General features: G+C 66.9%; 52 protein-coding genes (2 of these 52 only partly in view). 33 read left to right on the top strand and 19 right to left on the bottom strand.

All coding sequences use genetic code 11. From position 1 onward, the window contains the following. Positions 1-804, top strand: partial view of a crotonase/enoyl-CoA hydratase family protein gene (locus GRI75_RS12140; protein ID WP_160747259.1) — the 3' portion only. The gene continues 156 nt to the left of window position 1, outside the view; the window shows 804 of its 960 coding nt (coding positions 157-960); its start codon lies off the left edge, out of view; the stop codon is at positions 802-804. Between the two features lie 257 nt (positions 805-1061). On the opposite strand, the gene zapE is transcribed toward GRI75_RS12140, so the two are convergent. From zapE to GRI75_RS12125, 3 genes are all read right to left on the bottom strand, one after another. Further along, positions 1062-2174, bottom strand: coding sequence for a cell division protein ZapE (zapE, locus tag GRI75_RS12135; RefSeq protein ID WP_160747258.1), 1113 nt, complete (start codon positions 2172-2174; stop codon positions 1062-1064). 1 nt (position 2175) lies between these two features. Next, positions 2176-2958 (bottom strand): succinate dehydrogenase iron-sulfur subunit, encoded by a 783-nt coding sequence (locus tag GRI75_RS12130; protein ID WP_160747257.1) that lies wholly within the window; start codon positions 2956-2958, stop codon positions 2176-2178. A 149-nt stretch (positions 2959-3107) separates the two neighbouring features. After that, on the bottom strand, positions 3108-5945 hold the full coding sequence (locus GRI75_RS12125; protein WP_160747256.1) for an Rne/Rng family ribonuclease: 2838 nt from the start codon (positions 5943-5945) through the stop codon (positions 3108-3110). Between the two features lie 498 nt (positions 5946-6443). Here GRI75_RS12125 and GRI75_RS12120 point away from each other — a divergent pair, with 498 nt between their 5' ends. The 7 genes from GRI75_RS12120 (at position 6444) to GRI75_RS12090 (ending at position 14975) form a co-directional block, all read left to right on the top strand. Continuing rightward, complete coding sequence (locus GRI75_RS12120) at positions 6444-7271, top strand: N-acetylmuramoyl-L-alanine amidase family protein (RefSeq protein WP_328597982.1); 828 nt, start codon at positions 6444-6446, stop codon at positions 7269-7271. Positions 7272-7562: 291 nt separating this feature from the next. Continuing rightward, on the top strand, positions 7563-10085 hold the full coding sequence (locus tag GRI75_RS12115) for a penicillin-binding protein 1A (RefSeq protein ID WP_160747254.1): 2523 nt from the start codon (positions 7563-7565) through the stop codon (positions 10083-10085). Between the two features lie 56 nt (positions 10086-10141). Then, positions 10142-10687: a peroxiredoxin gene (locus GRI75_RS12110; RefSeq protein WP_160747253.1), complete on the top strand. Its 546-nt coding sequence runs from the start codon at positions 10142-10144 to the stop codon at positions 10685-10687. Between the two features lie 159 nt (positions 10688-10846). Then, entirely contained in the window at positions 10847-11974 is a 1128-nt protein-coding gene (gene prfB, locus GRI75_RS12105; protein ID WP_160747252.1) for a peptide chain release factor 2, read from the top strand. Continuing rightward, positions 11971-12711, top strand: a complete 741-nt coding sequence (locus GRI75_RS12100) for a class I SAM-dependent methyltransferase (RefSeq protein WP_160747251.1) — start codon at positions 11971-11973, stop codon at positions 12709-12711. The genes prfB and GRI75_RS12100 overlap by 4 nt, the downstream gene beginning before the upstream one ends. 23 nt (positions 12712-12734) lie before the next feature. After that, positions 12735-14141, top strand: a complete 1407-nt coding sequence (locus tag GRI75_RS12095) for an NAD(P)H-dependent flavin oxidoreductase (RefSeq protein ID WP_160747250.1) — start codon at positions 12735-12737, stop codon at positions 14139-14141. 372 nt (positions 14142-14513) lie between these two features. Then, the gene (locus tag GRI75_RS12090) at positions 14514-14975 is read left to right on the top strand and encodes an SH3 domain-containing protein (protein WP_160747249.1); all 462 of its coding nucleotides are present in this window, start codon (positions 14514-14516) and stop codon (positions 14973-14975) included. A 246-nt stretch (positions 14976-15221) separates the two neighbouring features. Here GRI75_RS12090 and GRI75_RS12085 read toward each other — a convergent pair whose 3' ends face one another. Beyond that, the gene (locus tag GRI75_RS12085; protein ID WP_160747248.1) at positions 15222-16418 is read right to left on the bottom strand and encodes a thiolase family protein; all 1197 of its coding nucleotides are present in this window, start codon (positions 16416-16418) and stop codon (positions 15222-15224) included. Positions 16419-16824: 406 nt separating this feature from the next. Between GRI75_RS12085 and ndhC the strand changes: the two genes are divergently transcribed. The 20 genes from ndhC to GRI75_RS11990 all read left to right on the top strand — a co-directional run bounded on the left by ndhC (position 16825) and on the right by GRI75_RS11990 (position 36189). Then, positions 16825-17199 carry an NADH-quinone oxidoreductase subunit A gene (gene ndhC / locus GRI75_RS12080; protein WP_160747247.1) on the top strand — a complete coding sequence of 125 codons (375 nt, stop codon included), beginning with the start codon at positions 16825-16827 and terminating at the stop codon, positions 17197-17199. Positions 17200-17294: 95 nt separating this feature from the next. After that, positions 17295-17795, top strand: coding sequence for a NuoB/complex I 20 kDa subunit family protein (locus GRI75_RS12075; protein ID WP_160747316.1), 501 nt, complete (start codon positions 17295-17297; stop codon positions 17793-17795). A gap of 1 nt (position 17796) precedes the next feature. Further along, a complete protein-coding gene (locus GRI75_RS12070) occupies positions 17797-18765 on the top strand; it encodes an NADH-quinone oxidoreductase subunit C (protein WP_160747246.1) in 969 nt (322 codons plus the stop codon). Then, positions 18765-19979 carry an NADH-quinone oxidoreductase subunit D gene (locus GRI75_RS12065; RefSeq protein ID WP_160747245.1) on the top strand — a complete coding sequence of 405 codons (1215 nt, stop codon included), beginning with the start codon at positions 18765-18767 and terminating at the stop codon, positions 19977-19979. Before GRI75_RS12070 ends, GRI75_RS12065 begins: the two co-directional genes overlap by 1 nt. After that, positions 19979-20647 carry a complex I 24 kDa subunit family protein gene (locus tag GRI75_RS12060; protein WP_160747244.1) on the top strand — a complete coding sequence of 223 codons (669 nt, stop codon included), beginning with the start codon at positions 19979-19981 and terminating at the stop codon, positions 20645-20647. The genes GRI75_RS12065 and GRI75_RS12060 overlap by 1 nt, the downstream gene beginning before the upstream one ends. A gap of 10 nt (positions 20648-20657) precedes the next feature. Then, positions 20658-20798 (top strand): hypothetical protein, encoded by a 141-nt coding sequence (locus GRI75_RS14475; protein WP_202389736.1) that lies wholly within the window; start codon positions 20658-20660, stop codon positions 20796-20798. A 124-nt stretch (positions 20799-20922) separates the two neighbouring features. Then, positions 20923-22218: an NADH-quinone oxidoreductase subunit NuoF gene (nuoF, locus tag GRI75_RS12055; RefSeq protein ID WP_160747243.1), complete on the top strand. Its 1296-nt coding sequence runs from the start codon at positions 20923-20925 to the stop codon at positions 22216-22218. Then, positions 22215-22955, top strand: coding sequence for a hypothetical protein (locus GRI75_RS12050; protein ID WP_160747242.1), 741 nt, complete (start codon positions 22215-22217; stop codon positions 22953-22955). Before nuoF ends, GRI75_RS12050 begins: the two co-directional genes overlap by 4 nt. Continuing rightward, the gene (gene nuoG / locus GRI75_RS12045; protein ID WP_160747241.1) at positions 22955-24961 is read left to right on the top strand and encodes an NADH-quinone oxidoreductase subunit NuoG; all 2007 of its coding nucleotides are present in this window, start codon (positions 22955-22957) and stop codon (positions 24959-24961) included. Before GRI75_RS12050 ends, nuoG begins: the two co-directional genes overlap by 1 nt. A 181-nt stretch (positions 24962-25142) precedes the next feature. Beyond that, positions 25143-26192: an NADH-quinone oxidoreductase subunit NuoH gene (gene nuoH / locus GRI75_RS12040; RefSeq protein ID WP_160747240.1), complete on the top strand. Its 1050-nt coding sequence runs from the start codon at positions 25143-25145 to the stop codon at positions 26190-26192. After that, the gene (gene nuoI / locus GRI75_RS12035) at positions 26189-26674 is read left to right on the top strand and encodes an NADH-quinone oxidoreductase subunit NuoI (protein ID WP_160747239.1); all 486 of its coding nucleotides are present in this window, start codon (positions 26189-26191) and stop codon (positions 26672-26674) included. The genes nuoH and nuoI overlap by 4 nt, the downstream gene beginning before the upstream one ends. 116 nt (positions 26675-26790) lie before the next feature. Next, entirely contained in the window at positions 26791-27411 is a 621-nt protein-coding gene (locus tag GRI75_RS12030) for an NADH-quinone oxidoreductase subunit J (RefSeq protein ID WP_160747238.1), read from the top strand. Next, positions 27408-27713: an NADH-quinone oxidoreductase subunit NuoK gene (gene nuoK / locus GRI75_RS12025; RefSeq protein WP_160747237.1), complete on the top strand. Its 306-nt coding sequence runs from the start codon at positions 27408-27410 to the stop codon at positions 27711-27713. The genes GRI75_RS12030 and nuoK overlap by 4 nt, the downstream gene beginning before the upstream one ends. A gap of 4 nt (positions 27714-27717) precedes the next feature. Further along, positions 27718-29748 (top strand): NADH-quinone oxidoreductase subunit L, encoded by a 2031-nt coding sequence (gene nuoL / locus GRI75_RS12020; protein ID WP_160747236.1) that lies wholly within the window; start codon positions 27718-27720, stop codon positions 29746-29748. Further along, positions 29748-31283: an NADH-quinone oxidoreductase subunit M gene (locus tag GRI75_RS12015; RefSeq protein ID WP_160747235.1), complete on the top strand. Its 1536-nt coding sequence runs from the start codon at positions 29748-29750 to the stop codon at positions 31281-31283. Before nuoL ends, GRI75_RS12015 begins: the two co-directional genes overlap by 1 nt. Beyond that, positions 31283-32746, top strand: a complete 1464-nt coding sequence (gene nuoN, locus GRI75_RS12010; protein WP_160747234.1) for an NADH-quinone oxidoreductase subunit NuoN — start codon at positions 31283-31285, stop codon at positions 32744-32746. The genes GRI75_RS12015 and nuoN overlap by 1 nt, the downstream gene beginning before the upstream one ends. Before the next feature lie 4 nt (positions 32747-32750). Further along, entirely contained in the window at positions 32751-33467 is a 717-nt protein-coding gene (locus GRI75_RS12005) for a biotin--[acetyl-CoA-carboxylase] ligase (RefSeq protein ID WP_160747233.1), read from the top strand. Positions 33468-33470: 3 nt separating this feature from the next. After that, on the top strand, positions 33471-34250 hold the full coding sequence (locus GRI75_RS12000) for a type III pantothenate kinase (RefSeq protein WP_160747232.1): 780 nt from the start codon (positions 33471-33473) through the stop codon (positions 34248-34250). Further along, on the top strand, positions 34247-35902 hold the full coding sequence (locus tag GRI75_RS11995; protein WP_160747231.1) for a ribonuclease J: 1656 nt from the start codon (positions 34247-34249) through the stop codon (positions 35900-35902). The genes GRI75_RS12000 and GRI75_RS11995 overlap by 4 nt, the downstream gene beginning before the upstream one ends. Next, positions 35902-36189 (top strand): DUF1467 family protein, encoded by a 288-nt coding sequence (locus GRI75_RS11990; protein WP_160747230.1) that lies wholly within the window; start codon positions 35902-35904, stop codon positions 36187-36189. Before GRI75_RS11995 ends, GRI75_RS11990 begins: the two co-directional genes overlap by 1 nt. Positions 36190-36610: 421 nt before the next feature. Here the strand turns inward: GRI75_RS11990 and GRI75_RS11985 are convergent, their stop codons facing one another. Next, the gene (locus GRI75_RS11985) at positions 36611-39160 is read right to left on the bottom strand and encodes a coiled-coil domain-containing protein (protein WP_160747229.1); all 2550 of its coding nucleotides are present in this window, start codon (positions 39158-39160) and stop codon (positions 36611-36613) included. Between the two features lie 203 nt (positions 39161-39363). Here GRI75_RS11985 and GRI75_RS11980 point away from each other — a divergent pair, with 203 nt between their 5' ends. Genes GRI75_RS11980 through GRI75_RS11970 form a run of 3 tightly spaced genes read left to right on the top strand, consistent with a single transcriptional unit; the run spans position 39364 to position 42929 of the window. Continuing rightward, positions 39364-40539, top strand: a complete 1176-nt coding sequence (locus GRI75_RS11980; RefSeq protein WP_160747228.1) for a hypothetical protein — start codon at positions 39364-39366, stop codon at positions 40537-40539. A 36-nt stretch (positions 40540-40575) separates the two neighbouring features. After that, complete coding sequence (locus tag GRI75_RS11975) at positions 40576-41538, top strand: hypothetical protein (protein ID WP_160747227.1); 963 nt, start codon at positions 40576-40578, stop codon at positions 41536-41538. Then, on the top strand, positions 41535-42929 hold the full coding sequence (locus tag GRI75_RS11970; RefSeq protein ID WP_160747226.1) for a sensor histidine kinase: 1395 nt from the start codon (positions 41535-41537) through the stop codon (positions 42927-42929). Before GRI75_RS11975 ends, GRI75_RS11970 begins: the two co-directional genes overlap by 4 nt. 113 nt (positions 42930-43042) lie before the next feature. On the opposite strand, the gene GRI75_RS11965 is transcribed toward GRI75_RS11970, so the two are convergent. Both GRI75_RS11965 and gltX read right to left on the bottom strand, forming a co-directional pair. Beyond that, a complete protein-coding gene (locus GRI75_RS11965; RefSeq protein WP_160747225.1) occupies positions 43043-44329 on the bottom strand; it encodes a citrate synthase in 1287 nt (428 codons plus the stop codon). A 23-nt stretch (positions 44330-44352) separates the two neighbouring features. After that, positions 44353-45789, bottom strand: a complete 1437-nt coding sequence (gltX, locus tag GRI75_RS11960) for a glutamate--tRNA ligase (RefSeq protein WP_160747224.1) — start codon at positions 45787-45789, stop codon at positions 44353-44355. A 29-nt stretch (positions 45790-45818) separates the two neighbouring features. Between gltX and GRI75_RS11955 the strand changes: the two genes are divergently transcribed. Beyond that, positions 45819-47996: a ComEC/Rec2 family competence protein gene (locus GRI75_RS11955; protein WP_160747223.1), complete on the top strand. Its 2178-nt coding sequence runs from the start codon at positions 45819-45821 to the stop codon at positions 47994-47996. Positions 47997-48031: 35 nt separating this feature from the next. On the opposite strand, the gene GRI75_RS11950 is transcribed toward GRI75_RS11955, so the two are convergent. From GRI75_RS11950 to GRI75_RS11915, 8 genes are all read right to left on the bottom strand, one after another. Next, positions 48032-48625 (bottom strand): hypothetical protein, encoded by a 594-nt coding sequence (locus GRI75_RS11950; protein WP_160747222.1) that lies wholly within the window; start codon positions 48623-48625, stop codon positions 48032-48034. Then, positions 48622-49803 carry a M48 family metallopeptidase gene (locus tag GRI75_RS11945; RefSeq protein ID WP_160747221.1) on the bottom strand — a complete coding sequence of 394 codons (1182 nt, stop codon included), beginning with the start codon at positions 49801-49803 and terminating at the stop codon, positions 48622-48624. The genes GRI75_RS11950 and GRI75_RS11945 overlap by 4 nt, the downstream gene beginning before the upstream one ends. Continuing rightward, positions 49800-50537 carry a hypothetical protein gene (locus tag GRI75_RS11940; protein ID WP_160747220.1) on the bottom strand — a complete coding sequence of 246 codons (738 nt, stop codon included), beginning with the start codon at positions 50535-50537 and terminating at the stop codon, positions 49800-49802. The genes GRI75_RS11945 and GRI75_RS11940 overlap by 4 nt, the downstream gene beginning before the upstream one ends. Positions 50538-51233: 696 nt before the next feature. Beyond that, positions 51234-51923, bottom strand: coding sequence for a transcriptional repressor LexA (gene lexA, locus GRI75_RS11935; RefSeq protein ID WP_160747219.1), 690 nt, complete (start codon positions 51921-51923; stop codon positions 51234-51236). 70 nt (positions 51924-51993) lie between these two features. After that, positions 51994-53199, bottom strand: a complete 1206-nt coding sequence (locus tag GRI75_RS11930) for a molybdopterin molybdotransferase MoeA (RefSeq protein WP_160747218.1) — start codon at positions 53197-53199, stop codon at positions 51994-51996. Continuing rightward, positions 53196-53669, bottom strand: coding sequence for a cyclic pyranopterin monophosphate synthase MoaC (moaC, locus tag GRI75_RS11925; RefSeq protein ID WP_160747217.1), 474 nt, complete (start codon positions 53667-53669; stop codon positions 53196-53198). Before moaC ends, GRI75_RS11930 begins: the two co-directional genes overlap by 4 nt. Before the next feature lie 86 nt (positions 53670-53755). Continuing rightward, complete coding sequence (locus GRI75_RS11920) at positions 53756-54127, bottom strand: tRNA-binding protein (RefSeq protein ID WP_160747216.1); 372 nt, start codon at positions 54125-54127, stop codon at positions 53756-53758. A 38-nt stretch (positions 54128-54165) separates the two neighbouring features. Then, the gene (locus GRI75_RS11915) at positions 54166-54378 is read right to left on the bottom strand and encodes a hypothetical protein (RefSeq protein ID WP_160747215.1); all 213 of its coding nucleotides are present in this window, start codon (positions 54376-54378) and stop codon (positions 54166-54168) included. Positions 54379-54530: 152 nt separating this feature from the next. On the opposite strand from GRI75_RS11915, the gene GRI75_RS11910 reads away from it, so the two are divergent. Beyond that, on the top strand, positions 54531-54659 hold the full coding sequence (locus GRI75_RS11910) for an entericidin A/B family lipoprotein (RefSeq protein ID WP_160747214.1): 129 nt from the start codon (positions 54531-54533) through the stop codon (positions 54657-54659). Positions 54660-54669: 10 nt separating this feature from the next. On the opposite strand, the gene trpC is transcribed toward GRI75_RS11910, so the two are convergent. The 4 genes from trpC to trpE form a co-directional block, all read right to left on the bottom strand. After that, the gene (gene trpC / locus GRI75_RS11905) at positions 54670-55455 is read right to left on the bottom strand and encodes an indole-3-glycerol phosphate synthase TrpC (protein WP_160747213.1); all 786 of its coding nucleotides are present in this window, start codon (positions 55453-55455) and stop codon (positions 54670-54672) included. 113 nt (positions 55456-55568) lie between these two features. Continuing rightward, positions 55569-56567 (bottom strand): anthranilate phosphoribosyltransferase, encoded by a 999-nt coding sequence (gene trpD, locus GRI75_RS11900; RefSeq protein ID WP_160747212.1) that lies wholly within the window; start codon positions 56565-56567, stop codon positions 55569-55571. Continuing rightward, positions 56564-57166, bottom strand: a complete 603-nt coding sequence (locus GRI75_RS11895) for an anthranilate synthase component II (RefSeq protein ID WP_160747211.1) — start codon at positions 57164-57166, stop codon at positions 56564-56566. The genes trpD and GRI75_RS11895 overlap by 4 nt, the downstream gene beginning before the upstream one ends. 55 nt (positions 57167-57221) lie before the next feature. After that, positions 57222-57671, bottom strand: the 3' portion of a protein-coding gene (gene trpE / locus GRI75_RS11890; RefSeq protein WP_235911486.1) for an anthranilate synthase component I. It continues 1050 nt past the right edge of the window; the window shows 450 of its 1500 coding nt (coding positions 1051-1500); its start codon lies off the right edge, out of view; its stop codon occupies positions 57222-57224.

Raw genomic sequence — 57671 nt, 5'->3', positions numbered from 1 at the left:
GAAGTACTCTACGAAGCCCACACCGCGGCGCTGTGGACCTACATGACGCCGGTCGGCCGTCCGAGCTTCACCCCGCCGATGCTGCGCGACTTCGAAAGCTGGCAGCGGCTGATCGCAGGCAGCTTCGGCCCGGACAAAGTGCCGCTGCGGTACCTCGTGCTCGGCAGCCGCGCACCGGGCGTGTTCTGCTTCGGCGGTGACCTGCAGCTGTTCCACAAGCTGATCGAGACCGGCAATCGGCAGGGCCTGGCGCAATACGGCTTCCGCTGCGTCGAGATTCTCTACCGCAACATGCATTCGCTCGACCTGCCGATGCTGACCATCGGCCTCGTCGAAGGCGCGGCGCTGGGCGGCGGGTTCGAGGCGCTGCTGTCGTTCGATTTCCTGATTGCGGAACGCGGAGCGACTTTCGGCCTGCCGGAAGTTCTCTTCGGCCTGTTCCCCGGCATGGGCGCGCATGCGCTGCTCTCGCGCAAGCTCGGCAGTGCGATGGCCAACCGGCTGATCCTTTCGAACGAGACCTACACCGCCGAGCAGATGTACGAGCTCGGCATCGTCCACCAGCTTGTCGAACCGGGCGAAGGGCTCAAGGCCTGCCGCGAGTTCATCAAGCGGTCCGAGCGGCGCCACCTCGGCCTCGTCAACTCGCGCAAGGCGATGAAGCGGACGCGGGCCGTCGAGCTGAGCGAACTGAAGGACATCGTCGAGCTTTGGGCCGACGCGGCGCTCCAGCTTTCCGCGCAAGACCTCAAGGTCATGAGCCGCCTCACCCGCGCGCAGGAACGCCTCGCAGCCAGCGCCTGAGGCGCGTTCCAACCGTCCGTTCGTCGCCTGTCCAACCACGAGCGTTGCGCCCGCGTCCTTCGACAAGCTCAGGACGAACGGATCGGGTGTGCTGTGTTCCTCTCGCCCTTGATCCCACCTCCGTTCGTGGTGAGCCTGTCGAACCATGTGAGCGCGACCTATGCCGTCGACGAACTTGCTAGCACCCTCTGAATACCAGTCCGTTCGTGGTGAGCTTGTCGAACCACGTGAGCGCGAGCTCGCCACGGCGTAACAGATCAGTTCTCGCCGTGGCCTTCCGCCAGGTAATCGGCGCTTTGCATTTCCTTCAGGCGGCTCACGGTGCGGGAGAACTCGAAGCTGCCGTCCCCCGCGGTGTAGAGGTCTTCCGGCTCGGCGGCCGCCGTCGCGAACAGCTTCACGCGGTTCTCGTACAGCGCGTCGATCAGGGTGACGAAGCGGGCCGCTTCGTTGCGCATGTCGGCATCCATCGCCGGGATGCCGACGATGATGACGGTATGATAGGCCTGGGCGATGGCGAGGTAGTCCGCCGCGCCGCGCGGTTCGCCGCACAGCCGCTTGAAGCTGAACACGGCGACACCCTTGAGGCTCTTGGGCACGTGCAGCGTGCGTCCGCCGCCTAGGTCCAGGTCGGCCGAGGGCACGTGCGCCGCATCTTCGGGCTTGTAGTCGGTCAGCCGGAAGAATGCCTCGCGCACTTGCGCGGTGGCTTCGGCGCCGATCGGCGCGTGCCAGGTGTCGAGTCCGCCGAGCCGGTCCAGCCGGTAATCGACCGGACCGTTGAGCTCCAGCACGTCGAGCTCCTGCTCGATCAGATCGATGAAGGGCAGGAACAGCCCGCGGTTGATGCCGTCCTTGTAGAGATCGCGCGGCGGGCGGTTGGAGGTGGTGACGACGGTCACGCCGTGGTCGCGGATCAGGGCGGTGAACAGGCGACTCATGATCATCGCGTCGGCGGTGTTCTTGACCACCATCTCGTCGAACGCGAGGCAGCGCACGTCCTCGGCGATACGCGCGGCGGCCGGGGCGATCGGGTCGCCGGCCTCCTTCTTGCGCTCGTCGCGCAGCAGCCGGTCGACTTCGAGCATGAAGGCGTGGAAGTGCACGCGGCGTTTGCGCCGGACCGGGAGCGTTTCGACGAACAGGTCCATCAGCATGGACTTGCCGCGCCCGACACCACCCCAGATGTAAGCGCCACGCACCCGCTGCGGGGCTTTGCCGAACAGGCGGGCGAGGGGCCCCGGCTCGCGCGCGGCGACCAGTTCGTCCTGGAGGCGCTGGAGGCGCTCCGCCGCGGCGCGCTGTTCGGCATCCGGCCGCAGCTCTCCGGCCGCGACCAGCGCCTCGTAGCGCGCGAGGATGCCGCTCATGTCAGAGCTGGCGCTCGACCAGCAACTTCTTGGTCTCGGCGATCGCCTTGGCCGGGTTGAGGCCCTTGGGGCACACGTTGGCGCAGTTCATGATCGTGTGACAGCGGTAGAGCCGGAACGGATCCTCGAGATCGTCGAGCCGTTCGCCCGTCATCTCGTCGCGGCTGTCGGCCAGCCAGCGATAGGCCTGGAGCAAGATCGCCGGGCCGAGGAACTGGTCGGAGTTCCACCAGTAGCTCGGGCAAGCGGTCGAGCAGCAGGCGCACAGGATGCATTCGTAAAGCCCGTCGAGCTTCTCGCGCTGCTCGGGGCTTTGCAGCCGTTCCTTGCCGCTCGGCGTGGTGGTGACCGTCTGCAGCCAGGGCCGGATGCTGGCGTACTGGGCGTAGAAGTGGCTGAAGTCGGGGACCAGGTCCTTGACGACTTCCATGTGGGGCAGGGGGGTGATGCGGATCTCCCCCTTCAGGTCTTCCATCGCCGTCGTGCAGGCGAGGCCGTTCCGGCCGTTCATGTTCATCGAGCATGAGCCGCAAATGCCTTCGCGGCAGGAGCGGCGGAAGGTCAGCGTGGGGTCGATCTCGTTCTTGATCTTGATCAGCGCGTCGAGAACCATGGGGCCGCAATCGTCGAGGTCGAGCTCGAACGTGTCGTAGCGCGGGTTCTCTCCGCTTTCCGGATCCCAGCGATAGATCTTGAACCTTTGCACCCGCTTCGCGCCTTCCGCGCGGTGGGTCTGGCCCTTGCCGGTGATCTTGCTGTTCTTCGGGAGTGTGAACGTGGCCATCGGAGTTCCTTGCTGACGCGGCCTATCTAACGATCCTCGCGCACGGAGCAAGGGCAGTCGCCACGGCGCGCAAGGGGAACAGATGGAGCGGGAAGGGCAACCGGATCGCCGCCCCGGCTTTCACCGGGACGACGATCCTGATCGGCTGCTTATTCGCCGAAAGTCCGCTGCCACCAGCCGCGGCGCTGCTTGCCGCCGGAGGTGTTCTCCTCCGCAGCGGGCGCTTCCTCGCCGGTCTCGGAGTCGTTCGCTGCGCTGGGCGCCGGTTCGGCTTCCGGTGCTGCGACTTCCGCCGGTGCCGCTTCGGCTTCGACCGCCGCCGGTTCCGCTTCAGCCGCTTCGGCATCGGCCTTCTTTCGGCGGGTGCGCTTGGGCTTGGCCGGAACCGGATCTTCCGCGGTCACCGGATCGGCGCTGCCTTCCTGGGCAGGCGCTTCCTCGACTGGCGCTTCCTCGGTCGCCTTCTTCGAGCGCGAGCGCCGCTTGGGCTTGGCTTCGGCTTCGACCACCGGAGCTTCCTCGCCTGCCGGGGCCATCTGCGAAGGCGCATCCTCGGCCACCGGAGCGGCCTCGGTCGCGTCCTCGACCGCAACCTTGCGGCGCGAGCGGCGCTTCGGCTTTTCCTCAACCGGAGGAGCTTCCTCGGCCTCAGGCGCTTCGAAGGCGGGCGCCTCCTCGGCAGCTACCGGCAGATCGTCGGAAGCCTGGTCGTCGTAGTCGGAGCCGGTCTCCTCGCCACCTTCGCCGGCAGCGTTCTCGTCACCGCCCTCGCGCCGCTTCCGCCGGCGGCCGCCGCGACGGCGACGCTTCCTGGGCCGTTCCTCGCCGTCTTCCGCGGCTTCCTCGCGCTCCGGACGTTCTGCGCGCTCGAGCTGCTCGGCAGGCTCTTCGCCTTCCTCCAGGGGACGGTCTTCGCCCACTTCGCGCATCTTGTTGCGGCCACGTCCCCCGCGGCGGCGACGGCGCTTGCCCCCGCGACCGTCATCGGAATCCTCGGACCGTTCGGACCTGTCGCCGGACCGCTTGTCGGAGCGATCTTCCTCTTCCTCCTCGTCCTCTTCGATCTCGTCCTCTTCCACGAGGTCGAGATCGTCGTCGTCTTCCACGACAATCGGTTCGAACTTCGGAGTCATGGTCGGGCGCGGGCCGGAGCTGGCGACGCGCATCTTGGCGCCTTCGTTCTCGCCCTCCGGCACGACTTCGACCGACACGCCGTAGCGCGCTTCGATCTCCGCGAGATCGGCGCGCTTGGCGTTGAGCAGGTAGATCGCCGCTTCGGTCGAGGCATAGAGCGTGATCGTCGTGCCCTTGCCCTTGGCCGCTTCGTCCTCGATCAGGCGCAGGGCGGAAAGCCCGGCGCTGCTGGCGGTGCGGACAAGGCCGGTGCCGTCGCAGTGCGGGCACTGGCGGGTGGTCGCCTCGAGCACGCCGGTGCGCAGGCGCTGGCGGCTCATCTCCATCAGGCCGAAGCCCGAGATGCGGCCGACCTGGATGCGCGCGCGGTCGTTCTTGAGCGCGTCCTTCATCGCCTTCTCGACCTTACGGACGTTCGATCCGTATTCCATGTCGATGAAGTCGATCACGACCAGCCCGGCCATGTCGCGCAGGCGCAGCTGGCGGGCGATCTCGCGCGCCGCTTCGAGGTTGGTGGCGACCGCCGTCTGCTCGATGCCGTGCTCCTTGGTGGAGCGGCCCGAGTTGATGTCGATCGAGACGAGCGCCTCGGTCGGGTTGATCACCAGGTAGCCGCCGCTCTTCAGCTGCACGACCGGATCGTACATTGCCGAAAGCTGGTCTTCCGCGCCGTAGCGCTGGAACAGCGGCACGGGATCGGAATAGGCCTTCACCCGCCGCGCATGGCTGGGCATCAGCAGCTTCATGAATTCCTTGGCCGAACGGAACCCGTCGGCGCCCTCGACCACGACTTCCTCGATCTCGCGGTTGTAGATGTCGCGGATCGCGCGCTTGATCAGGTCGCTGTCCGAATGGATCAGCGCGGGCGCGCTCGACTTCAGCGTGGTTTCGCGGATCTCGTCCCACAGGCGGGCGAGATAGTCGAAGTCGCGCTTGATCTCGGTCTTGGTGCGCTGGAGGCCGGCGGTGCGCACGATCAGGCCCATCGCGCGGGGGAGCTTGAGCTCGCCGACGATCGACTTGAGGCGCTTGCGGTCGCTGGCGCTGGAGATCTTGCGCGAGATGCCGCCGCCATGGCTCGAGTTCGGCATCAGGACGCAGTAGCGGCCGGCGAGGCTGAGATACGTGGTCAGCGCGGCGCCCTTGTTGCCGCGTTCTTCCTTGACGACCTGGACCAGCAGGACCTGGCGGCGCTGGATGACGTCCTGGATCTTGTAGCGGCGGCGCAGCGCCATGCGCTTGTCGCGCAGTTCGTCCATCGCCTTCGCGCGGTTGCGCCCGCCGCCCTGGCGGCGGCCTTTGCCGCGGCGGCCGCGGCGCTGGTCGGGCTCGCCGTCCTCGTCGACGACGGTTTCCTCGTCTTCGCTTTCGGAGTCGCCGGCCCCGGCCTCACCGTCGTGATCGTCTTCGTCTTCCCCGTTGGCGAACTGCCCGTCTTCGATGGTGGCGACGTCGTCCTTCTCGGACGTGTCGATTTCCTCGATGCCGGCATCGTCGTCGTCGTCGTGATCGTGGTCGCCGTCTTCCTCGTCCTCGTCGGCGCGCAACGCGGCTTCTTCTTCCGCATGCGCCTCTTCCTCGGCGAGCAGGGCCTCGCGGTCCTCCTTGGGGATTTGGTAGTAGTCGGGATGAATTTCGCTGAAGGCCAGGAAGCCATGGCGATTGCCGCCGAAATCGACGAACGCCGCCTGCAGCGACGGTTCGACCCGCGTGACTTTGGCTAGGTAGATATTGCCTTTGATCTGCTTGTGATCTGCAGATTCAAAATCGAATTCCTCAATCCGGTTGCCTTTGAGCACCGCCACCCGGGTTTCTTCCGAGTGGCGCGCATCGATCAACATGCGCGTTGCCATTGAATAGTCTCCATGCGCGGCGTGCCCCTGCATACGTCGGGGCATGTGCCCTTCCGAGGGGAGCGGCGGAGCGCATCTCTGTGTGAAATCCGGCGCGTGGGCCTCTGCCCGAAACGCGAACGGAAGATGAAACGGCACCGTCGCGCATGATGGCGGCGGCGCTGCGGAATGTGTCTGCCATGGCGAAAAGGCGCAGGGGTTCGGTCTGCGCGCGCGCACCAACCGCCGCGTCGCAACCCAATGGCTGCGGCGAAACGGACGGGCTCACTCTTTTCATTATGGCATCAACCTGTGTGCATTTTCCGAACGACCGCTAAGGTCATCGGCATTGGCCGGGCAGACTTCCGCCCGGTCCTCCAATTGCTAGCACCGCGGTTCCGGTCCGGCAACCTTGTTGCGCGGACACGCAAAAATCCCCTGTTCCGCAGGCGAGCACGCCGATAGGCGTAACGCGGGATGTGGCACCGCTTGCAAATCGCGCTGGTTTTCCTGGCGCCCGTGGCCTTGATCGGCGGGCTGTACCTGCTCGGCCTGGCCCTGCCGGTACCGCATCTGGGCCGCGACTACGTAATCCGCATGCCGCTGCCGGCCGCGGGCGCGGCAATCGGCCTGCCGCCGATCGAAGGGCCGACCGATCCTACGCGCCCGCTCGTCGTGATCGACGCCGGCCACGGCGGGCACGATCCAGGCGCCGTGGGGGAAGGATTCCGCGAGAAGACCCTCGCGCTCGGTCTCGTCCGCGCCTTGCGCGACCGGCTGCTGCGCGACGGTGGCGTACGCGTGGCGCTGACGCGCGACGACGACAGGTTCCTGGTGCTGGAGGAGCGGGTGGCCATCGCCCGCGCGCTCGGCGCCGACCTGTTCCTGTCGGTCCACGCAGATTCGGCCGGGGAAAAGAACGAAGTCTCCGGCGCCAGCGTCTACACCCTGTCGGAACGGGCTTCGAGCGAGGCCGCCGCCCGTTTCGCCGCGCGGGAGAACAGCGCCGACCAGGTGAACGGCGTCCCGCTGGCCGGGCGCAGCGCGAACGTGAACTCGATCCTCGTCGAACTGTCGCAACGGCGCTCCTCGGAAGGCTCCGCCGGCTTCGCCAGCCTGATCCTGCGCGAAGGGGAGGGCGTGCTGCGCTTCCACCCGCAGGCGCGGCGCGCGGCCTCGCTGGCGGTGCTGCGGGCGCCGGACGTGCCGTCGGTGCTCTACGAAGCGGGGTTCGTCACCAACCCCGAAGACGCCGACCGGCTCGCATCCCCCGAAGGACGCGAACGCTTCGCCACCGTCATGGCCCGGGCGATCCGCATCCATTTCGCTCGGCAGACCGGCGCCTGACGCCTCCCGACCCGCCGGCCACTGTTCCCAACTCGCGAAAACCGTCACCCTGAACTCGTTTCAGGGTCCATTTCCCCGCCCGCGCGGAGCTTGCCGGAAAGCGCCGCGAGGCCGTGCGCCACAGTGGGGGCCGTGCGGGTTGACAAATGGATGCTGAAACCAGTTCAGCATGACGATCTTGGACGGGCGAGGCGGACCGGCGAGGCAACCAGCACCCCCATCCCCCGTGCGACGACATGATGCCATTCATTCTGGCGCGAGACGGAATCACCGTGCTAAGGCGCCGCGGCAATGGATGATACCGAGCAATCGCGTGCCGAATACTTCCGCTACCGCATCCGCCGGGATGCGAGCGGGGCGTTGAACTGGTTCCGCCAGAACTGGAGCAGCAAGCGCTGGTTCCGGTGGGGCTCGATCGGTCTCGCCGCCGCGCTGGTGGTGTGGATCGTGGGCTGGGCGCTGCTCGCCCGCGGCCTGCCCGACGCAGAGACGCTGCTCGACTACGAGCCGCCGCTGCCCAGCATGGTGCGCGGGATCGATGGCGAGATCGTCCACTCCTACGCGCGCGAGCGGCGCGTTCAGCTGCAGTTCCAGGATTTCCCGCGCCAGCTGATCAATTCCTACACCTCGGCCGAGGACAAGACTTTCTGGACCCACGGGGGCATCGACATCGGCGGCTTCACCGGTGCGGTGATCGATTATGTCAGCAAGATCGGGTCGGGGCAGCGCGCCGTCGGCGGTTCGACCATCACCCAGCAGGTGGCCAAGAACATTCTTGTGGGCGACGAGTACTCGGTCACCCGCAAGCTGAAGGAGATGATCCTCGCCCGCCGCATCGAAGGCGTGCTGAACAAGCAGGAGATCATCACCCTCTACCTCAACGAGATCCCGCTCGGCCGCCGCAGCTTCGGCGTGCAGGCGGCGAGCCGGGCCTACTTCAACAAGGACGTGGGCGATCTCGAGCTGCACGAGATGGCCTTCCTGGCGATCCTGCCCAAGGCGCCGGAACGCTACAGCCGCGCCCGCAACGCCGAGCTGGCGATCGAGCGGCGTAACCACGTGCTCCGGCAGATGCAGGACAACGGCCACATCACCGCGGCCGAGGCGGCGGCGGCCCAGGCCAAGCCGCTCGGGCTCATCACCCAGCGCGAGGACACTTATTCCGCCGACGCCGGGTACTTCCTGGAGGAAGTGCGGCGCGAGCTGATGGGCAAGTACGGCGAGCAGGCGGAAGACGGGCCGCACAGCGTCTATGCCGGCGGCCTGTGGGTGCGCACCTCGCTCGATCCCGAGTTTCAGGATGCCGCCCGCGATGCGCTCCGCCAGGGCATGCTGCGCTATTCGGCGGGGAAGGGCTGGCACGGGCCGGTCGCCACGCTCGATCCCGACAGCGGGGACCTTACCGAACAACTGGCCTCAGCCAATCTCGGGATCAACTACCAGAACTGGCGGATCGGCGTCGTTACCGAGCGGAACGGTTCGGACGCCCGCATCGGCTTCGCCAATGGCGAGGAAGCGCCGCTGGGCGGTCTCCCCGATGCGCTGAGGGTCGGTCATGTCATCGCCGCCTCGCCGCAAGGCAATGGCTGGCGCGTGCGGACAGTGCCGGAAGTCTCCGGCGGCTTCGTCGCCATGGACCCGCACAGCGGCCGCGTGCTGGCCATGCAGGGCGGCTTCGACAGCCGTCTGGGCGATTTCAACCGCGCCACGCAGGCGCTGCGCCAGCCGGGTTCGACCATCAAGCCATTCGTCTATGCCACGGGGCTCGACCAGGGGATGACCCCGGCCACGATGATCCCCGACCAGACTTACTGCGTCTACCAGGGCGCCAATCTGGGCGAGAAGTGCTTCCGGAACTTCGGCGGCGGCGGCGGCGGCGTGCACACGATGCGCTGGGGGCTGGAGCAGTCGCGCAACCTGATGACTGTCCACATCGCGTCGGACGCGGGGATGGAGAACGTCACCCGCACGTTCAGCCGGTTCGGCATCGGCGATTATGAGAACTACCTGTCGTTCGCGCTCGGCGCCGGCGACACGACCGTGCTCAAGATGGTCGATGCCTATGCCGCGCTGTTCAACCACGGCGTTCAGCATGCGCCGACCCTGATCGACTATGTGCAGGACCGCCGCGGCAAGGTGATCTGGCGCGCCGACAAGCGCGAATGCACCCGCTGCAACTTGGACGAATGGGACGGCAAGGGAATGCCGCGCCTGCGCCAGGCCGGTAAGCAGGTGATCGACGGGCGCACGGCCTATCAGGTGGTCCACATGCTCGAAGGCGTTGTCCAGCGTGGCACCGCAGTGCGGCTGCGCGCGCTCGAACTCCCGCTGGCGGGCAAGACCGGCACGACCAGCGGCCCGACCAACGCCTGGTTCGTGGGCGGCTCGCCGGATCTCGTGGTCGGCACGTATCTCGGCTTCGACCAGCCGCGCAACATGGGTGGCTGGGTCCAGGGCGGGAACACCGCCGCGCCGATCTTCAAGGACTTCGTCGAAGCGACCCGCGACCGGTGGAACGGGCGTCCGTTCCTGGCCCCCAACGGGGTGCGCATGGTGCGGATCGACCGCCGTTCCGGCACCCGCGTGTTCGACGCATGGCCTACCAACGATCCGCTCAGCGGCGTGATCTGGGAAGCGTTCAAGCCGGATACCGAGCCGCGCCGGACCCAGCGGCAGGACGAGATCGACGTCATGCGCGAGATGATCCTGGCGCAGCTGCGCCGGCGCGAACGGGCGGTGACCAGCAACGCCACCCGCGCCGTGCAGGGCCCGCCGCCGGAGGACTTCGTGGAGGAGCAGGGCGGGATCTACTGATCCCGTCCGGCAGATTGGATTCGACAGCACAGGCGCGAGGCGGCAGAGTAACCACCATGAAACGCACCCTTTCGATCCTCGCTCTGGCATCCTTTGCACTGGCCGCCGTTCCCGCGACCGCGGCGTTGCAGAAGGGCGCCAAGGCTCCGGCAGTCGTCACGCAAGGCGCGCTGGCGGGCAAGGCCTACACGTTCGACCTGCACAAGGCGCTGAAGAAGGGCCCGGTCGTGCTCTACTTCTTCCCCGCCGCCTTCACGCCCGGCTGCACGCTGGAGGCGAACGCTTTCGCCGAAGCCATTCCCGCGTTCAACAAGGCCGGGGCGCAGGTCGTCGGCATGTCGGCCGATCCGATCGACAAGCTGAAGGACTTCTCGCGCAAGGAATGCCGCGACAAGTTCCCCGTGGCCTCGGCCAGCCAGGAGACCGTCAAGGCGTTCGACGTGGCGCTCAAGCGCGGCGACAAGGACACCGGGCTGACCGACCGCACGTCCTACGTCATCGCCCCCGACGGTCGAATCGCGATGGTCCATTCCGATCTCGACTGGCGCGAGCACGTGAAGCTCACCCTCGATGCCGTGCAGGCAATGAAAGCGAAGTCGTAGTCGCCGTCGTCCCGGGCCTGACCCGGGACCGCTGGCCTCCTGGTCCGTTCTGGCGGCCAGCGGTCCCGGATCAAGTCCGGGACGACGAGGCCGACCCATCCCCTTTCCCTATCCAATGGCCTGCGCTAGGCGGGCGGCGAATTTCTTGGAGAGCTTCCCATGCGTGCCGAAGGGCAGGCCCATATTGATCGGATCGAAGCGGCTCTGGCGCTGGTGCGCCGGTCGCTGGACTGGGACCGCGCCTTGCGCCGGCTCGACGAGCTCAACGCCCGGGTCGAGGACCCGACCTTGTGGAACGATCCCAAGCGGGCCGAGGAAGTCATGCGCGAGCGCCGCCGGCTCGAAAGCGCGATCGGCACCGTGAACGAGATCTCCGCCGAGATGGCCGACGCCGTCGAATTCGTCGAACTGGGCGAAGCCGAAGGTGACGACGCGGTCATCGCCGACGGGCTCGAATCTCTCCAACGTCTCGCCGAACGTGCCGACGCCGACAAAGTCCAGGCGCTGATGGGCGGCGAGGCCGACGCCAACGACACCTACATCGAAATCCACGCCGGCGCGGGCGGCACCGAAAGCCAGGACTGGGCGGAAATGCTCTTCCGCATGTACGCCCGCTGGGCCGAGCGCCGCGGCTTCAAGGTCGAGACCGTCGAGTACCAGGCCGGCGAGCAGGCCGGCATCAAGTCGGCCACGCTGCAAGTCAAAGGCGAGAACGCCTACGGCTATGCCAAGACCGAAAGCGGCGTCCACCGCCTGGTCCGCATCAGTCCCTACGACAGCGCCGCGCGCCGCCACACCAGCTTTTCGAGCGTGTGGGTCTACCCGGTGATCGACGACAACATCGAGATCGAGGTCAACGAAGGCGACCTCAAGATCGACACCTACCGCGCCAGCGGCGCCGGCGGGCAGCACATCAACACCACCGACAGCGCGGTGCGCATCACGCACATGCCGACCGGGATCGTCGTCGCCAGCCAGCACGACCGCAGCCAGCACAAGAACCGCGCCACGGCGATGAACATGCTCAAGGCGCGGCTCTACGAAGCCGAACTCGCCAAGCGCGAAGCCGTCGCCGCGGGTGAGTACCAGGAAAAGACCGAGATCGGTTGGGGCCACCAGATCCGCAGCTACGTCCTGCAGCCCTACCAGATGGTCAAGGACCTCCGGACCGGCGTCGTCTCGACCAGCCCCGACGACGTGCTCGACGGCAAGATCGACGACTTCATCGCTGCCGCGCTAGCCCAGCGGGTGACCGGCGAAGCGGTCGAGGTGGAGGACGTCGATTGAAGCTTGCCGCCGCTCTCTGCCTGGCATTGCTGGCGCTCGGCGGCTGCGAGGAAGTCGCCGACGAGGAACGGCCGCCCACGGCGCGCGAGTTCCCGCGGCCCTACCGCCCCGTATCGGCGGCGGTCAGCAACACGTTCTCCAACGAGCAGGCGCGTGACGACCGGCGCGAAGCCGTCACCGTGATGGACCTGGCCGACATCCGCCGCGGCATGACCGTGGCCGACATCGGCGCGGGCGAGGGCTACTACACCGTGCGCCTTGCCGAGCGCGTCGGCCGCAACGGCCGCGTTTTGGCCGAGGACATCGACCGCGACGCCCTGGCCCGGCTCGGCAGCCGCGTCGAAGCAGAGCGCCTCGACAACGTTTCGATAAAGCTCGGCACGCCCGACGATCCCAGGCTGCCCAGGGGCAGCTTCGACCGCATCTTCATGGTCCACATGTACCACGAAGTGTCGGAGCCTTACGCCTTCCTCTGGCGGCTGCGCCCGGCACTGAAGAAGAACGGATCGGTGATCGTGGTCGACGTCGACCGGCCGACCAGCGAGCACGGCACGCCGCCCAAGCTGCTTTTTTGCGAATTCGGCAGTGTGGGCTTTCGCCTCGCCGAATTTGTCCGTAAACCCGAGATCGCCGGCTATTATGCCCGGTTCGAGCCGGCCGGGGAACGTCCCGAGCCGCACGAAATTGAACCCTGCAGTCAGCCGGGCGACGAAAACATTCCAACCGCCGCTGGCTGAAGACAGGGACTAGAGGTTCTACGATGGCATTCAAAGGTCTGAGACCGATCAGCTATGGCGGCCGCGAGGTTTGGCCGTTGATCGAAGGCGGCAAGGGCGTTTCCGCGACCAATCACATGAGTTCGGGCGCCTGGGCGGCTGCCGGCGGGATCGGCACGATCAGCGCCGTCAACGCCGATAGCTACGATGCCGAAGGCAAGATCATCCCGCAGATCTATAACCAGCTGACCCGGCTCGAACGCCACGACCAGCTGGTCCGCTATGCCATCGACGGTGCCGTGGAGCAGGTCCGCCGGGCCTACGACGTCGCCAACGGGCAGGGCGCGATCAACATCAACGTGCTGTGGGAAATGGGCGGCGCGCAGCAGGTCCTCGAAGGTGTGCTGGAGAAGACCCGCGGCCTCGTCACCGGCGTCACTTGCGGTGCCGGCATGCCCTACAAGCTGGCGGAGATCGCCGCGCGCTTCAACGTCAGCTACTTGCCGATCATCAGCTCGGCTCGCGCCTTTCGGGCGCTGTGGAAGCGTTCCTACCACAAAGTCTCCGAACTGCTCGGCGCGGTGGTTTATGAGGACCCCTGGCTTGCCGGCGGGCACAACGGCCTGTCGAATGCCGAAGATCCCGAGAAGCCGGAGGATCCCTATCCCCGCGTGAAGGCGGTCCGCGACACCATGCGCGCCGAAGGCATCTCCGACGACGTGCCGATCGTGATGGCCGGCGGCGTCTGGTACTTGCGCGAGTGGGACCACTGGATCGACAACCCCGAACTGGGCACGATCGCCTTCCAGTACGGCACCCGGCCGCTGCTGACCGAGGAAAGCCCGATCCCGCAGGGCTGGAAGGACGCGTTGCGCGATCTCGAGGAAGGCGACATCCTCCTCCACCGCTTCAGCCCGACCGGCTTCTACAGCTCGGCCGTGCGCAACCCCTTCCTGCGCAATCTCGAAGAGCGCAGCGAGCGGCAGATCCCCTACTCGCGGGTCGAGGCGGGCGAGCACACCGTCCAGCTCGACGTCGGCGTGAAGGGCAAGAACTTCTGGGTCGCGCCCAAGGACCGCGACCGGGCCCGCAGCTGGGTTCTGGAAGGCCACACCGAAGCGCTCAAGACTCCCGACGACACCGTCGTGTTCGTCACCCCGGAAGAACGCGCGATCATTCGCGAGGACCAGGCCGCCTGCATGGGCTGTCTCTCGCACTGCGGGTTCTCGTCGTGGAAGGACCATGACGATTACACGACCGGCCGCCTGGCCGATCCGCGCAGCTTCTGCATCCAGAAGACCCTGCAGGACATCGCCCACGGCGGACCCGTGGAGGAAAACCTGATGTTCGCCGGCCACAGCGCGTTCCGCTTCAAGCAGGATCCGTTTTACTCGAACAACTTCACCCCCACGGTGAAGCAGTTGGTGGACAGGATCCTGACCGGCGACTGAGGACGCGGGCCGGTCCTTCGAGACGGGCCCTCGGCTTCCGGCTTCGGTCCATCCTCAAGACAAGGGGGGTGGGGTCCGAGCACCCGTGCCAACAACTCGTCATCCCCGCGAAAGGCTCTGCTGAGCCTGTCGAAGTACGGGGATCCCGCTTGCGACGGCTGTGGCTCCGCAAGCGGGGTTCCCGCTTTCGCGGGAATGACGGGGGCGGTGGGGGAGGTGATCGTCCCGGGCGGATTGGCGTGCTCCCAGGCCCTATCCCCACCCGTTCGTCCTGAGGAGCGAGGACGCAGTCCGAGTGTCTAGAAGGACCGAGGCCCGGAGAACGAGATCAGGCGCTTGATGCGGCTTCGGCCGGGCTGCTAGACGGTAGCCATGCTTCGCTTCCTGTTGCTTTTCCTCGCCCTTGTCCTGACCGCTCCCGCATCCGCACAGGAACGCGAGGTGCCTTATTGGGCGTCGCTCCGCTCGGACGAGGTCAACATGCGCGTCGGCCCGAGCGAGAACTACCCGGTCGACTGGGTCTACAAGCGCCGCAACCTGCCGGTGAAAGTCGTGCGGCTGATGCAAGGCTGGCGCCTCGTGCGCGATCCGGAAGGGACGCAGGGCTGGGTCGTCGCCCGCCTGCTCAGCCCGGAGCGGAGCGCAATCGTGATCGGCGAGGGCGTGGCCGCGATGCGCGAGGAGCCTTCGGAGTCTTCCGACTTGCGCTGGAAAGTCGAGCCTGGCGTCGTCGGCATGCTCGGCGAGTGCGAGGCAGGTTGGTGCGAGCTCGACGTCGAAGGCCGCAAAGGCTGGGTCGAGCAGGACCGCCTCTGGGGCGCCGGCGAACCCTGAGCACGCGGCCGTTCGTCCTGAGGAGCGAGACCAGTCTGAGCGTCTCGAAGGACCCGGCGGGGTGCGACGGTGGCGGTCCTTCGAGACGGTCCCTCAGCCTTCGGCTTCGATCCCTCCTCAGGACGAACGGAAGGGGGTGGCGGGACGGCTTGACTCCTCTGACCCAATCGGAGCCCTCCACCCACCCGTTCGTCCTGAGGAGCGAGGACGCAGTCCGAGCGTCTCGAAGGACCGGCCGCCGGGCTGTCAGTACATCTCCACCGCGATGGCGGTGGCTTCACCGCCGCCGATGCACAGCGATGCGATGCCGCGCTTCTTGCCCTGTTGTTTGAGGGCGCCCAGCAGGGTGACGATGATCCGCGTGCCGCTGGCGCCGATCGGGTGTCCGAGCGCGGTTCCGCCGCCGTTGACGTTGATCCGGTCGTGCGGGATGCCGATGTCGCGCATCGCGAACATGGTGACGCAGGCGAACGCCTCGTTCACTTCCCACAAGTCCACGTCGTCGGCGCTCCAGCCCGTCTGGGCCAGCAGCTTCTGGATTGCCCCAACAGGGGCCGTGGTGAAGGCCCGCGGCTCCTGCGCATGAGCGGTCATGCCGACGATCTTGGCCACCGGCGCAAGGCCGCGCTCCTTGGCGGCACTCTCGCGGGCGATGACCACGGCAGCCGCGCCGTCGGAGATCGAGGAAGAGGTCGCGGCGGTGATCGTGCCGTCCTTGGCGAAGGCGGGCTTCAGTTGCGGGATCTTCTCCGGCCGGCCCTTGCTGGGGGCTTCGTCCGTATCGACGACCACTTCGCCCTTGCGGGTCTTGATGGTAACGGGGGCGATCTCGTCGGCGAAGGCGCCGCTGGCGATCGCCTTGTTGGCCCGGGCCAGCGACTCGACCGAATAGGCGTCCATCTCCTCTCGGGTGAGTTGGTATTCGTCCGCCGTGCACTGCGCGAAGGCGCCCATCGCCGCGCCTTCCTCATAGGCATCTTCGAGCCCGTCGAGGAACATGTGATCGTAAGCGGTGTCGTGCCCGAGCCGCGCGCCGGAGCGGTGCTTCTTGAGCAGGTAGGGCGCATTGGTCATGCTCTCCATCCCGCCGGCAATGACGAGATCCACCGTGCCGGCAGCGAGCGCCTCCGCGCCCATGATCACCGTCTGCATGCCGCTGCCGCAGACTTTGTTCACCGTGCTCGCCTGGACGGTCTTCGGCAGGCCAGCCTTGAGCGCCGCCTGGCGGGCAGGGGCCTGGCCCAGGCCCGCCGGAAGCACGCAGCCCATGTAGATCCGGTCGACGTCCTCGCCCGACACGCCGGCACGCTCGACCGCGGCTTTGACCGCAGTTGCCCCCAGGTCGGTCGCCGAGGCGTCGGCGAGTGCACCTTGCATGCCGCCCATCGGCGTGCGCGCGTAGGAAAGAATGACGACCGGATCGGACTCGGAGAACTGGGGCATAGGAGAACCTCGAAACCTGGGGATTGAAGGCGTATCCCCCGTCTAATGTTGCGCCGCAGCGAAAGCAATCGGCGCGCCCGCGCGACTTGCGCCGCCTGGCTCCACGACAATTCCCGACATCGTCGCCCCGAACTTCCTAAAACCGTCACCCTGAACTTGTTTCAGGGCCCATTCCTCCACCCGTTCGGACCTGCGACTGAAGGCACCATGGATGCTGAACCGAGTTCAGCATGACGGGCATCCACGGCCGCGAGCCGTTCGTCAAACTCCACCTCAAAGGCATCGGCCAGCTCACCTCCCTTGCCGCGGACCGGGGCTGGCCGGTAATTCAGGTGTGGCGGGCCTTGAACCGCCGGGCGGGGCGGACTAGGGCGCGCAGCGAAACCGTTGTAATCGAGTCAGGCGCTTGGTGGACTTAATCCAGTATCTGCCCATTCTGATCTTCCTCGGCATCGCCCTGGGGCTCTCGGGGCTGTTCGTGTTCCTGCCGATGGGCGTGGCCCGTCTGACCGGCGCGCACAATCCGCATGCCGACAAGCTGAGCGAGTACGAATGCGGCTTCCCCGCGTTCGAGGACCCGCGCAGCCAGTTCGACGTGCGCTTCTATCTGATTGCGATCCTGTTCATCGTATTCGACCTCGAAGCGGCGTTCCTGTTTCCCTGGGCCGTCAGCCTCGACCTGACGGGCTGGCCGGGCTGGATCACCATGATGGTGTTCCTGTTCGAACTTACCGTCGGGCTGGCCTACGCGTGGAAGAAGGGAGCGCTGGAATGGGAATGAAGGACGAAGGGCCGCTCGACCACGCGCTCGCCAATCCGGGCGCGACGAACGTCACAGGGCCGGCCTATAACCCGACGATCCACCCCGAGATCCGCATGCCGGGGGAGGATTACTTCAACTCGATCAGCACCGAGGTGAACGACAAGGGCTTCCTCGTCACCAGCACCGAGGATCTGTTCCAGTGGGCCCGCACCGGCAGCCTGTGGTGGATGACGTTCGGCCTGGCGTGCTGCGCGGTCGAGATGATCCACGTCAACATGCCGCGCTACGACATGGAGCGGTTCGGCGTCGCCCCGCGCGCCAGCCCGCGCCAGTCGGACGTGATCATCGTCGCCGGCACGCTGTGCAACAAGATGGCTCCGGCTTTCCGGCGGGTTTACGACCAGATGTCGGAACCGAAGTACGTCATCTCGATGGGCAGCTGCGCCAACGGTGGCGGCTACTATCACTACAGCTACAGCGTCGTGCGCGGATGCGACCGGATCGTGCCGGTGGACATCTACGTGCCGGGCTGCCCGCCGACGGCGGAAGCGCTGCTCTACGGCGTGATGCAGCTCCAGCGGAAGATCCGCCGCGAAGGGACGATTGAGCGCTGACATGGCAACAGTTCTGCACTCCGCCCCGCGCTTCTCGTCCAGCGAGGGCGTAAAGGACCGGCTCTCCGCCGCGCTCGGCGACATGCTCGTCGCCGCGGCCGAGGAGAACGGCGAGGTCATTCTCACGGTGCGGCGCGAAAGCATCGAGGATGCCCTGCGCCTGCTGCGTGACGAGCATGCCTATCAGCAGCTTATGGACATCGCCGGTGTCGACTACCCGCAGCGCCCCGAGCGCTTCGAAGTGGTCTACATGCTGCTGTCGCTGACCCGGAACCACCGTGTCATCGTCAAGCTGAGCACCGACGAGCACAAGCCGGTGCCGACCGTGACCACGCTGTGGCCGAACGCGGGCTGGCTGGAGCGCGAGGCGTTCGACCTGTTCGGCGTGCTGTTCGAAGGCAACACGGATCTGCGGCGGATCCTCACCGACTACGGATTCGAAGGTCATCCCTTCCGCAAGGACTTCCCGCTCACCGGCTATCAGGAACTGCGCTACTCCGAAGAGGAGAAGCGCGTGGTCTATGAGCCGGTCGAGTTGCCGCAGGACTTCCGCAACTTCGATTTCATGAGCCCGTGGGAAGGCGCGAACTACGTTCTTCCGGGCGACGAGAAGTCGGAAGTGCCGCCGCCCGCACCGAACCCGCAGGGCGTGCCGGAGCCCGGCGGCAAGAGCGACACGAAGGAGCCGGAGACGCGCGGTGCGCCGCGCACCGACACTCCCAAGACGACCGACACCCCCGAGGAAACCGGCGCAGGCCGGGCGACCGACAAGAAGGCGGCCGAACACGTCGCCCCGGCGGAGATTTCGAGCGGCTCGGTATCGGGGCAGGGCGATGCCAACCCCGATCCTGTGGAGACGGGGACCGACGAACCCGGCGCGCCTAAGCCGACCGAGGATCGTCCCACGCGCAAGTCGTCCGCACGCGGCAGCAAAGCCGCCGCGAAGCAGGATAAGGACGGAGAGAACTGATGGCCGGCCTAGTCCAGGAAGCGTCGCCGACCACCGAAGGCGGCACTGTCAGCAACTACACGATCAACTTCGGCCCGCAGCATCCGGCCGCGCACGGCGTGCTGCGCCTGGTGATGGAGCTCGACGGCGAGGTGATCGAGCGGATCGATCCGCACGTCGGCCTGCTGCATCGCGGCACCGAGAAGCTGATCGAGTACAAGACCTACCTGCAGGCTCTGCCCTATTTCGACCGGCTCGACTACTGCAGCCCGATGTGCATGGAGCACACCTGGGTTCTGGCGATCGAGAAGCTGCTCAACCTCGAGGTGCCGATCCGGGCGCAGTACCTGCGGGTGCTGTTCGCCGAGCTGACGCGCATCAAGAACCACATGCTCAACATCGGCAGCCACGTCATGGACGTCGGCGCGATGACGCCGAACCTGTGGCTGTTCGAGCTGCGCGAAGACTGCATGAACTTCTACGAGCGGGTCTCCGGCGCGCGCATGCACGCGGCCTACTTCCGCCCGGGCGGTGTGCACCAGGACGCGCCGCTGAAGCTGCTCGCCGACATCGGCGACTGGGTCGACAAGCGCCTCCCGGAGCTATTCGAGGACGCCATGAGCCTCGTCGTCGACAACCGCATCTTCAAACAGCGCAACGTCGACATAGCTAAAGTTAGTAAAGAAGACGCGATCGCCTGGGGCTTCTCCGGCCCGATGATCCGCGCCGCCGGCATTCCCTGGGACCTGCGCAAGAGCCAGCCTTACGACGTCTACGACCGCATGGACTTCGACGTGCCCGTCGGCACCAACGGCGACTGCTATGACCGGATGATGGTCCGGGTCGAGGAAGTCCGCCAGTCGGCCCGCATCATAAAGCAGTGCCTGGCCGAGATGCCCGAAGGGCCGATCGCCAGCACCGACCGCAAGATCGTGCCGCCCAAGCGCGGCGAGATGAAGCAGTCGATGGAAGCGCTGATCCACCACTTCAAGCTCTACACCGAAGGCTTCCACGTTCCGGCCGGCGAAGTCTATGTCGCCACCGAGAGCCCCAAGGGCGAGTTTGGCGTCTATCTGGTGTCGGACGGGTCGAACAAGCCGTACCGCTGCAAGATCCGCCCGACCGCCTTCAGTCACCTCCAGGCGATGGATTTCATGGCAAAGGGCCACATGCTGCCAGACGCGACCGCCATTCTCGGCGCGATCGACGTCGTGTTCGGGGAGTGCGACCGCTAATGGCCGTGCGCGCACCCCATCCCGACACTCCCGAACTGCGCGAGCGGTGGGGTTCGTTCACCTGGACCGACGAGAACGCCGCCAAGGCGAAGGAAATCGTCAAGCGCTATCCCGAAGGGCGGCAGCGTTCGGCGGTCATGCCGCTGCTCGATCTCGCCCAGCGGCAGGTCGGCGCGGAGACGAACACGCAAGGCTGGCTGCCGATCCCGGTGATCGAATTCGTCGCCGACTATCTCGGCATGCCGGCGATCCGCGTGCTCGAAGTCGCCAGCTTCTACACGATGTACAACCTCGCGCCGGTCGGCCGTTTCCACGTGCAGGTCTGCGGCACCACGCCGTGCATGCTGCGTGGATCGGACGACATTCTCGAAGCCTGCTACAAGCGCGGCATGAAGAAGGGCCACACGACCGAGGACGGTCTGTGGACGCTGACCGAAGTCGAATGCATGGGCAACTGCGCCACCGCGCCAATGGTCCAGATCAACGATGGCAACTACGAGGACCTGACACCCGAGCGGCTCGACCGCGTGCTCGACGAGCTCGCCGCTGGGCGCCAGCCGAAAGAAGGTACGCAGGAGCCGGGCCGTCACACCTCCGAGCCGGTCGGTGGGCCGACCACGCTCAAGGAAATGGTCGGCGAGAACCACGATTACCGAGGCGAGTGGTGAGGAAGAAGTGATGGAGCCTATTGTTCTCCTTATCGTCGCCCTGCTCGGCGTGGTGCTGGCCTGGAAAATGCTGAAGGGTCTGGTGAAGACGGTCGTGCTGGTCGCCATCCTGGCGGTCGCCGCGATCTATGTGTTCGGAGGGATGGGTTGATGCCTCTCCAATCGCTTAACCGTCACCCTGAACTTGTTTCAGGGTCCATCTCTCAACCCGCTCCGCCCGCCCGTGTGGCGCGATGGATGCTGAACCAAGTTCAGCATGACGAAGGGAGCGGTGCATGACCCTTCAGGACAAGGACCGGATTTTCACCAACCTCTACGGGTTCCAGGACTGGGGCCTGAAGGCGGCGCAGAAGCGCGGCGACTGGGACGCTACCAAGGCGCTCATCGCGCGCGGTCAGGATTCGATCATCGACGAGGTCAAGGCCTCCGGCCTGCGCGGCCGCGGCGGCGCCGGCTTCCCGACCGGACTCAAATGGTCGTTCATGCCGAAGGAGAGCAAGGACGGTCGGCCCAGCTTCCTGGTGATCAACGCCGACGAGTCCGAGCCCGGCTCGTGCAAGGACCGCGAGATTCTGCGCCACGACCCGCACAAGCTGATCGAAGGCGCGCTCGTTGCGGGTTTCGCGATGCGGGCCCGTGCGGCCTACATCTACATCCGCGGCGAGTTCATCCGCGAGGCGGAGAACCTCTTCGCCGCCGTGCAGCAGGCCTACGACGCCGGCCTGCTGGGCAAGAACGCCGCCGGCTCCGGCTATGACTTCGACGTCTTCGTCCACCGCGGCGCGGGCGCCTACATCTGCGGCGAAGAAACCGCGATGATCGAAAGCCTCGAAGGCAAAAAGGGCCAGCCGCGGCTCAAGCCGCCGTTCCCGGCGGGCGCGGGGCTCTACGGCTGCCCGACCACGGTCAACAACGTCGAAAGCATCGCCGTCGTGCCGACGATCCTGCGGCGTGGGGCCTCCTGGTTCAGCTCCTTCGGGCGTGAGAACAACAAGGGCACCAAGCTCTTCCAGATCAGCGGCCATGTCGATAAGCCGTGCGTCGTCGAAGAAACGATGGGGATTTCCTTCCGCGAGCTGATCGAGAAGCACTGCGGCGGCATTCGCGGCGGCTGGGACAACCTCCTGGCGGTGATCCCCGGCGGATCTTCGGTACCGCTGGTCCCGGCCGAACAGATCATCGACGCACCGATGGATTTCGACGGGCTCAAGGAGCTCGGCTCCGGCCTCGGCACAGCCGGCGTGATCGTGATGGACAAATCCACCGACATCGTCCGCGCGATCAGCCGCCTGAGCTACTTCTACAAGCACGAGTCCTGCGGCCAGTGCACGCCCTGCCGCGAAGGCACGGGATGGATGTGGCGCATGATGGAACGTTTGCGCACCGGCGCGGCCGAACCGCGCGAGATCGACATGCTCTACGAAGTCACCAAGCAGGTCGAAGGCCACACCATCTGCGCCCTGGGCGACGCGGCCGCATGGCCGATCCAGGGCCTGATCAAGCACTTCCGCCCCGAACTCGAGCGCCGCATCGCAGAGCATGCGGGCGCGATGCAGGAGGCGGCGGAGTGAACGGGCGGAGCACCTCGGTTGTCGGCCTGGCTACCGCAGCAGCAGTTCTGCTTGCTGCGCCGGCGATTGCGCAGCAGCCTGAGCCTTACAAGCGCACCGGATCGCGCATCGCCAAGCCTGTGGAGCAGCTTGATGCCGGGGGTGCCCGGCAGATGTTGAAGGGAGTTGCGCGCTGCGTTTATCACGATCAACCCGACACGGTTGAGCGCTACTTGCGCAGCAGCGATCCGCTGGCCGTGGATTATGCGAGCTTCGGCATCGCTCAAGCCGACGTGATCAAGGAATTCGATCTGCCCGCTTGCATGAACGAGACGAAGGCGGCGTTCCAACTGCGAACGTCGATGCGGATGAGCGGGCCGGCGTTCCGTGTTGCTCTGGCAGAGGAAGCCTACCTCGGCCGCCATACGGACGCTCTCAAACTTCCAGCGGACGGGCCGGAAATGCTTACCAACAGGTTCTTCGTGCAGGCGGCGTCGATGCCGCAGGCGCAGGCGCTGGGAGCCTTCGCGGATTGCGTGGTGTTTCATGCTCCCGCCGAAGCCGATGACATGCTTCGCACCGCACCGGGCACCAAAGCCGAATCCGATGCTGCGCGCGCCTTGGTGCCGGCACTCTCCGAATGCCTGGTTGCGGGGCGGGAAGTGCGCCTCGACGAGAAGGGCATCCGCGATATCGTAGCAGACGGTTTGTGGTCCCGGAGCCACTATGGTCAGACCGCCGCGGAGGCTGCTGAGTAATGCCTAAAGTTACCGTAGACGGACAGGAAATCGAGGTCCCTAACGGCGCCACCGTGCTGCAGGCGTGCGAGCTTGCCGGCAAGGAGATCCCGCGCTTCTGTTACCACGAGCGGCTGAGCATCGCCGGCAACTGCCGGATGTGCCTGGTCGAAGTGAAGCCCGGTCCGCCCAAGCCGCAGGCAAGCTGCGCGCTGCCGGCGACCGAGGGCCAGGAGATTCGCACCGACAGCGAGATGGTCAAGAAGGCGCGCGAAGGGGTGATGGAGTTCCTCCTGATCAACCACCCGCTGGATTGCCCGATCTGCGACCAGGGCGGCGAATGCGACCTGCAGGACCAGGCGATGGCCTATGGCCGCGGCGCCTCGCGCTATCACGAGAACAAGCGCGCGGTGACCGAGAAGTACATGGGGCCGCTAATCAAGACGTGGATGACCCGCTGCATCCACTGCACCCGCTGTGTGCGCTTCTCGGAAGAGATCGCCGGCGTGGACGAAATCGGCGCGCTCTACCGCGGCGAGGACATGCAGATCACCACGTACCTCGAGCACGCGGCGAAGCACGAACTTTCCGCCAACGTGATCGATCTCTGCCCGGTGGGCGCGCTGACCAGCAGGCCTTATGCGTTCGAAGCGCGGCCGTGGGAGCTGAGCAAGACCTGGGGAATCGACGTCTCCGATGCGATGGGGACCAACATCCGCATCGATGCCCGCATGCGCGAGGTCCTGCGCGTCCTGCCGCGGAACAACGACGACGTGAACGAGGAGTGGATCAGCGACAAGGCGCGCTGGCAAGTCGACGGTCTTACCCGCCGCCGGCTCGACAAAGTCTGGATTCGCCGCGGGGGCAAGCTCGAGGCGGCAAGCTGGGACGAGGCTTTCGCGGTAATTGCGGGCGCGAACGCCGGCAGCAGCGTGGCGGCGATCGCTGGCGACCTGCTCGACTGCGAGACGATGTTCGCGGCGAAGAAGCTGCTCGGCGCACTCGGTTCGACGCTGATCGAGAGCCGCCAGACCGGCATGGACTATCCGGTCGACAATCTCGCCGCGGTCAACTTCAACTCGACTTTCGCCGGGATCGAGGAGGCCGATGCGATCCTGATCGTCGGCAGCCACATTCGCTGGGAAGCGCCGCTGGTCAACGTGCGCCTGCGCAAGGCTATCAAGCGCGGGGCCAAAGTGTTCGTGGTCGGCCCGCACTGGGAGACCACCTATCCGGCCGAGTTCCTTGGCGACGATGCCGCGGTGCTGGGCGACCTGCCAAGCCACGTCGCAGACGCGATGTCGCAGGCGGAGCGACCGGCGATCATCGTCGGCGGCGCAGGCCTCGCTGCCGGTGCGCTCGACACGGCGCTGTCGCTGGCGGGCAAGTGGAACCTGGTCCGCGATGGCTGGAACGGCTTCAACGTCCTGCACATGGCGGCGGCGCGCATGGGCGCTCTGATGCTCGGCTTCGCGCAAAAGGGCGGCCTCAGGGACCTGGCGGACGCCAAGCCGAAAGTCCTGCTGTCGCTCGGCGCGGACGAAGTGAACTACCAACAGTTCGCGGGTTCGCTGAAGGTCTACATCGGCCACCACGGCGACAAGGGCGCGCACGCGGCGGACGTGATCCTGCCCGCCAGCGCCTACACCGAGAAGGCCGGCACTTACGTCAACACCGAAGGCCGCGTGCAGATGTCCGACAAGGCCGTGTTCGCCCCCGGCGACGCGCGCGAGGACTGGACGATCCTGCGGGCGCTGGCCGACGTGTTCGGCGTCAGCGTCGGGTTCGACAGCTTCGACGAGCTGCGCGCCGCCATGATCGCCGAAGTTCCGGCCCTGGGCCAGGAAGGCCTCGCCAGCTACGGCGCGCTGCCGCAGCCGGGAACGGGCACTCCCAAGGGCAAGATCGCTTACCCGATCAAGGACTTCTACCTGACCAACCCGATCGCCCGCGCCAGCCTGGTGATGCAGCGTTGCTCCGCCGAGCTGCTCCACGGCGATGCCGACTTCGCGGAGGCTGCGGAATGACCTGGGCCTCGTCCATCATCCCCGTCATCCTGAACTTGTTTCAGGACCCATTTCTCCGGACGCGCCGAAGCGTTGTTGGGGCGCGGAACGGAGCCGTTACGCTTTCAAGCTCGACAACAGAGGATGCGGCCCGATGGGTCCTGAACCAAGTTCAGGATGACGAAGAAGAGAGGGTAGCGGCATGACCCAGACATTCATGAACTGGGGCATGACCCACGAGTGGGCGTGGTTCACCGCGACCATCGCCGGCATCCTGCTGATCGCCCTGCCGCTGATGCTGGCCGTGGCGATGATCATCTATGCCGACCGCAAGATCTGGGCGGCGATGGCGCTGCGGCGCGGGCCCAACGTGGTCGGGCCGTTCGGCCTGCTGCAGAGCTTCGCCGACGGCCTCAAGGTGTTCCTGCAGGAAACCATCGTCCCGAGCGCCTCGAACAAGGGGCTGTTCCTGATCGCGCCGATCATCACCTTCACCGTGGCTCTCGCCGCCTGGGCGGTGATCCCGTTCAACTCGGGCGCGGTGCTGTCGGACATCAACGTTGGCCTGCTCTACATCCTCGCGATCAGCTCGCTGGGCGTTTACGGGGTCGTGGTCTCAGGCTGGGCTTCGAACTCGAAGTACCCGTTCTTCAGCGCCATGCGCGCCGCTGCGCAGATGATTTCCTATGAAGTCTCGATCGGCTTCATCCTGATCTGCGTGGTTCTTTGGGCCGGCACGTTCAACATGAACGGCATCATCGAAGCGCAGCGCGGGCACGGCTTCGGGATCGTCAACGGGTTCTTCTTCAACCTGCTGCTGTTCCCAATGTGGGTCATGTTCCTGATCTCCTCCCTGGCCGAGACGGCGCGCGCGCCGTTCGACCTGACCGAAGCGGAGAGCGAGCTCGTCGCCGGCTACCAGACCGAATACTCCTCGATGAGCTTCGCGCTGTTCTGGCTCGGCGAGTACGCCAACGTGCTGCTGATGTGCGCGCTCAACGCCATCCTGTTCTTCGGGGGATGGCTGCCGCCGCTGAACATCGATCTGATCCCCTGGTTCGATGTTCCGGGCTGGATCTGGCTGTTCGCCAAGATCCTGTTCTTCTTCTTCGTGTTCAGCTGGATCAAGGCGACCGTGCCGCGGTTCCGCTACGACCAGCTGATGCGCCTGGGCTGGAAGGTCTTCCTCCCCCTGAGCCTCGCCTTCGTGGTGATCGTCTCGGGCTATCTGATGTTCACGAGGTACGGATGACCGTCGCCCAACTGATCAAGTCGTTCACCCTGTGGGAGTTTCTCAAGGCCCACGCGCTGACGCTGAAGTACTTCTTCAAGCCCAAGGCGACGATCAACTATCCGTTCGAGAAGAACCCGATCTCCCCGCGCTTCCGCGGCGAGCATGCCTTGCGCCGCTATCCCAACGGTGAAGAGCGCTGCATCGCCTGCAAACTGTGCGAAGCGGTCTGCCCGGCGCTGGCGATCACGATCGAGGCCGAACCGCGCGAGGACGGCAGCCGCCGGACCACGCGCTACGACATCGACATGACCAAGTGCATCTACTGCGGCTTCTGCCAGGAAGCCTGCCCGGTCGACGCGATCGTGGAGGGGCCGAACCTCGAGTTCACCACTGAAACGCGCGAAGAGCTGATGTACGACAAGGCCAAACTGCTGGCGAACGGGGACAAGTGGGAGCGGGCTCTGGCCGCGAACCTTGAAGCCGATGCGCCCTACCGCTAGGCGGCGCGCGTGACTCGCGGGGCAATCATCTTCTGTTCGTGTCGGACATCGACGGGACACATCGGCGCGGCCGCTCTTGAGCGTCGCTCAAGGCGCACGGGAGTGGGTTCTCAATCATGATCCAGGCCATCGCCTTTTACCTTTTCGCCACTTTGGTGCTCGCTTCCGGCGTGCTCACCATCGTCGCGCGCAACCCGGTGCATTCCGTGCTGTGGCTGATCCTGGCGTTCTTCAACGGCGCGGGGCTGATGCTGCTGGTCGGGGCCGAGTTCCTCGCGTTCCTGCTGATCATCGTCTACGTCGGCGCGGTCGCGGTGCTGTTCCTGTTCGTCGTGATGATGCTCAACATCGATTTCGCCGAACTGCGGGCCGGGTTCGTGAAGAACTTCCCGCTCGGCATCGCCATCGCGCTGGTGCTGCTGGCGGAACTGGTGCTGGGCGTGGGCGCCTACCGCGCCGGAGCGCTCGATCTCGGCACGGCGGACGGCATGGCCGCTCCGCTGGCCGGTGAAAGCAATATCGAGAACATCGGCGCGCTGCTCTACGGCCGTTACCTGTTCCTGTTCGAAAGCGCCGGCATCATCCTGCTGGTGGCCATGGTCGGCGCGATCGTGCTGACGCACCGCGGCACGCGCTCGCCGCGCGGACAGCAGAACATCGCCAGGCAGATTGCGCGCAAGCCGTCGGAAGCGACGGTCAACACCAAGCCCGAAATTGGCCAGGGGGTCGAGCTGTGATCGGCGTCGAACACTATGTCGTGGTGAGCTCGATCCTGTTCGTGCTCGGGGTCCTCGGGATCTTCCTCAACCGCAAGAACATCATCGTCATTCTGATGGCGATCGAGCTGATCCTGCTGGCGGTGAACCTCAATCTCGTCGCCTTCAGCGCGTTCCTGAACGACCTCACCGGCCAGGTCTTCGCGATGTTCGTGCTGACGGTGGCGGCCGGCGAGGCGGCGATCGGCCTTGCCATCCTGGTGATCTACTATCGCAGCCGCGGCACGATCGCCGTGGATGACGTAAACCGGATGAAGGGATAAAGCCTTGTCCTCCATCCTGATCATCGTTTTCGCGCCGCTGCTTGCGGCCATCGTCGCCGGCCTGGGCAACCGCGCCCTGGGCAGCTTCGCGGCCAAGCTGGTCACGACCGGTGCGCTGTTCCTGTCGTGCGCGCTCTCCTGGCCGATCTTCCTGGGCTACCTGGGCGGCGACGTTCCGGCGGCGGTCGTGCCGGTGCTGAACTGGGTTCAGTCGGGCGACATGACGTTCGACTGGGCGCTGCGTGTCGACGCGCTGACCGCGGTCATGCTGGTGGTGATCACCACCGTATCCGCGCTCGTCCACCTCTACAGTTGGGGCTACATGGACGAAGACCCGGACCAGCCGCGGTTCTTCGCCTATCTCAGCCTGTTCACCTTCGCCATGCTGATGCTGGTGACGGCGGACAACCTGGTGCAGATGTTCTTCGGGTGGGAAGGGGTCGGCCTGGCGTCGTACCTGCTCATCGGCTTCTGGTTCAAGAAGCCCTCGGCCAACGCTGCCGCCATCAAGGCTTTCGTGGTCAACCGCGTCGGCGACTTCGGCTTCATGCTCGGCATCTTCGGCACCTTCCTGGTGTTCGGCACCGTCTCGATCCCGGAGATCCTCGCAGCCGCCCCCGCGATGGAAGGAGCCAGCACGATCGGCTTCCTTGGCATGCGGCTCGATACGATGACGATCCTGTGCCTGCTGCTGTTCATCGGTGCGATGGGCAAGTCGGCGCAGCTCGGCCTGCACATCTGGCTGCCCGACGCGATGGAGGGCCCGACCCCGGTTTCGGCGCTGATCCATGCCGCGACGATGGTGACGGCCGGCGTGTTCATGGTCTGCCGCCTTTCGCCGATGTTCGAAGCCGCGCCCGACGCGCTGACGTTCGTCACCTTCATCGGCGCTGCCACCTGCCTGTTCGCCGCGACGATCGGCACCACGCAGTGGGACATCAAGCGGGTGATCGCCTATTCGACCTGCTCGCAGCTCGGCTACATGTTCTTCGCGGCCGGGGTGGGCGCATACGGCGCGGCGATGTTCCACCTGTTCACGCACGCTTTCTTCAAAGCGCTGCTGTTCCTCGGCGCGGGCAGCGTGATCCACGCGATGCACCACGAGCAGGACATGCGTTATTACGGTGCGCTGCGTAAGCAGATCCCGCTCACCTTCTGGGCGATGATGGCCGGCACCCTCGCGATCACCGGCGTGGGCGTGCTCGGGGTGTTCGGCTTCGCCGGCTTCTATTCCAAGGACGCGATCCTCGAGGCGGCGTTTGCCTCGGGCACGGAGATGGGCCGCACGGCATTCTGGGTGGGCGCCTTCGCCGCGCTGCTGACGAGCTTCTACTCCTGGCGCCTGATGTTCCTCACGTTCTGGGGCAAGCCGCGCTGGGCCGACAGCGAGCATATCCAGCACGCGGTCCACGGCGAGCACGAAACGCCCGACGAGGAGCATGGCGACAGCACCCATGCCAACGTTCATCCTCACGAAGGCACCGCCGGCTACCACCCGCACGAGAGCCCGTGGACGATGCTCGTGCCGCTGGGGCTGCTTTCGATCGGCGCGGTGTTCGCGGGCTTCGTGTTCCACCATGCGTTCATCGACGAGGCGGCGTTCTGGAACGGTTCGATCGCCTACAACGAAGGCCTGATCCACGCGATGCACGAAGTGCCGCTGTGGGTGAAGTTGACCGCCACGATCGTCATGCTGATCGGCCTTGCCATCGCGTGGCTGGCGTACATCCGCGACACCTCGATCCCGGAGAAGACGGCGACCCAGCTCGGCCCGGTCTACCGCTTCCTCTACAACAAGTGGTACTTCGACGAGCTCTACCGCCTGGTCTTCATCGTTCCGGCCCTGTGGCTCGGGCGCGTGTTCTGGAAGGGCGGCGATGAAGGGATCATCGACCGCTTCGGCCCGAACGGCGCGGCATGGGTCGTCGAGAAGGGTGCCGTGGCCGCCAAGCGCGTCCAGTCGGGCCTCCTGACCAGCTACGCGCTGATCATGCTGCTCGGCCTCGTCGCGGCCGTCACCTGGGTGCTGTTCTGATGGGGGGCTTTCCGATTCTCTCGCTGATGCTGCTCGTGCCGATGCTCGGCGCGCTGGCTTGCCTGTTCTCCGGGGCGAAGGCTGCGCGGACGATCGCGCTCGCCGCCACCCTGATAGATCTCGCGCTCGGCCTGCTGCTGTGGGCGAACTACGACGTCGGCGGCGCACAGTGGCAGTTCGTCGAACGGGCGCCACTGTTCTCGCAGTTCCAGTGGGCGCTCGGCATCGACGGCATTGCCCTGATGCTGATCGTGCTCAGCGTGTTCCTGATGCCGATCTGCATCCTGGCGAGCTGGGATGCGATCGAGACCCGCGTCGGCGAATACATGGCCGCGTTCCTGTTCATGGAGACGCTCATCATCGGCGTGTTCTCCGCGCAGGACCTGTTCCTGTTCTACATCTTCTTCGAAGCCGGCCTGATCCCGATGTACCTGATCATCGGCATCTGGGGCGGGGCGAACCGGATTTACGCCAGCTACAAGTTCTTCCTCTACACTCTGCTTGGCTCGGTGCTGATGCTGATCGCGATGCTGTGGATGGCCAACCACGCCGGCACCACCGACATCCCGACGCTGATGGCCTACGACTTCCCGGCCGGGGCGCAGACCTGGCTGTGGCTGGCCTTCTTCGCCAGCTTCGCGGTGAAGATGCCGATGTGGCCGGTGCACACCTGGCTGCCCGACGCGCACGTTCAGGCGCCGACCGCGGGCTCGGTGATCCTGGCCGGCGTTCTGCTGAAGATGGGCGGCTACGGCTTCATCCGCTTCAGCCTGCCGATGTTCCCGGAAGCCAGCGCCCAGCTCGTGTGGCTGATCTGGGGCCTGTCGATCGCCGCCGTCGTGATCACCAGCCTGATCGCGCTGGTGCAGCACGACATGAAGAAGCTGATCGCCTATTCCTCGGTCGCCCACATGGCGATCGTGACGATGGGCCTGTTCGCGTTCAACGTGCAGGGCCTGGAAGGCGCGATGATCGTCATGCTGAGCCACGGCCTGGTTTCGGGCGCGCTGTTCCTATGCGTGGGCGTGATCTACGACCGGCTGCACACGCGCGAGATCGCGCGGTACGGCGGGCTCGCCATCAACATGCCGAAGTATGCGCTGTTCTTCCTGCTGTTCACGATGGCCAGCATCGGCCTGCCGGGGACCAGCGGCTTCGTCGGCGAGTTCCTCAGCCTCGCGGGGATCTACCAGGCCAACACCTGGGTCGCCGCGGCCGGTACGCTCGGCATCATCCTCGGCGCGGCCTACATGCTCTACCTCTATTGGCGCGTGGCTTTCGGCGTGCAGAGGAATGCCGACGCTGCCGCGATGCCGGACCTGAACACCCGCGAATGGCTGATGCTCGGCTCGATCGCCGCTGCAGTGCTGTGGATGGGCGTCTATCCCGAAAGCTTCCTCGCGCCGATACGCAAGGACATCGCCGCCCTCGACGCGCGCGTCTCCAGCGCAGCACCTGAGAGCGACTCCAGACTGGTTATCGGGCAGGCCCAGGCCGCACCCGCCGAAGATGCCGCGCACGGGGGAGCGCACTGATGGACTTTTCGCATTCCCTCTCGCTGATCCTGCCGGAGATCGTGCTGTCGGTGGCCGGGCTCGTGCTGCTGCTCGTGGCGGCCTGGGGCGGCGACAAGACCAGCCGGGCGATCACGATCGCCTCCTGCGTCGTCCTCGCGGCCTGCTTCGCCATCGTGGCGCCGTCGGTCTGCGCCGCCGCGATGGGTCCGGACACCGTCGCTTTCGGCGGTCAGTTCACGGCCGATGCTTTCGCCGGCATCGCCAAGCTGATGATCTTCGCCGCCGCCGGCGCGGCGCTCGTCATCGCCCCGGCGTTCTTCGGGCGCTACGGCATCATGCGCGCCGAATATCCGGTGCTGATCCTGTTCTCCACGCTCGGCATGGCGATCATGGTTTCGGCGACCGACCTGATGACGCTGTACATCGGGCTCGAGCTTCAATCGCTGGCCGCTTACGTGCTCGCCTCGTTCCTGCGAACGGACGACCGCTCGGCCGAAGCGGGCCTCAAGTACTTCGTGCTCGGCGCGCTCGCCTCCGGCATCCTGCTGTTCGGCATGAGCCTGGTCTACGGCTTCACCGGCACGACCGACTTCGGCGGCATCCGCGCGGCGCTTTCCGGCGGCATGGCAACCGGCGCGCTGTTCGGCATCGTCTTCGTGCTCGCGGGCCTCGCGTTCAAGATCAGCGCCGTGCCGTTCCACATGTGGACGCCGGACGTCTACGAAGGCGCACCGACGCCGGTCACCGCTTTCTTCGCCAGCGCCCCCAAGGTCGCCGCCATCGCGCTCACCGCGCGTGTCGCGCTCGATGCATTCGGCGCACAGGCGGGGGCCTGGCAGCAAGTGGTGATCTTCGCCGCGCTGGCCTCGATCGTCGTCGGCGCACTCGGCGCGATCGGGCAGGCCAACGTCAAGCGACTGCTTGCCTATTCCTCGATCAACAACGTCGGCTTCATCCTGATCGGCCTCGCCACGGGCACGGCCGAAGGCGTCAGCGCCATGCTGGTGTACCTGGCGATCTACGTGGCCATGACGGTCGGCAGCTTCGTCGCCGTGCTGATGCTGCGGAATGCCGAGGGCGAGGCGCTCGAGGCGATTTCCGACATGGCCGGTCTCTCCCGCACCAAGCCGCTGCTGGCGCTGTGCCTTGCCATGCTGATGTTCAGCCTGGCCGGCATTCCGCCGCTGTTCGGCTTCTGGGGCAAGTTCGTGGTGTTCCAGGCCGCGGTGCAGGCGGACATGGTCGCGCTCGCCGCGATCGGCATCGCCGCCAGCGTGATCGGCGCGTTCTACTACATCAAGATCGTCAAGATCATGTACTTCGACGAGCCTGCCAACGTGGTGCAGGGCCGCAGCGACTGGGCGCATTGGGCGCTCCTGGCGATCAGCACGGCGGCGATGTCGCCGCTCGGTTACCTGCTGACACCCTGGCTCGGCGAACTGGCGGACGGCGCCGCCGCGGCGCTGTTCCTGGCCGCGTAGGCCGTTGATCCAGACGGTACCCGAAACCCGCTCCACCAGTGCCGACCTGCTGGCGCGGCTTGCCGCCGGGGAGCGGATTGCAGAAGGGTACTGGCTCGTCGCCGACCGCCAGACCGGCGGGCGTGGGCGCCAGGGGCGCTCGTGGCTCGACGCTCCGGGGAACTTCATGGGCTCGACGGTGGTCCACCTCTCGCCGCAGGATCCCGCGCCCCCGAGCCTTTCCTTTGTAGCCGCGCTTGCCGTTTATGAGGTGGTCCTTGCCCGCATCGGCAACCCGCGCGAGGTGCAGCTCAAGTGGCCGAACGACGTGCTGCTCGGCGGCGCCAAGTTCTGCGGGCTGCTGCTGGAGCGTGAGGGAGGCAGCGCCGTGATCGGCATCGGCGTGAACCTGGCGGAAGCCCCCGACGTCGCCGACCGTCACACGCGAACGCTGGCCGAGTACGGCCCGGCACCGGATCGCGACGCTTTCGCCGCAGAGCTAGCCTCGCAGTTCGACCTCGAACTCGGCCGCTGGCGCCAGTACGGGCTGGAGCCGATCCTCAGCCGCTGGCTCGCCGCCGCCCACCCGCTGGGCAGCGCGCTGAGCGTCCACGAGCCGAGCGGCACGAGGGTGAGCGGCGCCTTCGACGGCCTCGAACCTGACGGAGCGCTGAGGCTGCGCTTGGCGGATGGCACCGTGCGTGTCATCCACGCCGGCGATGTCCTGCTGGAAGGAGGCTGAGCGATGCTGCTCGCCGTAGATGTCGGCAATACCAACGTGGTCTTCGCGCTCTTCCAGGGCCGCGAGATCCGCACGCGCTGGCGCATCGCCACCGATCCGCGCCGCACCGGCGACGAATACGCGGTCTGGCTGATGCAGTTGATGGCGATCGAGGGGATCGAGCGGGCGGAGATCACCTCGGTGATCGTCTCATCGGTGGTCCCGCGCGCGCGCCATAATCTGGAAGTCCTGGTGCAGAAGTACTTCGGCGTCACGCCGCTTTTCGCCGGAGAGGGCGCGGCCGAGTGGGGCTTCGAGATCGACGTAGACGAGCCGCAGTCGCTCGGCGCGGATCGCGCGGTCAACGCGATCGCGGCCCATGCCAAGCACGCCGGCGATCTGATCGTGGTCGACTTCGGCACCGCCACGACGTTCGACATCGTCGATTTCAACGGCGCCTACAAAGGCGGGATCATCGCTCCCGGGATCAATCTTTCGCTCGACGCGCTGGTCAGCAACACGGCCAAGCTGCCGCGGATCGCCATCGAAAGCCCGCGTTCGGACAGCGTGATCGGCCGCAACACGGAGGATCAGATGCACATCGGCGTGTTCTGGGGCTACGTCGCGATGATGGAGGGGCTGATCGCCCGCCTGCGCGCCGAGATCGGGCGTCCGGCGGAGGTCGTGGCCACCGGCGGTCTCGCCATCCTGTTCGACAAACACACTGATATATTTGACTATGTTGACGCGGACCTGACTCTAGAGGGCCTCGCCATCATCGCTGAAAGGGCGGGCGCGGCATGAAGAAGAATTTTACTCCCGAGGACGAACTGCTGTTTCTGGCGCTCGGCGGATCCGGCGAGATCGGCATGAACGTCAATCTTTACGGTTGCCGCGGCAAGTGGCTGATGGTCGACCTGGGCATGACTTTCAGTGGTGACGAGTACCCGGGCGTGGACCTGGTTTTCGCCGATCTCGAGTTCATCGAGGAACGGACCCAGGACCTGCTCGGTATCGTCCTGACCCATGCGCACGAGGACCACATCGGCGCGGTTCCCTACTTCGCCGAGGAACTCGGCGTGCCGCTTTACGCGACGCCGTTCACCGCGGACCTGGTTCGCCGCAAGCTGCAGGAAGCGGGCCTGGTCAGCCGGGTCGAGCTGAACATCATCGAGGAGGATCACGGTAGCATCCAGCTCGGGCCGTTCGAGATCACCTATATCCCGCTCGCCCACTCGATCGCCGAGGGCAATGCCCTGCTGATCGACACGCCGTACGGCCGCATCTTCCACACCGGCGACTGGAAGCTGGACGAGGAGCCGCTGGTCGGCGAGCCCGCAACCGAAGAGGAACTGATCGAGATCGGCGACGAGGGCGTGCTGGCGCTCGTCTGCGATTCGACCAACGTGTTCAACCCGGCCTCGTCCGGCTCCGAAGGGGCGGTGTACCGCGGCCTGCTGGAGGAAGTGAAGCGCTGGCCCGGCAAGCGGGTCATGGTGACTACCTTCGCATCCAACGTGGCCCGCCTTCAGACCCTCGGCCACGTCGCGCAGGAAACCGGGCGCCAGCTTTGCGTCGCCGGCCGGTCGCTGGACCGGATCATCGAGGTCGCGCAGGACAACGGCTATCTTGAGCATTTCCCGCCGGTGATCGATTTCGACACGGCGATGAGCCTGCCGCGCGGTGAAGTGCTGATCCTCGCCACCGGGGGCCAGGGCGAACCCCGCGCCGCGCTCGCGCGGGTCTCCGACGACAGCCATCCGATCGCGCTCGAGAAGGGCGACGTCGTGCTGTTCTCGAGCCGGCAGATCCCCGGCAACGAGATCGCCATCGGCCGCGTGCAGAACAAGCTGGCCGAACGCGGGATCGAGATGGTTACCGACCGGCAGAGCGAGATCCACGTCTCCGGCCATCCGGGCCGTCCGGACCTGGAAGCCCTCTATGGCTGGCTGCGACCCGACGTTCTCATTCCAGTCCACGGCGAGATGCGGCACATGCAGGAACAGGCGCGGCTCGGCCGGGAGCGGGGCATTCCGCATGCAGTCGTACAGCAGAACGGCGACATCGTCCGCCTCGCGCCCGGCAAGCCGAGCAAGCTGGCGAAGGTGCGCGCGGGGCGGCTCGTGCTCGACGGCGACATCATCGTGCCGGCGGATGGCGAGACGATCCTGACCCGCCGCCGCCTCTCTCGAGACGGGATCCTCGTGGTCGCTCTCGACGAGCGCCGCATGCCGCAGGTCCACGGCTTCGGCCTGCCGCTGGACGAGGACTACGACGATTTCGTCAAGGAAGCCGAAGCCGATGTCGTTCAGGCGCTCGGCCGGCTTAAGGGCCCGCAATCGCGGGACCGTGAGGCCGTGGTCGAGGCGGTCCGCCTGGCCGCAAGGCGGGCGGCGCAGCGCTGGTCCGGCAAGAAGCCGCAGACCCGCGTGATCCTGGCGGAGGACCGCGCCTAGTGCAGTGGACCTCCATCCTGGCGATCTACTTCCTGTTCTGGGTGCTGTCGGCGTTCCTCATGCTGCCCTTCGGCATGCGCACGCACGACGAAGCCGGCATCGACAAGATCCCCGGCCAGGCCGACAGCGCCCCGGCCGACTTCCGCCCCGGCAGGGTGATCCTGCGGGCGACGATCCTCGCAGCGGTGCTCTGCGGCCTGTTCGTCGCCAACTACGTCAATGGCTGGATCACCGTCCAAGACATCGACTTCATCGGCACGCCGGAGAGCTTCGGAGAGGGCGGATAGGCCAGCGCGTAGCGCTCCACCTTCCATTATCGGCACCCTGAACTCGTTTCAGAGCCCATCCCGCCACCGCGCGGATGCCCGCCGACCAGCTCGGGGCAGCCGCTCGCGCCTAGGTATCACCCTCCGTCCCTCTACCGTCATCCTGAACTTGTTTCAGGATCCATTTCGCCACCGCGCGGTGCGCGCAGGCGGGGCAACGGCTTAGCCGCTCGTGCCCGCCGTCGCACGCAGGTGCAGGCCGAGGGATGGATGCTGAAGCCAGTTCAACATGACGGCAGCAGAACCAAATCCTCCCCCTCTGGAGGAGGGGGACCGCCGAAGGCGGTGGAGGGGGATGGCCTGGACGAACGGTTGAGCCAGGCCAAGCCCCCCTCCGTCAGCGCTACGCGCTGCCACCTCCCCCGGAGGGGGAGGACTGCCCCTATGTCCGGAGCCGATCGATCGCCTGGGCTAGCGCGACGTAGAGTTTGCCCGGATCGGACGAGAGCAGTGTTACGCCCAGGGCATGGCCGTCGCGCGTGGAGAGCACGCTGCGCAGCATCGCCTCGAAGTCGTGGATGTAGCGGTTGACGGTTTCGCGGAAGTCGCTGTCCTCGCGGTAGATCTCCGCGATCTCGCGCGAAGCCTGGTTGTCGAGCAGGCGCACGGCGCGGCGGGTGAAGATGCCGCGGTCGCCGCGCAGATAGCTCGACCAGGCGGTATCGCTGACCTCGTTGTCGAACGCCTTGGAGATATCGATTGCGCTCGAATTGAGGCTTTCGGTGATCAGGGCCATGCGCCGCGCGAAGTCGTTGTCGACCTGTTCTTCGGCCCGCTGCCGCGCGTGGGCGACACGGTGTTCCAGGTTGCCGGCGAGCTCGTTCACGGCGGCAAGCTGATCGCGCAGTTGCAGCGCCGCTTCCCGGGCGGCGCCGCTGGCGCGCTTGGCGTTCGCTTCGAGTTCGCGGATCGTCTCGCTGGCGTGGTCGCGCATCGCCTGTTCGATGGCGGTGGCGCTATCTTCGGCAAAGCGCTCGGTCATCGACTCGAGTGCTTCCCCGAGCGAACCGCGCGCCGTCTGAGCCAATGCCTCCGACCGTCCAGCGATCTCCACCAGCGCCGCCTGCAGCGCCGCGAGCTCGGCCGCGTGGGCGCGGTTCGCCGCCGCGATCCGCCGTTCGAGCGCTTCGAACTGCTCGATGGAGCCGGCGCCGTCGCGCTGGGCGGCGGCGACATGCCCGGCCAGCTCTTCGCCCTGCTGAAGAGCTTCGCCGATTAGGCCGTGGGCGCTGCGCACCCGCTCCTCGAAGCGGGCGAGATCGCTCGCTGCCTGCGACAACGCTTGCGGCAGGTCGTTCTGCGAATGCTCCGCCCCGGCGCGGATCAGTTCCAGCAGGCGTACGCTGTCGTTCGTCAGGCGGGCGATGCGGTGGCTGTTGGCGTCGAGCTCGGCGCGGCTTTCCGCGAGGCGGGCATTCAGGCCCGCCGTGACGCCGTCGAGCGTGCCGCCGGCTTCGCTGCCCTGCGCGGCGATCCGCTCCATCTCCGCCGAAAGTGCCGCCATCCGCCCGGCGAGCGCTTCGCCGCGCTCGGCAAGGCCGGACAAGTGGGCGAGCTGTTCCTCCTGGCGTTCGCTGACGCTGGCGTCGAGCTGCGCGAGCCGCCCCTCGAGTGCGATCAGGGCTTCGCGTTCGCGCTGCTCGGCTTGCGAGCGGCGCTGGGCGATGGCGGCTTCGAATGCCTCGACCCGCTCGGACATCGTCCGGTCGACCCGCTCGGCTTCCTCACTGAGGGCGGCGAGCCGCCGACGGGCGTTCTCGAGCGCTTCGGCATCGACTTCGGAGATCTGCTCGATCGCCGTGTTCATCCGCTCCTTGAGCGATTCGACAGCCTCGGCCCAGCGGCGCGCTGCCTCTTCCTGCCCGGAGTGCAGCACTTCGATCGCGCGTGCGCCTTCGTCGCCTGCGGCGGAGGCCCGTTCGCGCAGCAGGGCGATCTCTTCCTCTGCCTGCCGGCGGGCTTCGGCATGGCGTGCATCGAGCTCTTCGCCGAGCCTGTCGGCGCGGCGGCGCAGGGCAGCGAGCGCTTCGACTTCGTGCCCGTCGAGATCGGCGCGGAAAGCCTGGCTGCGATCCTCGAGCGCGGCGAAGCGGTTGCGGGCGATCTCCTCGAGTTGCGCCGCCTGGGCTTCGAAGCTGTCGAGCGCCTCGTCGATCCGCTCGCGCAGCACGGCGACCTGCCGTTCGCTCGCTTCGCCGAACTCGTTGAGGCGCCTGAAGCCGGTCACGAGCTCCGCCAGCTGACCTTGCGCGGTGTTGCCCGCGTGGCCGATCTGGCTGGCGACGTCGCGCGCGGAATTGGAGATCACCGGCAGCTCGCTGCGCAACCGGCCCATGTTCTCGAGCGCGGTCGTGCTGACCCGGCCGATCGTCTCGACCTGCTCCCCATTGTCGCGGATCAGGCTCTGCAAGTGCTCGGCGTGCTGCGATATCCGCTCGCCGGCAACGCGGCCGAGGGATTCCAGATCGCGCGACTGCGCGGCGATGAAGTCGCGGGCCATACTGAGCTCGCGGTTGATCACCAGCAGCCGCTCTTCCAGCCGCGCGCTCTCGATCGACAGCGCACGCGCGACGTCGGCGAAGCGTGCCGCCTCGCGCCGCGAATTGCGCATGACCAGGAGCCACAGCCCCACAATGAGCAGCACCGGCACCGACCACGCGACGATCCAACCGCTCCACTGCTCCGGCGTGCCGCCTGCCAGGATTTCGCGCTGGTGGGCGAAGCCGAAGAACCCGGTCCAGCCGAGCGCCGCGGCGATTGCCAGGGCCGGCCAGATCCAGTCGTGATGGCGCGGCTCGGGCTCGTCTTCCCATGCCTCCTCGGACGCATGTTCCTCCACGACAGCGTGATCCGGCGCTGCCGGTTCGGCTGCTGCTTCCGCGGCGTGTTCGGGGTCGGACCCGATCGCCACCAGGTTTTCTCTGCGCGACATCGCCGGGACGATACCACACCCAAGATAGGGATAAACCCCGCCTCGGTGCGCTATCCTCCATCATCTTCCGATGCTCTGGGGGGGAGCCGACCGTGGTCAGCAAGCTGGGGCTTTTCGCCCGCGATTTCGCAGGCGCGTGAGCGGCCGCTTGGCAGCGCCCCCCGGGCAGCCTAGCTACAGCTGGAACTGGCGGGGAGCGACGGGTGCGGATCGCGCTCATTACGATAGCGGAGAACCATGGAGGAGGAGGCGCCGAGGCGCTCGTCGCCGGCCGTTCGATCGCCCGCCATCAGCTCGATTTTGCGCTCGCGCAGCGCTGCGAGAAGATCCTCTGCCTCGGCCACGGCGCCGCACCCGAAGCGATTGCCTTGCGTCATGCGGCCGAAAGAGCTGCCGCGCAGTTCCAGGTCGTCCGCGGCGTGCGCGACTTGCCGGCGGCGGTGCGCGGGGACGACGAGCTGCTGGTGCTGGCGCAAGGCCTGCTGCCCGAATCCCCGCTCGCTTTCGATCTGCTCAAGGATGGCGAGGGCCTGCTCGTGCTGCCCGCGGAGGCGGGATGGAGCGCCGGGTTCGAAAGGCTCGACCTGACCGCCTCCTGGGGCGGGGCGATGGTCCTCCCCGGGCGCTATGCCGACCGGCTCGACCAGTTGCCGGAGGATGCGGAGCCTGTGGCGGGCCTGTTGCGGATCGCCCGCCAGGCCAGGGCTCCCGAACGTTCGCTGCCCGAAGCCGAGCTGTCGGAACGCCGCTGGCAGATCGTGCGCACGCCGGACGCGGCGCGGGCGCTCGAACCGGGCTGGCTGCGCCGCCGCTTGCCGGCATGCTCGCCGTTCAGGCCGACCGCATGGCTCGCCGGCGTGATCCTGAGGCGCTTCGGTGGGCCGCTGCTCGGCATCCGCAACACGGGCGGGGCATCGCTTGCTGCAGCGTCCGTCAGCCTCGTCGGGGCCGCGGTCGCTGGCTGGTTCGGCTTGCCGGTTCTGGGCTTCGTGCTCCTCGCAGCGGCCGCCTTGTTGATCGAGGCGAGCGACGGTCTGAGACAGCTCGGCCGGTCGATATTCGTTGCGAGAACGGAGCCGTCGCGCCTGCTCCCGGCGCTGCGTGCGATGTGGGACTTGGCGCTTGTCGCCGTCGGAGCCCTCGCGATAGAGGGCAGCCGCGCACATCGCGCTTTTGCGCCGCTGGTGACCGCCGGCCTCCTGCGCATCGCACCGCCTTGGCCTGTCGCCGGGTGGCGCGTCCTGGCTGGCGACCGCGGCCTGCTTGCCCTTCTGCTCGCAGTGGCGAGCGGTCTCGGCCTTGCGGAAGCTGGATTCATGCTCCTTTCACTGGCGCTGATCGTGCTTCGGCTGCGGCCCGGCGAGGATCGGCGCGGCTAACGCGCCCTTAACCCTATGCCGGTCATGGTGAACCCGATGGATAGCCTGACGACAAGCGAGCCCGGCACCGAGCCGGCCGAAACGCTGCTGCGCGACGAGCTCGCGCAGGGCGACGCGACGCTATCGTCCGCCATCCCGATCCTGCGCCACCTGGTGCTGAGCGAGGAGCAGTCGTTGTTCAGCGACGAAGTTGTCGCGCGGGTAAGGGGCATGCTTGCCAGCATGGCGCGGCAACTGCTTCAGGCGGAGGCCGAAGCCGCACAGATCGCCGACCGCCCCGCCTTTTTTGCCCGGCATGAAGCCGTTCTGGCGGAGGCGCTGGCCGGCGAGCCTGCCTTGCTCCGGCACGTCCACGCACTGACGATCGAAGCGCAGGCGGCACTGCGGCTGCAGTCGCAGGCCGATCTCGATCCGGTGCTCTCCCCGTTGCTGCAGCACCTTGTTGCGGCCGAGGACGGAGTTGTGGCAAGCACCGCCATGGCCGCGCTCGCCGCTCAGGCCCGCTTCATCCAGCACCAGCGGCGCATGTCGCTGCCGATTGGTGAGCTGCCGGCCGAACTGTTCCACAAGGCCCTGCTGCTGTTTCGCGCGCAAGCCGGCGATCGTACGAGTGCCGAAACCGCAGAGCGCACGCTGCGCCAGGGTTTCGATGAAAGCCTCGGCCGGCTTGCGCTCCTCTCGCGGCTCGTCATGCGCGCCGGCGAACGGGCGCCGCTGGCCCTCGATGTCGGTGAGGCGGGCATCGCCATTTTCGCGAGCGCGCTGTCGCTTGCTTCCGGCCAGGAGCGGGAACTGACCGCGATGTCGTTCTCGGAAGGTCAGTACGCGCGTCTGGCGCTCACGATGGTCGCCGCGGGATTGCCGCCGCACTCTGTCGGCAAGCAGTTCGTGCTTCTCCACCCCGACGGGACGCTTCCCGAAGGCTTCACCGGCCTGGGCAGCAGTCAGGCTGCACGCCTGCTGGCCGCCTCAGCGCCGGGCCGGGAGGCCGCACGATGACAGCGACGGCCGCCTATTTCGCCAGGGCCCGCACCGACGGGCGCGACTGGCTGGTCGAGGCGGACGAGCCGCTCGCCGGCCTGCAGCTGCGCAGCGGCGGGGAATTGCCCGGCATCGTCGCCACCCCCGCCTTGCTGGAGATGGTCCGCAAGGCGCGCCGCTATGGCCTCAAGCTGGCCCGGGCGATCCGGGCGCAGGATGGCCGCGAGCAGGTCACCGCGTGGGTGGAGATCGAGCCGGAAGCGGACGGGGAGGGCTGCACGATCGGCATCGCCAACTGGCATGCGACTGCGCTCCCGCCCGCCGACGCCGCCATGGCCGACGCCCGGCGCGTGGCGATCGAGCGCCAGGTCGCCGAGATGTCGGTACGGCTCGGACCCGACCAGCAGGTGATCGCGGTCGAGTGCGACAGCGAGGAACTCGAAGGGATCGCCGCCAGGCTGCGCGCGAGCCGGGGCGAACGGTGGACGGACCTGATCCAGCTCGATCTCGATGACGGACCGGGCGAACCGCTCGACTGGCGCCTGCTCGACGGCACCCGCATCAGCATCCCGGGATCCTCCCGGCACTGGAAGGCGGTTTTGCTGCCGCTGGGCCCGCGGCCCGAGAAGGCCGGCTTCGAGCTTCTGCTCGTCGCCGACGAACCCCCTGCCGAACAACCTCCCGTCGCCGCCAAGGCGGAACCGCGCACGATCTTCGATGCCGCCATGGGCCGGGAAATCGCGCCTGTACTGCGCCAGCCGATCGCGCGCATCATCGCCAATGCCGAAACGATCCGCACCCAGCTCGCCGGCCCTGTGGCGGAAGAATACAGCAAGTATGCCGCCGATATCGCCACCGCGGGCGAGCACCTGCTGGCCCTGATCGACGACCTCACCGACCTGGAAGTGGTCGAGTCCGATACCTTCGACACCGCGCCGGACACGATCGACCTGGCCGATGTCGCGAGGCGAGCGGCGGGCATCCTCGGCGTGCGCGCGCAAGAGCGGGCCATCGAGATCCACGCTCCGGGGGAGGACGACAGCATTCCGGCGGTCGGCGAATTCCGCCGCGTGCTGCAGATCCTGCTCAACCTGCTCGGCAATGCGCTGCGCTACGCCCCGGAGGGATCTCACGTTCGCCTGATCGTGGAGCGGAACGACGGGCGTGCGCAGGTCACGGTGGCCGACCAGGGCCCCGGGCTCAGCGCGGATCAGCAGGCGAAAGTCTTTGAGAAGTTCGAACGCCTCGGCCGCAGCGGCGACGGCGGCTCCGGCCTCGGCCTCTACATCTCCCGCCGCCTCGCGCGGGCCATGGCGGGCGAGCTGAGCGTCGAGAGCACGCCGGGCGAGGGCGCCCGCTTCACGCTGGACTTGCCCAGCTTCGAAGAGCGGCGCACGAAGCCGCGCTGATCCTTCGAGACGCTCGGACTGCGTCCTCGCTCCTCAGGACGAACGGGATAAGCTCATATCCGTTCGTCCTGAGGAGGGATCAAAGCCGCAGGCTGAGAGCCCGTCTCGAAGGGCTAGCGCTGCCCGATCGGAACGTAGTCCCGCTCGGTCGGCCCGGTGTAGAGCTGGCGCGGGCGGCCGATGACCTGGCCGGGGTCGGAGATCATCTCGTTCCACTGCGCCACCCAGCCGACGGTGCGGGCGAGGGCGAACAGCGCGGTGAACATCGTCGTCGGGAAGCCGATCGCCGACAGGATGATACCCGAGTAGAAGTCCACGTTCGGGAACAGCTTCTTCTCGGCGAAATAATCGTCGCTGAGCGCCATTTCCTCGAGCCGCAGCGCGGTTTCGAAGATCGGGTCGGTGACCTTGAGCGCGTCGAACACCTCGCGCACGGTCTTCTGCATCACGGTCGCGCGCGGATCGTAGTTCTTGTACACCCGGTGGCCGAAGCCCATCAGGCGGAACGGATCGTTCTTGTCCTTGGCACGCTCGATATAGTGCGGGATGCGGTCGGGCGTGCCGATCTCGCGCAGCATGTTGAGCGCCGCTTCGTTGGCGCCCCCGTGCGCCGGGCCCCACAGGCAGGCGATGCCGGCCGCGATGCAGGCGAACGGGTTCGCGCCCGACGAACCGGCCAGCCGCACCGTGGAGGTCGAGGCGTTCTGCTCATGGTCGGCGTGGAGGATGAAGATCCGGTCCATCGCCTTCTCGACTTCCGGGATCACCTCGTATTCCTCGGCCGGAACGCCGAAGGTCATGCGCAGGAAGTTGCCCGTGTAGCTGAGCGAGTTGTCGGGATAGAGGAACGGCTGCCCGACCGAATACTTGTAGGCCATCGCCGCGATCGTCGGCATCTTGGCGATCAGGCGGTGGCTGCTGATCCGGCGGTGCATCGGATCGGAGATGTCGGTGCTGTCGTGGTAGAACGCGCTTAGCGCGCCCACGACCCCGCACATGATCGCCATCGGGTGCGCATCGCGGCGGAAACCGCGGTAGAACGTCGCCAGCTGCTCGTGCAGCATCGTATGGCGGGTGATCGTGCGCTCGAACGTCTCGAACTCGTCGGCCGTCGGCAGCTCGCCGTTCAGCAGCAGGTACGCGACTTCCATGAAGCTCGAATGTTCGGCCAGCTGCCCGATCGGGTAGCCGCGGTGCAGCAGCACGCCTTCTTGCCCGTCGATATAGGTCAGCGCGCTTTCACACGAGGCAGTCGACTTGTAGCCGGGATCGTACGTGAACATGCCCGTGCTGCCGTAAAGCTTGCGGATGTCGACCACGTCGGGCCCGCAAGTGCCTTTCAGCACCGGGAAATCATGGGCCTGATCGCCCACCGCCAGCTTCGCCTGCCTGTCCGCCAAATCGCGTCTCCTAAAAACAGCCCCTATGCCGGCGCGTCGGATGGGTCCCGGGCCTGCGCGTCGATCCGCGCGAGGCTTTCGTCCCGGCCGAGAAGCGCCAGCACATCGAAAATGCCGGGGGAAGTGGTTTGCCCCGTCAGTGCCGCGCGAAGCGGCTGCGCAAGCTTGCCCAGGCCGAGGCCGAGCTCTTCCGCATATGCCTTGAGATTGGCCTCCAGCGCCTCTGTTGTCCAGTCCTGTTCGCTGTGCAGCCGCGCCGAAACCTGCCGCAGCAGGGCTTTCGCATCAGGGCCGAGTAGCTCCGCCGCCTTGTCGGTCATTTCCAGCGGCCGGGTCTTGAACAGGAAGGCCGCGCCGTCGGCCAATTCGTTGATATCCTTGGCCCGCGTCTTCAGCACCGGCATCGCTTCGGTCAGCAGCGCTTCGTCCGCCTGCGATCCGAGGCGTGCCGCGACCAGCTTCGCCAGCCGCGCATCGTCGGCCGCGCGGATGTAGTTGCCGTTCATGTTGAGCAGCTTCTTCATGTCGAAGCGGCTCGGGCTCCGGCCCACGCCGGCGAGGTCGAACGCGGCGATGGCTTCCTCGCGGGTGAATTCCTCCTGGTCGCCGTGGCCCCAGCCGAGGCGCAGGAGATAGTTGAACAGCGCTTCGGGCAGGATGCCGAACTCGTCGCGATATGCATCGACGCCGAGCGCACCATGGCGCTTCGAGAGCTTCGCCCCGTCGTTGCCGTGGATCAGCGGGATATGGGCATAGACCGGGTCGGGCCAGCCGCCCTCGATTTCGTTCATCGCGCGAATGATCGGCAGCTGGCGGAATGCGTTGTTGAGGTGGTCGTCGCCGCGGATCACGTGGGTCACGCCCATGTCGTGATCGTCGACCACGACCGCCAGCATATAGGTCGGCGTGCCGTCGGCGCGCAGCAGGATGTAGTCGTCGAGCTCGGCGTTGCTGACGGTGACGCGGCCCTGGACCCGGTCATCGATCACGGTCTCGCCTTCGTCCGGCGTTTTCAGGCGGATCACGAACGGCGCGCCGAGCGGCGCATGGCTCGGGTCGCGGTCGCGCCAGCGCCCGTCGTAGCGCAGCGGCTGCTTCGCCGCGCGCTGCGCCTCGCGCATCGCCTCGAGCTCTTCGGTCGTGGCGTAGCACTTGTAGGCATGGCCGGCGGCGAGCAGCTTCTCGGCCACTTCGACATGCCGCGAACCGCGCTCCGACTGGAACACGGTGTCCTCGTCCCAGTCGAGCCCCAGCCAGTCGAGCCCATCGAGGATCGCGTCGATGGCCGGCTGCGTGGAGCGCTTGGCGTCGGTATCCTCGATCCGCAACAGCGCCTTGCCGCCGTGGTGGCGGGCGAACAGCCAGTTGAACAGCGCGGTTCGCGCGCCGCCGATATGCAGGAAACCCGTGGGCGAGGGCGCGAAGCGGGTTACCACCGTCTCGTCGCTGCCGCTTGCCATCACTACCGGTTTCCTATCCAATGTTTGCCATGGCCACGCGCCTGCCGCCGCTGGTCCCTTTGGGGGAGGAACCGGGGGATGCTGCGTTGCAGCAGCCGCCTTGGCGAAACCGCGCGCGGTTGTCCAGCTTGGGTGACGCCGCTGACACATTTCTCGGCCGCGCCGGTTTCGACCGCGGTCCGTGGCTGGCGGCGGGCCTCGCCGCAGGCATAATCGCCTGGTTCGTCCTGCCCGATGCGGCGTGGTGGGTGGGGACCATTGCCGCGGCGCTCCTGCTGGCCCTCGGAGCGGTGGCGCTGTGGCGCGGCGACGAACGGCGTACCCACCTTCTGCTCGCCTGCGTAAGCATCGGGATCGTCGTCGCCAGCGGCGTGGCGCTGATCTGGTCCCGGTCGGAACTGGTAGGCGCGCAGCCGCTCGGGAGGGCGGGCGCGATGACGCTGGCCGGGCGGATCCTCGAACGCGTCGAGCAGCCGGCGGAAGGCCGCGTCCGGCTCGTCCTGGCGACGCGGGACGAAGCGGGCGAACCGATCAAGGTGCGGGTCAATCTGCCCATTGCGGAGGACCGCGCGGCCTTCCGCGAGGGTGCGGTGATTCGCCTGCGGGCCCGACTGATGCCGCCCGCCCCACCGATGCTGCCCGGCGGCTACGACTTCGCGCGCGCCGCCTGGTTCCAGGGCTTTGCTGCAACGGGCGGTGTGCTCGGCCCCGTCGAGCTGCTGGAACCGGCGGGCGAGGGGCCGCTGCTCGCCCCGCTCCAGCGCCGCCTGTCAGACCATGTCCGCTCGCAGCAAGCCGGTTCGCCCGGAGCCATCGCCGCCGCTTTCGCCAGCGGCGACCGCGGCGCGATCTCCGCCGCGGACGAGGAGGCGATGCGCGATTCCGGCCTGACCCACCTGCTGTCGATCAGCGGCGTCCACGTCAGCGCGGTGATCGCCGCCGCCTACGTGCTCGCGATCAAGCTGCTGGCCCTGTGGCCATGGCTCGCGCTGCGCGTACGCCTGCCGCTCGCCGCCGCCGCGATCGGAGCCCTGGCGGGCATCGCCTACACCCTGCTGACCGGCGCCGAAGTGCCGACCGTCCGCAGCTGCATCGGCGCGCTGCTGGTGCTCGGCGCCCTTGCCCTCGGGCGCGAACCGCTGAGCCTGCGGATGGTCGCGGTCGCGATGGTCGTCGTGCTCTTGCTTTGGCCGGAATCGGTCATCGGCCCGAGCTTCCAGATGAGTTTCGCCGCAGTCGTCGCGATCGCCGCCTTGCACGGCGCGCAGCCGGTGAAGGCCCTGTTCGCTCGCCGGGAGGAGGCGTTTCCCGTGCGCGCCGCGCGCTGGCTCGCCGCCCTGCTGCTGACCGGGCTGGTAATCGAGATCGCGCTGATGCCGATCGTCCTGTTCCATTTCCACCGCGCCGGCGTCTACGGCGCCTTCGCGAACATGGTGGCGATCCCGCTGGTCACGTTCGTGTCGATGCCGCTGATCGCCCTGGCCCTGCTGTTCGATCTTGTCGGGCTCGGTGCACCCTTCTGGTGGATGGTCGGGCGCTCTCTAGAGCTCATGTTGTGGATCGCCCATCTCGCTGCATCGCAACCGGGCGCCGTCAAGCTGATGCCGCAGATGGGCTGGAGCACGTTCGCGCTGTTCGTCGCCGGCGGATTGTGGCTGGCGCTGTGGCGGGGCAGGGTACGGCTCCTGGGCCTCGTCCCCGCCGCACTCGCTACCCTGATGCTGCTGGCAACGCCCGTGCCGGACCTGCTGATCTCGGGAGACGGGCACCACGCCGGCATCGTCACGGACGATGGCCGCCTGCTCGTCCTGCGCAACAGCCGTAGCGATTTCGCGCGCGAGAACCTGATGGAACTCGCCGGTGTGGAGGCCGATCCGACCCCGCTAGCGGAATGGCCCGATGCCGACTGCAGCCCCGACTTCTGCGCCCTCGCGATCGAGCGCGGCGGCCGCCCCTGGCGCCTGCTGATGAGCCGCAGCCGCAACCTGGTCGAGGAGCGGGCCCTCGCCGCTGCCTGCGAGCGCGCCGACTTCGTAATCACCGACCGCTACGTCCCGCGTACCTGCCGCCCGCATGTCCTCCTCGCCGACAAGCGCCTGCTGGACCGCACCGGCGGCTTGTCGATCGTCCTGCGGGAGGAACCGAAGATCACCACCGTCGCCTCCAGCCAAGGCGAACATGGCTGGTGGCGCGGCCGGCCGGACTAGGTCGGAGGCGCCCCGAAGCTCGAACGAAGCCGCAGCTACGGGCGCAGCGTGACCGACTTGACGATGGACCGCACTTCCGCCGCATCGCGAGCGAAGTAGTGCAGCGACGGGGCCTCGAAGGTCACGAGGTAGAGCTTCCCACCCTCGATCGCGGCATAGGCCTCGCCGCGCCGTTCGACCTCGTCGCCGGGATCGACGTAAGTGTACTCGAAGCGGATCCCTTCCTTGCCTCCGAGCGTGGCTGGCTCTTGCTTCCCGATGTTGAAGATCGGGATGTCGTACTGCGTGCGGTACGTCCGCTCGACCAGGTTCGGAACGTCGGGGAGCAGCATGGATTCGGTGACTTTGGGAAGAGGGTCTCTCTTCTTGTCGCGCTCCTTCACCAGCGGTTTCCCCGCGGGGACTCCGCCATAGAAGGCGAGACGGTTCAACTTGTGTCCGTCGATCGTCCACACCTCCTGGTATTTGCCTTCCGACTGCTGCAGCCGGTTCCAGGTCGTTCCGGACGTCGCCCTGAAGGCCCCGTCGGCGACTTTCTCCGGCGAGCCGGGCTCGACCAGCTTGTGGGCCCCGGCCGGCGTTGTGAGCGCCAGCACCAGGAGAGCCGCACATGCACCCCTCACGATCATTTGGCTGTCCTTTCATCGGGTACATACATGCGGATGAGGGAGGCGTCGGGAGCGCCCGGCTCCGCCTCGAGATACTTGCGGAGGTATTCCGCGCCCTCCGATCGCTTGCCGCTCTTGACCAGGCTCAGCCCCAGGCCACGCATGGTTGCGGGCCGTGAATGGCCCACGTCGATGGCATTGAGGTACAGCGTCGTTGCCGTGATCAGGTCGCGCGGATTTCCCCGAGTGGCGAAGAGTTCCGCCCGCGCCTGCAGCAACTCCCCGGTCCAACCGGTCGTCGCGGCTATGCTGTTCAGCAGGTACTCCGTTCCGGCGAAGTCGTTGAGCCGGACCTGATCCTCCAGCAGCTTCGGCAGCCACGGGCTCAGCGCGGCATAATAGGAGGCGGCCCCCGCATCTCCGGTGTCGCCTTTCGCCATGGACTGTTCCAGCAGGTAGTCGGCCCGGTCCAGCTCGGTCGGATGGGTATCGAAGAACCCTGCGCGATAGCGATGGCGCTTCTTGATCTTGCGCCCCGTTGCAGTCGCGTCGGCTTCCTCCATAAGGTGCTGCCACACTTCGGATGCGGAGCGGCTCGGGTATTTCGACTGGGCCAGGTAATCGAGTCCGAGAAGGTCGGCCTCCTTCTCCTGCTCACGATTGAACCGAAACAACGAGCCGATCAGCGAGAACTGGCTGTTCCGCGTGTCCACCTGGAGAGCGTTCCCCAGAACCTGTGTCCAGGCCAGGACATCGCTCGCCGACCGCCTTGCCTGGAAGCCCTTTAGGGAATGGCGCAGTTCGAAGTGCGCGAACTCGTGCCCTAGCACAGCACCCAGCTCGGCCTCGCTGCGGGCGCGCAACAAGAGACCGGTCCAGACCATCATCATCCCGTTGGGCGACATCGTGGCGTTGAAGGCCGGGATGTTCAGAACATAAACGCGAACGCCGTCACACCGGTCGGTGCCCACGGTCTTGCAAAGCACTTCCCTGACGTACGCGTTCAATCCCTCGTCATCGACCCGCAGGGTCGAGGACTTGACACTTTTCTCCCATTCGTCGGCCTCGCTCCACATCCCGCGCTCGTCGACGGTCTGCGGTTCATAGCCTAGCGTGAACGGTGGCAGGGGCTGTTCCTTCGCAGCCGCGCCAGTGGAGATCAGAAGTGCGCCCGCCGCAGCGAGGAGCGGCCGGTTCATTGGACTGCCCCCGGCGCCCCCGGAAAGCCTTCCAGCAATTGCCCCACGCGCTTTTCGGCACCTTCTGCGGTGCGAACGTCGCCCCCCATGGCGAGGTCGGCATTGAGCCAAACCAGGTCCCCCGTCTCGATGTCGACGAGCCCGGCCATCCCGGTATGCTCGCCGGACGAAACGACGGTGCCGAAGCCGGTGAACGCCGCCGCGAGGAACCCGGCTGCCTGCAGCAGCTTCCGCCCGGTCGAGCCGTAAGCGTCCTTGGTCCGGACCAGCAGGATATAGTCGTAGCCCTTGAGCGCCTCGATCTTCCTAAGATCGGTCCCGACGGACCATTCGAACGCCTCGCTGCGCTTCTTGGAAGGCAGTCGGTTCCCTTTGAAGAACTGGTACTCGATCACGGAGTCGGCAACGGCACCGAAAAGCGAATGGTAGCGGGTCAGCTCCTTGCCTTCCGGGATCGTGTCGATGTCGAGCCGCACGATCTCATTGCCGAGGTTCGCCTGAGATGCGCGCAACTGCTGCTCGATGTTTTCCTTCGCCTGGTCGGTCCAGTCGGCGTTGGGCTCGAACATGCCGCCGGTAGACTGTTCCCCGACGCGGACGCTCGGCTCCAGCATCGCGATGCGGGCAGAGCCGGGCTTCAGGACGAAGCCCTCCTTGATACCGGTTTTTTCCTGAGCGATAGCCGGAGCCGCCGTCGCCAGAAGCAGACACGGCGCGACCAGGCATGCAAACATGCGGAAGTTGATGTGCAAGTGAGCCCCCCATGCCGGCCTCACGAATCAGCCGGTAAACCCATAGTGCCAGTACCTACGCCCCCGGACAATTCACATCAGGTTAAGTTCGGCACCAGGCCTCGACCATGCATCCTTGGTACGGGCACACCGCCACTCCGGTCTTGCCCACCGCGCACAGCGAGCCGACAAATGGATGCTGAACCAAGTTCAGCATGACGGATGGGGATAAGCAGGCGCGAGCATCAGCACCGCCCACCCCAGTTTGCCACCCTCTTCCCGTAACCCCCCAACGTCATCCTGACCTCGTTTCAGGGTCCATGTACCAGCACGCGCCGCTATTCCGGTAACTCGGCGAGGGTGCCCCACCTCCCACTGCGCAGCGCGAGCGGGCGGATAGATGCCGAAACAAGTTCAGCATGGCGATGCGGGCAACCAGGGAGATCATCAGCAGCACCGCCGGTCCAATCCGCCACCGTCCTCGTCCCCACTTCCCGACGTCACCCTGATCTTGTTTCAGGGTCCATCTTGCCGCGTACCCCGGCGCTCCTGGAACGAGCTGCGACGACCGCCCGCTCCTGACAGCCCAGCGCGGGCCGCGAAATGGATGCTGAAACAAGTTCGGCATGACGGATGAGGGCATGAGGGGAGATGGGGTGGGGCACCTACAGCCACCAACGCTCCCGCCGCGTCTCGAGCTCAGTGGTACCGGCGCAGCAGCCCGGCGAGCTTGCCCTGGACCTGGACTTCTTCCGGCAGGTAGATCTGCGCGTCGTAGGCGGCGTTGGCGGGGTCGAGGCGGATCTTGCCGTTTTCGCGGCGGAGATACTTGAGGGTCGCTTCCTCGTTGCGGACGAGGGCGACGACGATCTCCCCGTCGCGGGCGGTGTCGGTCCGCTTCACCAGGGCATAGTCGCCGTCGAAGATGCCGGCTTCGATCATCGAGTCCCCGGACACTTCGAGCGCATAGTGATCGCCGGCGCCGAGCAGCGCCGCTGGGACGGGCAGCATGCGGTCGCTTTCCAGCGCCTCGATCGGGACGCCGGCGGCGATGCGGCCGTGGAGTGGGATCTCGATGACGTCATTGGCGGCGAACGGCTGCGGGCGGGGCGGGGCGGTGACCCGTGTTACTGTGTCGTTGGTGTTGGCCGGAGCCCGCTTGCCGGTGGTCGCATCCTCGGGCTGGCGCAGCACTTCGAGCGCACGCGCCCTGTTGGGCAGGCGGCGGATGAAGCCGCGTTCCTCGAGCGCGGAGATCAGCCGGTGGACCCCCGACTTGCTCTTCAGGTCGAGCGCTTCCTTCATCTCTTCGAAAGAGGGTGAGATCCCCGAGTCCTCCAGCTTGCGCTGGATGAACAGCAGAAGTTCATGCTGCTTGGCAGTCAACATCGGTGGGCCCTCCGCAAATGTTCCATTTCGGGAACGAACGTGGAACAATTAGGCAACGAAATCCTACATGTCAAGCAGTTCCGCCGTGCCCGATCCAGTAGGCGGGCACGGGATCGCCGGCCAGCGCAGAGGGCGAATTCGCCGGCCGCTCGACAAGGGCATCCGCCAGGGCGAGCGCGGCCAGGGCGCTGCTGTCCTGCTCCGCCACGGGCACGAGTGCGCCGCCTTCCAGCCGGGCGCGGACGAACTCCATGCGGTCGCCCGTCGCCGGGAATGGCGCGCCCAGGCGCATTGTTGCGCAGCGGGGCAGCGGCTCGCCTGATCCGGCCAGGGCCCGCAGCAGCGGCAGCAGGAACAGAAAGGCGGTGACATAGCTCGACACAGGATTGCCCGGTAGCCCGATCACCCATTGCCCGCCGCGCCGGGCGACCAGCAAGGGCTTGCCCGGCTTCATCGCCACGCGCCAGAAGTCGAGTTTGGCGCCCCATTGCTCGAGCGCCGGACGCACCAGGTCGTGGTCGCCCACCGAAGCGCCGCCGCTGGTGACGATCACGTCGGCCTCGGCCGCCCGGTCGAGCGCGGCGAGGATCGCCTCCATTCGGTCCGGAACTGGCCCGAGGCGCTCGATGGTGCCGGCGTAAGGCGCGGTCATCGTCGCCAGCATCGCGCCGTTGCTCGCCGGGATCTGGTGGGGTGCGCACCCGGCGGGATCGGCGGCGAGTTCATCACCGCTGTCGAGAATGGCGAGCCTGGGCAGCGCGCGGACCGGCAGGCGGGAATGCCCGGCGGCGATCGCCAGTGCCAGCTGGGCCGGGCCGATGCGGGCACCTGCGCGGAGGATCTGGTCGCCCTGGCGGAAGTCGAAGCCGGTGCGGCGGATGTGGCGCGGGGTCGGCTCGCCCTCGCCGTTGAGCGCCAGGCGAGCCCCGTTGCGCGCGGCGTTCTCCTGCAGCAGAACCGCGCAGTCACCGGCGGGCATCAGCGCGCCGGTGGAGATGCGCACGGCTTCTCCGTTGCGCAGCGTTCCGGCGAACGGGTGGCCCGCCGCGCTTTCGCCGATGATTTGCCAGGGGCCGGCGAGGTCCTCGGCCAGCACCGCATAACCGTCCATCGCCGAGAGATCGGCCGCGGGCTGGGTGCGGGCGGCGAGCAGCGGTGCACCGAGGTAGCGGCTGACCGCCTGCTCTGCCGGGATCACCCGCGCGGGCAGCGGCTCGACTTGCGCCAGGAGCCGCGCCTGCGCCTCCGCCAGCGGCAGGGGCGGCGGCGGATTCATTCGCCCGCGCGCCAGGTGCCGCTCTTGCCGCCGGTCTTCTCGAGGAGCCGAACCTCCTCGATCACCATGCCCTTGTCGAGCGCCTTGGCCATGTCGTAGATCGTCAGGAGCGCGATGGAAGTGGCTGTCATCGCCTCCATTTCCACGCCCGTCTTGCCGGTCAGCGAGGCTGTCGCCGTGGCGCGCACCGCGTCCTCCTCGAAGGCGAACTCGACCCGCACCGCGTCGAGCGAGAGCGGATGGCACAGCGGAATCAGCTCGCCGGTCTTCTTCGCCGCCATGATCCCGGCGATCCGCGCCGCGGCGAGCACATCGCCCTTGGAGCCGCTGCCCTCCCGGACCGCGCTCAGCGCCTCGGCCGACATGCTGATGCGCCCCGTCGCCGTGGCCGACCGGGCCGTTTCCGGTTTGCCGCCGACGTCGACCATGCGCGCGGCGCCTTGTGCGTCGAGGTGGGTCAGCCCGCTCATCCGGCGGCCTGCGGCGTGATTTGAGGATGCTTGTTCATGGCGGTCCCATGGCAGAAACGGCTCCGGCAGGACAGACCTGCCGGCGCTCAGAACAGCCTTCCGCCGTCCGGCACCGCCTGCGACGGCTCGAGCAGCACGACATGCCCGTGCTCGTCCGGAAAGCCGAGGGTCAGCACTTCGGACATCATCGGGCCGATCTGGCGCGGCGGGAAGTTGACCACGGCCGCGACTTGCCGGCCAATCAGCGCCGCCGGCTCGTAGTTCTCGGTGATCTGGGCCGAGGAGCGCTTGCGGCCGATCACTGGCCCGAAGTCGATGGTCAGCTTCAGCGCCGGCTTCCGGGCTTCGGGGAAGGGCTCCGCGGAAACGATGGTGCCCACGCGGATGTCCACTGCCAGGAACTGGTCGAAGGCGATCTCCGGCGCCGCGGCGGCGCTTGCGTCATGTGTCACGTGCATGCCGCGCCTTTACCGGAGCGGTGCGCGGCAGGGAAGGTTCAGCGCTTGCGCGTCAGGCTCCAGACGACCTGGCCGATACCGAACAGCAGCAGGATCGCGCCGAACAGCGCCCACTTGGGATCGCCGGCCATGAAGCTTTCGAGGAACGCGACGTTCAGGCCCTGGAGGATCCACACCGCCCCCATGCAAACCATCAGGACTCCGAGCAAGGTGCTGACAATCCGCATGACCGCGTTGAAAAGTCCGCTCATCGTGTTCCTCCCCGTTGTTCGTGCAGGCTAGCTGCTCCGTCGGCGGAGATCATCCCATATCCGCGGCGGATTGTCGCGCCGAACCGCACTCCGCCGGAACGGCTCCGGGCCAGCGGGATTGATCCGTTAGACCACGATTTCAGGAGAGTATCATGGCTCGCAAGTTTGTCGCCGCGTTCGCGGCAGGTGTTTTCGCCTTGGCCGCTTCGGCCTGCAACACGGTGGAAGGCTTCGGCGAAGACGTTGAATCGGTCGGCGAAGAGGTCGACGAAGAGACCTGATCCGCCGGCCTTAGCCCTGGAGCAGCTGGCGCGTTGCCGCTTCGACGTCGGGTTGCCGCATCAGGCTCTCGCCGACGAGGAGGCAGCGCACGCCGGCTTGCGACAGCCGCACACAGTCGGCGTGGCTGTTGATGCCGCTCTCGCCGACCAGCAGCGTGCCTTCGGGCGCTAGCGGCGCGAGCCGCTCTGTCGTCGCAAGATCGGTGCGGAAGGTCTTGAGATCACGATTGTTTACGCCGATCAACCGCGAGCGAAGCAGGGCCGCGCGCTCCATCTCGCGCTCGTCGTGCACCTCGACCAGCACGTCCATTCCGCGCTCGATCGCGGCGGCTTCGATCTCCGCCATCAGCGCATCGTCGAGGGCGGCGACGATGATCAGGATCGCGTCGGCGCCGATCGCGCGGGCTTCGGCGACTTGCCAGGGATCGACCATGAAGTCCTTGCGCAGAACCGGCAGGGTGCAGGCCGCGCGGGCGTCCATGAGGTAGTCCTCATGTCCTTGAAAATATGGCTCATCCGTCAGCACGGAGAGACATGCCGCGCCGCCGCGCTCGTAGGCGACGGCGTGTTCGGCCGGTCGGAAATCGGCCCGGATCAGCCCCTTCGAGGGTGAGGCTTTCTTGATCTCGGCAATCAGGCCGAAACCCGCTGCGGCCTTGGCTTCCAACGCCTTGCGGAAGCCCCGCGGCGGCGTCGCCGAGGCGGCATCGCGGTCCAAATCGTCCAATGTCGCCAATGCCTTGCGGGCCATGACTTCGTCGCGCTTGGTGGCGCAGATTTCCGCGAGCTTGTCCAATCCTTGACTCCGTTCGGGCTGAGCTTGTCGAAGCCCCGGCCCTTGTTTGCCGGTGCGGCGCTTGGCTGAAAAACCGCCCTTCGACAAGCTCAGGGCGAACGGGACGGTGGGGCTCAGACTTTGGAGACGGTATCAATCCAGCAGTCGAGCAGCGCCTTCGCCAGACCTTTGTCCAGAGCTTCGGCGGCTTCCTCGACACCCTCGGCCCAGGTCCGCACTTCGCCCGCCACCATCAGAGCGCCGGCGGCGTTGAACAGCACGGCATCGCGATAGGGACCGGGCGTGCCTATCAGCAGCGCCCTCAGCGCCGCCGCGTTGTGCGCCGCATCGCCGCCGCGGATCGCTTCGACGGGTGCGTGCTCCAGACCGGCCACCGAGGCATCGATGCGGTGCATCTCGAAATCGTTGCCGATCACCTCGGCCCACTCGTTGCCGCCGGAGAGGCTCAGTTCGTCCAGGCCCTCGTCGCCCGAGACGATGAACGAACGCTCGGTGCCGAGCCGGGCCATCGCTTCGGCGTAGATCGGCACGTAGCCGGGGCGGGCGATGCCGATGAGCTGGTTTTTCACGTGCGCAGGGTTCGACAGCGGGCCCATGAGGTTGAAGATCGTGCGCTTGCCGATCTTCTTGCGGATGGGCTGGATGCGCCGCATCGCCGGGTGGTGGTTGGCGGCGAACAGGAAGCAGATGCCGATCTCGCGCAAGGTCATCTCGGCGGTGCGGCCGGCGGCCTCCATGTCGAGGCCGAGCGCCTCGAGGGTGTCAGCGGCGCCGGCTTTCGAGCTCGCCGCGCGGTTGCCGTGCTTGGCGACCGGAACGCCGCAGGCTGCGACCACGAGGCTGACTGCGGTGGAGACATTCAGCGTGTGGTGCCCGTCTCCGCCGGTGCCGCAGACGTCGATCGCGTTGGCCGGCGCCTCGATCGGGATCAGGCGGGCGCGCAAGGCGCGGGCGGCGCCGGTGATTTCGGTGGCGGTTTCGCCGCGGTCGGCCAAAGCGGAAAGGAACGCTTCGATGTCGTCGTCGGCCACTTTGCCGTCGAGCATCAGGGCGAAGACCTCCTCGGCCTCTTCCTCGGTGAGGTGCGGCTCGACGCCGGGCAGCGCGCTCATGCTGCGGCCCGTTTCGCCTCGATGCCGCAGATCGCCAGGAAGTTGGCGAGCAGCTCGTGCCCGTATTCGGTGGCGATGCTTTCCGGGTGGAACTGCACGCCGTGGATCGGCAGCTCCAAGTGGCGGAAGCCCATCACGCTGGTGCCGTCGAGCCCGGGCGTCTCGCTGGTGGCGTTGACCACCAGGCAATCGGGGATCTCGTCGACGATCAGCGAGTGATAGCGCGTGGCGGTGAACGGGCAGGGCAGCCCGGCGAACACGCCGGTGCCGTCATGATCGACCGGCGAAGTCTTGCCGTGCATCAGCCCGCCGCGGGTAACCCGGCCGCCGAAATGCTGCCCGATCGCCTGATGCCCGAGGCACACGCCGAGCAGCGGCCGCTTCGCTTCCGCACAGGCGGCGACGAGCTCCAGGCTAACGCCCGCTTCGTTCGGCGTGCACGGACCGGGCGAAATCAGGATCCCCGCGGCGCCGGTGGCGAGCGCTTCGGCGGCGGTGATCGCATCGTTGCGCACGACCCGCACCTCGGCGCCCAGTTCCATCACGTAGTGGACCAGGTTGAAGGTGAAGCTGTCGTAGTTGTCGATGACCAGGATCATGGGGCGCTCTTTTCCGGCGTCGCCTTTGCCCGTTTCTCGGGTACGATCAAGGGGCTCACTGGCCGAAATCCGGCTCGCCGGCCACGCGCGCCGCCTCGCGGGCGGCGGCGATGAGGGCGCCGGCCTTGGCCTCGCATTCCCGCTGCTCGTAGGCCGGGTCGCTGTCGGCGACGATCCCGGCGCCGGCCTGGACGTGCATCATGCCGTCCTTCACCACGGCCGTACGCAGGACGATGCAGCTATCCACCGAACCGTCCGGCGCGAAATAGCCGACGCCGCCGGCGTAAGGCCCGCGGGTCTCCGGCTCCAGCTCGGCGATGATCTGGCAGGCGCGGACTTTGGGGGCGCCGGAGACCGTACCCGCCGGGAAGCCGGCGAACAGCGCGTCGAGCGCGTCCTTCGAAGGATCGAGCCGCCCAACCACATTGCTGACGATGTGCATCACGTGGCTGTAGCGCTCGACGGTGAAGCTGGCGGTGACCTTGACGCTGTCCGCCGCGGCCAC

Origin of the sequence: Croceibacterium soli (assembly GCF_009828065.1) — a bacterium.
GTDB lineage: Bacteria > Pseudomonadota > Alphaproteobacteria > Sphingomonadales > Sphingomonadaceae > Croceibacterium_B > Croceibacterium_B soli.
The sequence above is the reverse complement of the archived record's forward strand: the minus strand, read 5'-3'. Positions and strand labels throughout refer to the sequence as shown.

Coding starts and splice junctions, on each gene's coding strand:
- zapE (WP_160747258.1), bottom strand. CDS start 2,174: ATGAGCGGCATCCTCGCGCGCTACGAGGCGCTGGTCGCGGCCGGAGAG.
- GRI75_RS12130 (WP_160747257.1), bottom strand. CDS start 2,958: ATGGCCACGTTCACACTCCCGAAGAACAGCAAGATCACCGGCAAGGGC.
- GRI75_RS12125 (WP_160747256.1), bottom strand. CDS start 5,945: ATGGCAACGCGCATGTTGATCGATGCGCGCCACTCGGAAGAAACCCGG.
- GRI75_RS12115 (WP_160747254.1), top strand. CDS start 7,563: ATGGATGATACCGAGCAATCGCGTGCCGAATACTTCCGCTACCGCATC.
- GRI75_RS12110 (WP_160747253.1), top strand. CDS start 10,142: ATGAAACGCACCCTTTCGATCCTCGCTCTGGCATCCTTTGCACTGGCC.
- prfB (WP_160747252.1), top strand. CDS start 10,847: ATGCGTGCCGAAGGGCAGGCCCATATTGATCGGATCGAAGCGGCTCTG.
- GRI75_RS12095 (WP_160747250.1), top strand. CDS start 12,735: ATGGCATTCAAAGGTCTGAGACCGATCAGCTATGGCGGCCGCGAGGTT.
- GRI75_RS12090 (WP_160747249.1), top strand. CDS start 14,514: ATGCTTCGCTTCCTGTTGCTTTTCCTCGCCCTTGTCCTGACCGCTCCC.
- GRI75_RS12085 (WP_160747248.1), bottom strand. CDS start 16,418: ATGCCCCAGTTCTCCGAGTCCGATCCGGTCGTCATTCTTTCCTACGCG.
- GRI75_RS12075 (WP_160747316.1), top strand. CDS start 17,295: ATGCCGGGGGAGGATTACTTCAACTCGATCAGCACCGAGGTGAACGAC.
- GRI75_RS12070 (WP_160747246.1), top strand. CDS start 17,797: ATGGCAACAGTTCTGCACTCCGCCCCGCGCTTCTCGTCCAGCGAGGGC.
- GRI75_RS12065 (WP_160747245.1), top strand. CDS start 18,765: ATGGCCGGCCTAGTCCAGGAAGCGTCGCCGACCACCGAAGGCGGCACT.
- GRI75_RS12060 (WP_160747244.1), top strand. CDS start 19,979: ATGGCCGTGCGCGCACCCCATCCCGACACTCCCGAACTGCGCGAGCGG.
- GRI75_RS14475 (WP_202389736.1), top strand. CDS start 20,658: ATGGAGCCTATTGTTCTCCTTATCGTCGCCCTGCTCGGCGTGGTGCTG.
- nuoF (WP_160747243.1), top strand. CDS start 20,923: ATGACCCTTCAGGACAAGGACCGGATTTTCACCAACCTCTACGGGTTC.
- nuoG (WP_160747241.1), top strand. CDS start 22,955: ATGCCTAAAGTTACCGTAGACGGACAGGAAATCGAGGTCCCTAACGGC.
- nuoH (WP_160747240.1), top strand. CDS start 25,143: ATGACCCAGACATTCATGAACTGGGGCATGACCCACGAGTGGGCGTGG.
- nuoI (WP_160747239.1), top strand. CDS start 26,189: ATGACCGTCGCCCAACTGATCAAGTCGTTCACCCTGTGGGAGTTTCTC.
- GRI75_RS12030 (WP_160747238.1), top strand. CDS start 26,791: ATGATCCAGGCCATCGCCTTTTACCTTTTCGCCACTTTGGTGCTCGCT.
- GRI75_RS12015 (WP_160747235.1), top strand. CDS start 29,748: ATGGGGGGCTTTCCGATTCTCTCGCTGATGCTGCTCGTGCCGATGCTC.
- nuoN (WP_160747234.1), top strand. CDS start 31,283: ATGGACTTTTCGCATTCCCTCTCGCTGATCCTGCCGGAGATCGTGCTG.
- GRI75_RS12000 (WP_160747232.1), top strand. CDS start 33,471: ATGCTGCTCGCCGTAGATGTCGGCAATACCAACGTGGTCTTCGCGCTC.
- GRI75_RS11995 (WP_160747231.1), top strand. CDS start 34,247: ATGAAGAAGAATTTTACTCCCGAGGACGAACTGCTGTTTCTGGCGCTC.
- GRI75_RS11985 (WP_160747229.1), bottom strand. CDS start 39,160: ATGTCGCGCAGAGAAAACCTGGTGGCGATCGGGTCCGACCCCGAACAC.
- GRI75_RS11975 (WP_160747227.1), top strand. CDS start 40,576: ATGGATAGCCTGACGACAAGCGAGCCCGGCACCGAGCCGGCCGAAACG.
- GRI75_RS11970 (WP_160747226.1), top strand. CDS start 41,535: ATGACAGCGACGGCCGCCTATTTCGCCAGGGCCCGCACCGACGGGCGC.
- gltX (WP_160747224.1), bottom strand. CDS start 45,789: ATGGCAAGCGGCAGCGACGAGACGGTGGTAACCCGCTTCGCGCCCTCG.
- GRI75_RS11955 (WP_160747223.1), top strand. CDS start 45,819: ATGGCCACGCGCCTGCCGCCGCTGGTCCCTTTGGGGGAGGAACCGGGG.
- GRI75_RS11950 (WP_160747222.1), bottom strand. CDS start 48,625: ATGATCGTGAGGGGTGCATGTGCGGCTCTCCTGGTGCTGGCGCTCACA.
- GRI75_RS11945 (WP_160747221.1), bottom strand. CDS start 49,803: ATGAACCGGCCGCTCCTCGCTGCGGCGGGCGCACTTCTGATCTCCACT.
- GRI75_RS11940 (WP_160747220.1), bottom strand. CDS start 50,537: ATGTTTGCATGCCTGGTCGCGCCGTGTCTGCTTCTGGCGACGGCGGCT.
- lexA (WP_160747219.1), bottom strand. CDS start 51,923: ATGTTGACTGCCAAGCAGCATGAACTTCTGCTGTTCATCCAGCGCAAG.
- GRI75_RS11930 (WP_160747218.1), bottom strand. CDS start 53,199: ATGAATCCGCCGCCGCCCCTGCCGCTGGCGGAGGCGCAGGCGCGGCTC.
- moaC (WP_160747217.1), bottom strand. CDS start 53,669: ATGAGCGGGCTGACCCACCTCGACGCACAAGGCGCCGCGCGCATGGTC.
- GRI75_RS11920 (WP_160747216.1), bottom strand. CDS start 54,127: ATGCACGTGACACATGACGCAAGCGCCGCCGCGGCGCCGGAGATCGCC.
- GRI75_RS11915 (WP_160747215.1), bottom strand. CDS start 54,378: ATGAGCGGACTTTTCAACGCGGTCATGCGGATTGTCAGCACCTTGCTC.
- GRI75_RS11910 (WP_160747214.1), top strand. CDS start 54,531: ATGGCTCGCAAGTTTGTCGCCGCGTTCGCGGCAGGTGTTTTCGCCTTG.
- trpD (WP_160747212.1), bottom strand. CDS start 56,567: ATGAGCGCGCTGCCCGGCGTCGAGCCGCACCTCACCGAGGAAGAGGCC.
- GRI75_RS11895 (WP_160747211.1), bottom strand. CDS start 57,166: ATGATCCTGGTCATCGACAACTACGACAGCTTCACCTTCAACCTGGTC.